Origin of the sequence: Paenibacillus sp. 481 (genome assembly GCF_021223605.1) — a bacterium.
Classification (GTDB): Bacteria; Bacillota; Bacilli; order Paenibacillales; family Paenibacillaceae; genus Paenibacillus_B.
The window spans coordinates 519,043-576,713 of sequence record NZ_CP075175.1 but is presented as its reverse complement, the minus strand read 5'-3'; the positions used below and the strand labels follow the sequence as shown (position 1 = coordinate 576,713).

General features: G+C 50.9%; 28 protein-coding genes (2 of these 28 only partly in view). 24 read left to right on the top strand and 4 right to left on the bottom strand.

The annotated features are described in order from the left end of the window. From KIK04_RS02300 to KIK04_RS02290, 3 genes are all read right to left on the bottom strand, one after another. Positions 1-839 carry the 5' portion of a DNA polymerase IV gene (locus tag KIK04_RS02300; protein WP_232276739.1) on the bottom strand. Its footprint begins 430 nt before the window's first position, so the window shows 839 of its 1,269 coding nt (coding positions 1-839); it begins with the start codon at positions 837-839; its stop codon lies off the left edge, out of view. Continuing rightward, positions 836-1,213: a YhjD family protein gene (locus KIK04_RS02295; RefSeq protein WP_232276738.1), complete on the bottom strand. Its 378-nt coding sequence runs from the start codon at positions 1,211-1,213 to the stop codon at positions 836-838. Before KIK04_RS02295 ends, KIK04_RS02300 begins: the two co-directional genes overlap by 4 nt. Before the next feature lie 379 nt (positions 1,214-1,592). Continuing rightward, positions 1,593-2,453, bottom strand: a complete 861-nt coding sequence (locus KIK04_RS02290; RefSeq protein WP_232276737.1) for a 3-hydroxyacyl-CoA dehydrogenase family protein — start codon at positions 2,451-2,453, stop codon at positions 1,593-1,595. Between the two features lie 564 nt (positions 2,454-3,017). On the opposite strand from KIK04_RS02290, the gene KIK04_RS02285 reads away from it, so the two are divergent. The 22 genes from KIK04_RS02285 to KIK04_RS02180 all read left to right on the top strand — a co-directional run bounded on the left by KIK04_RS02285 (position 3,018) and on the right by KIK04_RS02180 (position 54,105). Beyond that, positions 3,018-4,043 (top strand): BtrH N-terminal domain-containing protein, encoded by a 1,026-nt coding sequence (locus KIK04_RS02285; RefSeq protein ID WP_232276736.1) that lies wholly within the window; start codon positions 3,018-3,020, stop codon positions 4,041-4,043. 26 nt (positions 4,044-4,069) lie between these two features. After that, on the top strand, positions 4,070-8,548 hold the full coding sequence (locus tag KIK04_RS02280; RefSeq protein ID WP_232276735.1) for a non-ribosomal peptide synthetase: 4,479 nt from the start codon (positions 4,070-4,072) through the stop codon (positions 8,546-8,548). Positions 8,549-8,565: 17 nt separating this feature from the next. Then, positions 8,566-10,101, top strand: a complete 1,536-nt coding sequence (locus KIK04_RS02275; protein WP_232276734.1) for a serine hydrolase domain-containing protein — start codon at positions 8,566-8,568, stop codon at positions 10,099-10,101. Then, complete coding sequence (locus KIK04_RS02270; protein WP_232276733.1) at positions 10,102-10,812, top strand: thioesterase II family protein; 711 nt, start codon at positions 10,102-10,104, stop codon at positions 10,810-10,812. A gap of 27 nt (positions 10,813-10,839) precedes the next feature. Beyond that, positions 10,840-11,904: an HAD-IIIC family phosphatase gene (locus tag KIK04_RS02265; RefSeq protein WP_232276732.1), complete on the top strand. Its 1,065-nt coding sequence runs from the start codon at positions 10,840-10,842 to the stop codon at positions 11,902-11,904. Positions 11,905-11,909: 5 nt separating this feature from the next. Continuing rightward, positions 11,910-12,161, top strand: a complete 252-nt coding sequence (locus tag KIK04_RS02260; protein ID WP_232276731.1) for an acyl carrier protein — start codon at positions 11,910-11,912, stop codon at positions 12,159-12,161. A gap of 3 nt (positions 12,162-12,164) precedes the next feature. Further along, positions 12,165-13,316, top strand: a complete 1,152-nt coding sequence (locus KIK04_RS02255; protein ID WP_232276730.1) for an acyl-CoA dehydrogenase family protein — start codon at positions 12,165-12,167, stop codon at positions 13,314-13,316. Between the two features lie 37 nt (positions 13,317-13,353). Further along, complete coding sequence (locus KIK04_RS02250; protein WP_232276729.1) at positions 13,354-22,674, top strand: non-ribosomal peptide synthetase/type I polyketide synthase; 9,321 nt, start codon at positions 13,354-13,356, stop codon at positions 22,672-22,674. After that, entirely contained in the window at positions 22,671-25,343 is a 2,673-nt protein-coding gene (locus tag KIK04_RS02245; RefSeq protein WP_232276728.1) for a non-ribosomal peptide synthetase, read from the top strand. Before KIK04_RS02250 ends, KIK04_RS02245 begins: the two co-directional genes overlap by 4 nt. After that, a complete protein-coding gene (locus KIK04_RS02240; protein WP_232276727.1) occupies positions 25,336-30,138 on the top strand; it encodes a type I polyketide synthase in 4,803 nt (1,600 codons plus the stop codon). Before KIK04_RS02245 ends, KIK04_RS02240 begins: the two co-directional genes overlap by 8 nt. 15 nt (positions 30,139-30,153) lie before the next feature. Next, complete coding sequence (locus tag KIK04_RS02235) at positions 30,154-37,974, top strand: type I polyketide synthase (RefSeq protein ID WP_232276726.1); 7,821 nt, start codon at positions 30,154-30,156, stop codon at positions 37,972-37,974. Continuing rightward, positions 37,974-44,450 (top strand): type I polyketide synthase, encoded by a 6,477-nt coding sequence (locus KIK04_RS02230; RefSeq protein ID WP_232276725.1) that lies wholly within the window; start codon positions 37,974-37,976, stop codon positions 44,448-44,450. The genes KIK04_RS02235 and KIK04_RS02230 overlap by 1 nt, the downstream gene beginning before the upstream one ends. 166 nt (positions 44,451-44,616) lie before the next feature. Beyond that, positions 44,617-45,786 (top strand): bis-aminopropyl spermidine synthase family protein, encoded by a 1,170-nt coding sequence (locus tag KIK04_RS02225; protein WP_232276724.1) that lies wholly within the window; start codon positions 44,617-44,619, stop codon positions 45,784-45,786. 25 nt (positions 45,787-45,811) lie between these two features. Beyond that, positions 45,812-46,270, top strand: coding sequence for a GNAT family N-acetyltransferase (locus KIK04_RS02220; RefSeq protein ID WP_232276723.1), 459 nt, complete (start codon positions 45,812-45,814; stop codon positions 46,268-46,270). Further along, positions 46,257-47,303: an HAD-IIIC family phosphatase gene (locus tag KIK04_RS02215; RefSeq protein WP_232276722.1), complete on the top strand. Its 1,047-nt coding sequence runs from the start codon at positions 46,257-46,259 to the stop codon at positions 47,301-47,303. The genes KIK04_RS02220 and KIK04_RS02215 overlap by 14 nt, the downstream gene beginning before the upstream one ends. Next, on the top strand, positions 47,293-47,544 hold the full coding sequence (locus tag KIK04_RS02210; RefSeq protein ID WP_232276721.1) for an acyl carrier protein: 252 nt from the start codon (positions 47,293-47,295) through the stop codon (positions 47,542-47,544). The genes KIK04_RS02215 and KIK04_RS02210 overlap by 11 nt, the downstream gene beginning before the upstream one ends. Before the next feature lie 408 nt (positions 47,545-47,952). Continuing rightward, positions 47,953-50,259 (top strand): N,N-dimethylformamidase beta subunit family domain-containing protein, encoded by a 2,307-nt coding sequence (locus KIK04_RS02205; protein ID WP_232276720.1) that lies wholly within the window; start codon positions 47,953-47,955, stop codon positions 50,257-50,259. A gap of 42 nt (positions 50,260-50,301) precedes the next feature. Continuing rightward, positions 50,302-51,621, top strand: coding sequence for an alkaline phosphatase (locus tag KIK04_RS02200; RefSeq protein ID WP_332329991.1), 1,320 nt, complete (start codon positions 50,302-50,304; stop codon positions 51,619-51,621). A 546-nt stretch (positions 51,622-52,167) separates the two neighbouring features. After that, complete coding sequence (locus tag KIK04_RS02195; RefSeq protein WP_232276719.1) at positions 52,168-52,674, top strand: Crp/Fnr family transcriptional regulator; 507 nt, start codon at positions 52,168-52,170, stop codon at positions 52,672-52,674. Positions 52,675-52,897: 223 nt separating this feature from the next. Further along, positions 52,898-53,212, top strand: coding sequence for a spore coat associated protein CotJA (locus KIK04_RS02190; RefSeq protein WP_442951129.1), 315 nt, complete (start codon positions 52,898-52,900; stop codon positions 53,210-53,212). Next, a complete protein-coding gene (locus KIK04_RS02185) occupies positions 53,209-53,481 on the top strand; it encodes a spore coat protein CotJB (protein WP_232276718.1) in 273 nt (90 codons plus the stop codon). The genes KIK04_RS02190 and KIK04_RS02185 overlap by 4 nt, the downstream gene beginning before the upstream one ends. 54 nt (positions 53,482-53,535) lie before the next feature. After that, positions 53,536-54,105 carry a manganese catalase family protein gene (locus KIK04_RS02180; RefSeq protein ID WP_232276717.1) on the top strand — a complete coding sequence of 190 codons (570 nt, stop codon included), beginning with the start codon at positions 53,536-53,538 and terminating at the stop codon, positions 54,103-54,105. 318 nt (positions 54,106-54,423) lie between these two features. Here the strand turns inward: KIK04_RS02180 and hmpA are convergent, their stop codons facing one another. Further along, positions 54,424-55,698 carry an NO-inducible flavohemoprotein gene (gene hmpA / locus KIK04_RS02175; protein WP_232276716.1) on the bottom strand — a complete coding sequence of 425 codons (1,275 nt, stop codon included), beginning with the start codon at positions 55,696-55,698 and terminating at the stop codon, positions 54,424-54,426. A 732-nt stretch (positions 55,699-56,430) separates the two neighbouring features. Here hmpA and KIK04_RS02170 point away from each other — a divergent pair. Together KIK04_RS02170 and KIK04_RS02165 are read left to right on the top strand one after the other, a co-directional pair. Further along, positions 56,431-57,093 (top strand): YitT family protein, encoded by a 663-nt coding sequence (locus KIK04_RS02170; protein WP_232276715.1) that lies wholly within the window; start codon positions 56,431-56,433, stop codon positions 57,091-57,093. 164 nt (positions 57,094-57,257) lie between these two features. Continuing rightward, on the top strand, positions 57,258-57,671 hold the 5' portion of the coding sequence (locus KIK04_RS02165; RefSeq protein WP_232276714.1) for a GAF domain-containing protein. It continues 402 nt past the right edge of the window; the window shows 414 of its 816 coding nt (coding positions 1-414); the start codon lies at positions 57,258-57,260; its stop codon lies beyond the right edge, outside the window.

The following is a 57,671-nucleotide window of genomic DNA, read 5'->3' as shown; positions in this document are numbered from 1 at the left end:
TCCACTTCCCACGATTCGATATAATCTTTAGGCAAAGTCATCATATGGCCGACTGATTTTGGAGGCGTATCGAATGTTCGGGGGCTGACAGGGCTATCATCCAAACCATTTGCGGTTCGCCACATCACTTCTGCCTGAATATCCGCTTGTTTGCCAAAGCGCGCACGGAATTTTTGTTTGAGACGTGGCAACGGTGTTCTGGCAATATCTCCGATCGTATGCATGCCAAGACGCGCAAAGTGCGAGGTCATACGCGAGCCGACACCAAACATTTTGTCTACAGGCTGCGGCCACAGCAGCGTTTCGACTTCGATTGGCGGTAGCGTGAAAATGCCTTCTTTATTTTTTTTCGCCCATATATCTGTTGCAATTTTCGCCAATATTTTATTCGAGCTGATCCCGATTCTAACTCTTACGCCTGTTTGGCTCAGCACCTTTTGCTGAATCGCTTTAGCGATCGTTAGAGGCCCCCCGAACATATGCAGACTTGCAGATACGTCTAAAAATTGCTCATCAATACTAAAAACCTCGACTAGATCCGTAAATTCCTCATAAATCTTCGTAATCATCAGAGACACATCAATATAATGCTGCATGCGAGGGCGCATCACGACGAGCTCAGGACACTTGTTCAACGCTTCTCCAAGGCGATCGGCTGTACCAATGCCAAAGCTTTTAGCAATCGGACATGCAGCTAAAATAATGCCCGAACGACGTTCAACGGACCCAGCCACAACAACGGGTTTGTTCTCATATCCTGGGTGCTCTGCCTTTTCAACACTGGCGTAAAAGCTTTGGCAATCTGCTAGAAAAATAACCTTTTCGCGGCGTACGCTCATCTTAATCGCCCCTGCATATTCATCAGCATGGTCATTAACTCTGCTTTGATTAAGCCTCGCAACATCGTGAAACAGTGGATATAGCCCCGAACTTTGTATTCCACATCGATCCCCCGTGCATGGAATTCGGTATGAAGAACTTTAATATCGCGGGCTCTCATCTCTCCTTTAATGTTGCGCAGCTCGGGATAAATCGAGTGTTCCACTTGTTTGAGGTAAAAGAGAACATGATTGTACACAATTTTATTTTTATACATATTTAGTTCTTCCATATCTCTTGTTAGCATATCCAGCAAAATGGGAAGCAAGGTATATTCCTTAATCATTTGAATATCCTCTTTCGTTTCCATACTTGGATTAGCAGTAACATCCATGATCTCATCTCCAAAATGCGAACGTATATTCCTATATTTCGTATTATACACCGAACAAACGTTCTTTATGTGTGTGAATTTTTGGGAACTTAAAATCATGGATGGATCTGACGATGTGAATAAGAGGTGAACTAGAGATGAAGGGAGCCATGGGATATAGATTGCGGAAGGCGAGGACAGAGCTATCATCCATGGTGTTGTCGAGAGGGGCACGCCAAATAGCGCATGAAGGACTCCCCGTTTAACCGTCTGTTCTCTCGCAAAGCTGAGAGCCAGTTCGGTCGAACGGGGAATGATCGTCAAGCGCAAGCTGTTGCGTGATGATTGTATGATGATTGCGGTATAGGCTTGTATGTATGCGACTAATCGCGGCTAATCGTTATCCATATTTATAAAAGCCTCTGCCCGTCTTGCGGCCGAGCAGGTTGGCGTCTACCATTTTACGTAGCAAAGGGCAGCATCTGAACTTGGAGTCTTGGTAGCTTTGGTACAAGACGTCTAACGAGTGGACCACAGTATCCAGTCCGATCAGGTCGGCTGTTTCTAACGGGCCCATTTTGTGTCCGTAACATTTTTTAAATATGGCGTCGACCTGCGCCGCGTCGGCAACTCCATCCTGCACAACAAACGCAGCCTCGTTCATGAACAGATGGGAAATCCGATTGCTGACAAAGCCGGGATAATCGTTCACGATGATCGCTTCTTTGTTCATCAGTTTCAGAACATTTACGGTTTCCGCCACACAAGCATCTGATGTATGGTAGCCTTTGATGACCTCGACCGTGTTTTTCAAATAAGAGGGATTCATGAAGTGCACGCCGATGACCTGTTCTTGCTTCTTCGTCGCCGCGCCAAGCTTAGTAATGGACAGGCAAGACGTATTAGCGGCATAGCAAACCTCTTCTCCGCAAATGTCGTCTAATTGTTTGTAGACACTCTCTTTATACTCCCAATTTTCAGGAACATTTTCAATGATATATGAACAATCGGCAACCTCACGAATGTCCGTCGTAAAGAGAACTTTTTTCATGGCGTCCGCCGCGTTCACTTTCGGCAAATCTTTGTTGATCGTTACCGCGAACCGCAGTACTTTCTCAATCTCAGCTTTCGCTTTCACAAGCGCGTGCTCCGAAATATCGACCAGCACACAAGGCACATCATGAAACAGCAGATCGGCCGTGATGCATGTCCCCATCGTACCTGCTCCGATAACACCTATTTTTTGCACGTTATTCGTCATTGTTTGAATCCTCCGTTTCGATTATTCGATTAAAAATGGCGGAACTTCAGGGAATCTGATCGGTAGCCTGCTCAAAGAGGTAACACGAGGTGAAAAGGCTTATTGAAGTGAGACAACCGGACATAAAAAAGACCCATGGAAGATTTCTGCAGAATGAAGTTATCGACATCATTCAGACAAGCGAAATCTAATCACAGGTTGTCTACAAGCACATGTTGTATATCGCTCGTTTTTAAACATGCAAAAAGGAAACATCCTAAAATGTGGAGAAGGATGCGTAATAGAGAACGGTTTGAAAAAACAGGACTCGATTCTTCACCATGGTAACTCCGTGTTTCAAAATCGTCAAGATGGTTGTTGTCCATAAATTGGGTTTGCAGTTGGTTTTATAAAATAATTGTTAAATATTTAAATATATATTGACAATAAAATACACATGTGCGAATATTATTTAAGGCTAATATGTAATAAAATGAGATGATTGGTCGGTTTATGAAATAAGATACCATTATATCTCATTAGTTTTGCATATTATTACTTTTGGCAAAGAGAGGTGGTTTTATTTTGACCGTCAAGGAGTTAGAATTGGCTATTCCTCCTATTATTGGATACCAATATGTGGCCTATCCTCTTTGTACGGTACTCACCCGACAAGAGGGGATTCCATGGTTTTACAGTAATTTTATACATCTTTATTGTCATTTCGATCTTGATGGAAGTCGAGCCGCACGATCGTTACCGCTCACATTTTATGGAGAAGATTTCCTCCGTTGTCCGTGGCTAACTACGCAAAAAATAGAACGAGAGAGCATACTAGATTCGCCGCGTGGCGTTGTGAATTTTTTAGTCGATTGCATAGATTCGGGGTATACGGTTTCTTTATATGTAGATGAGTTCTATATCCCACGCCGTCGCGTTTACCAGCAAACACACTACGCACATGACATTTTAATTTACGGCTATGATCAAGCGAAGCGGACATTCTTCGTACTCGGGTATGACGAAGAGATGCAGTTCCGCAAGACGAGCGTACCGTTCCACGAATTGGAGCAGGGGTTCCGGGATCTAGAATGGACGGACAACTATAAAGAGCAGGTGTACCTGTTTAGGTTCAATAAAAAGGGCAGTTACGACTTGGATCCGGCGTTTATCCAACATTCGTTACAAGACTATGTTTCTGCTAGAAATGTATCCTTGCGTGATCGAGCGACGTGCAATACGGTGGAAGCGGCATTTGGGATTGATGTGTATCCCACGCTCATTCACAATTTGCCCGTGCTTGCGCAGAGACGCGATATTAGGCCGATCCATATTTTGTGGGAGCACAAGAAGGTCATGGGACTTCGCATTGCTTATTTATGTGAGCAAGGTCTGCTTCCAGATTCGCTTGGCAATTGCTTTCAACCGATCGAGGAGCAAGCGAGTGACTTACGTCATCAAATGATGAAATATGCGCTCACTGGAGACGATTTCATATTAGGCAAAGGAATTAAGCAGATCAACGAGCTTATGGAGAGCGAGAAACGGGTCTTGGAAGCGGTAATTGAAGCGCTAGGAACACTGCCATGTTCCACAATATCCGTAATTTAATCGGACTGGAGGTTTTATCTCTGAACGTGAGTAACCTGTATCCGTTAACACATCCACAGAAACGTATTTGGTATGTGGAGAATATGTATCCCGATACGAGTATTTATAATATCGGGGGATTTGTTAAAATTAACGGTCCCGTAGATTTTTCTTTATTGGAAGAAGCGATTAATGAGTTTATTCGACAAAATGATGCCATCCGCATTAGGATTATGAATCAGGATGGTACGGTACAGCAGGCTGTGACCGAGTATAGTCGCAAAACGTTACCGTATATCGATCTTGCGGCAAGCGAATCGAATGTCGGTCTCGAGGATTGGGTCAGCGGGGAGTTTGCCAAGCCGTTGCCTTTAGATGGTGAATTTCTTTATGATTTCGCCCTAGTCAAAGTAAGCGACACGGAGAGCGCCTACTTGACGAAAGTTCACCATATCATCTCCGATGGCTGGTGTTTTCAATTAATGACCTCACAAATCAACCAAATTTATACGCAGTTGATGCAGGGTGAGGAAGTTGGACAGCAGACGCGCCACACCTATTTAGGCTACATCGAGCAAGAGCAGAAGTATTTGGAATCCTCACGGTTTTTGAAAAATAAACAGTTTTGGCAAAAAAAATTCGAGCACGTTGACAACGTTGATCTACACACCTCAGCAAGCCACACGACCGGCCGGCGCAAGCCGTTTCTATTACAACCGGACACCTCAGAGGCTATACGCCAATTTGCACACGCGCAATCGATTTCTTTAAATACGTTATTCGTAGCGGTGATGCTCTTGTATCTCCACAAAGCGAATCAGCAAGACCGTATTATAATCGGCACCCCCGTACTTAACCGAACTGGGGTCAAAGAGAAAAACACCTTCGGGATGTTCACGAGCACGATGCCGTTTCTCGCCGATATCGAACACGACATGACTTACTCCACATTTATGAAATCCATCAACCAAGAACTTCTCCAATGTTATTTTCATCAGAAATACCCTTACAACATGCTCGTACAAGATCTTGAACTTCAGAAACGGGGCTTGGATCAGTTATTTCAAGTTTGCGTTAACTATTACAATACCAAGTACGATAGCAAATTCGGTCCTGGATGGGACATGAGACAGATTGAAGTACATAACGGCCATCAGCTGTATCCGCTACAGCTTATCGTTACCGAATGGTCTGCGGATGAAGGACTGGAGCTGTACTTTGATTACAAGACAGGCGATTATACGGAAGCACAGATTGATGAAATGTACCAGCGACTTCTCTATATAACGAATCAGATCATCGGGCAGCCGGAGGGGCAGATTGGTGAGTTACGACTGTTGTCCCCAGAGGAGCGAGAGGAACTTCTATATGGTTGCAATGTGACGGAACAGGCTTATCCTTCACAACAAACGATTCAGCAATTGTTCGAAGAGCAAGTCGAACGGTCGCCGGATCGTATTAGCGTATCATGCAAGGGGCGTTCACTTACATACCGCCAGTTGAACGAGCGCGCGAATCAATTGGCTCGAACGTTGCAGAAGAGTGAAATGGACTCGCACAAGCCGGTCGCGATCATGGCCCGACATTCCTTGGAGATTGTGGTTGGAATATGGGCAGTCATCAAGGCAGGAGGGGCCTATTTACCGATAGATCCCGACTATCCGAAGGAACGGATCGAGTATATTTTGCGGGACAGCGGAGCTTCGCTTCTGTTAACACAAGGCGAAGAATGGACGCATTTATCCTACGAGGGTACCGTTATCGCACTTGATGACGAACGACAGTATGCGGATGACAAGCACAACCTGCCAGTAACGAGTAAACCGGACGACTTGGTATACCTCATTTACACGTCGGGTTCGACAGGAAATCCGAAGGGAGCGATGATCGAGCACCGCGGACTGGTGAACTATATCTGGTGGGCGAATAAGACGTATATTCGTGCAAGCGACGATGTGTTTGCGCTCTATTCCTCCATCGCATTCGATTTGACGGTTACATCGATCTTTACACCTTTAATTAGTGGCAATCGAATCGAAATATACGAGGATGACGGCAGCGAATTTATTTTGCAGCGCATTATTCGTGATAACAAAGCGACGGTCATCAAACTGACGCCAGCGCATCTAGCGTTGATGAAAGACATAGACACCCGTGAATCTGTAGTCCGGCGGTTTATCGTCGGCGGGGAAGATTTGAAGGCGGCGTTAGCTGCCGATATCTATAAGCAGTTTCATGAACGCATCGATATTTATAACGAATACGGCCCGACGGAAACGGTGGTCGGCTGCATGATTTACCGATACGATCCGGAAAGCGATAAGAGAACTTCCGTATCGATAGGCAAGCCGATCGACAATACGCAAATTTATATACTGGATCGACACTTGGAGCCGGTTCCGCATGGGGCGGTTGGGGAGATATACATATCCGGGGACGGTGTGGCCCGTGGCTATTTGCATCGACCGGAGCTGACGCAAGAGCGCTTTGTGGATAACCCGTTTATACGAGGCAGGAGCATGTACAGAACAGGCGACTTGGCCATTCGTTACAGCGACGGCAATATCAGTTATCTCGGTAGGGTTGATCATCAGGTGAAGATCAAAGGCTACCGCATTGAATTGGGAGAAATCGAAAATCAACTGCTTGCCATAGAGGCAGTGGAAGAAGTAATTGTCATCGATCAGACCGGAGATGACGGCCAACAGCATCTCGCCGCTTATTATGTGGCTAAGAGAGAGCTAACTTCTCTGGAACTGAGAATGAAGCTGACAGAGGTGCTACCGTCGTATATGATTCCGGCTTATTTCATCGGGCTTGACCAACTGCCGTTAACACCAAACGGCAAAGTGGATCGCAAGCTGCTGCCGATTCCCGAGCCGGTATGTGAGACATCAGATACTGGGGAAGCAACTGCCGTTGAAGCGTTTTTGGCAGGCGTATTCGCAGACGTGCTGCAAGTGGAGGGGGTAGGTGCCCATCATCATTTCTACCGCATGGGTGGGGACTCCATCAAGGCACTCCAAATCGCGTCCAAAATAAACGCGGCCGGCTATCGCCTAAAGGTACAAGATATTTTAAGTTACCCGGTCATTCACGAACTGGCAGCTTTGGTCGAAAGAAACGCGCCTCGTAAAGTGGAACAAGGGCTGTGCGAAGGAACAGTGCGGCCGCTGCCAATTACATCGTGGTTTTTCAGCAGACCGTGGAACAATCCGCATTACTTTGCCCAATCTGTCTTGATTCGTTTAACACGCACAGCGACGACTGAGCAGCTGCGCGATGTGCTGTATGCGCTGATTCAACATCATGACGCCTTAAGGCTGCATTACGTCGAGGCCGAAGGTTGTCTCGCTTATCGAGCTGTCGAACAAGCAGACGTGGAAGTTAGCAGCTGCGACCTTGCCAGCTATCCGGCTTCAGAGCGAGCGGCGGCGCTGAAGAGCAGTGCCGAAGCGTTCAAAGGGAGTGTTCGCCTTGACGAAGGATTGTTAATTAAAGCGCTGTCATTCGATATGGGAGAAGAGGGCCAGCGCCTTCTGTTGACGGCACATCATTTGGTCGTGGATGGCGTGTCTTGGCGGATTTTGCTGGAGGACTTCGATCGGCTGCTGCAATCGGCGTTGGACGGGCAAGTCACCACGTTGCCAGCCAAGACGGATTCGCTGCAAGCGTGGGCGGAAGCCGTTGAGACATACAGCCGTGAGCGGGCCTCTGAGCAGAGCGAATATTGGCAGTCTGTCGTGAACGAGGTGGAACATTCTCTGCCCGTTGATAGGGAGACAGATGACGATCGGCATGCCATTTGTGAAACGCTTGCCGAGGAACTGTCTGCGGAAGCAACGCACAAGCTGTTGGGTAATGCCAATACGGCATTCCACACGCAGACGAGTGACTTACTTGTGGCAGCGCTGTCTTTGGCAGTGAACGATTTAACGGGCAAGGACAAGCTTACCATTGAGCTGGAGGGGCATGGGCGCGAGGAAATTATCGGAGATATCGACGTGTCCAGAACGGTTGGTTGGTTTACCTCGATGTATCCAGTTAACCTTCGTTTGTCCGGAAGTGAGCCAGCTGGTGCCATCAAGAGCGTGAAGGAACAGCTGCGCTCGATACCGCACAAAGGGATCGACTACGGCATTTTGTCATACTTGTCCCGCCGTGTCGCGGAGCCCGAACGCGGGTTGATCCGCTTCAATTACATGGGTGAGATCGATAACCATCTGCACAGCTCGGTTATCGATCTCGCCGCGGAAGATGCAGGCAGCGACATATGTCCGAGCAACAAGCTGACTTGCCTTGTCGATATCGTAGCGATGGTGATTGGAAAGACGCTCCGCGTCCGCATGACATACAGCACGGCCAAGTTCAGCGAGGGTACGATGGAGGGCTTGATGAAGACCTTTATGCAGCGGCTGGGCGAACTGATCCGGTTCTGTACGGACCAGGAACAGGCTGATTTTACACCGTCCGACTTCGAGACGGTAAAGCTGAGTCAGGACGAGTTGGACGTTCTCTTCAACTGATAAAGGGGAGAAGTAAGGTGGGAAAGAAACTAGCATTGTATATGCTCGTGGCAGCGTTGCTTTGCGGCTCGCTGCCGGCTATCTCCCCGGGGCAAGCCTATGCCGCGGGAGAGCTTCCGAACGTTGACGTTGCAGCCATCGAGCGGTATGTCGAGGCACAGATCAAGGAGGCCGACATTCCTGGCGCCGCAGTCGTTGTCGTAAGCGGTGACCGTGTGGTGTATGCCAACGAATTTGGACAAGCCGATCGGGAAGCGGGGATACCAGTTACAAGTTCAACCTTATTTGAACTGGGATCCACGTCGAAGGCGTTTACAGCCTTAGCTATCTTGCAATTAGAGCAGCAAGGCAAGATTCGGCTGGACGATCCTGTGAAGCGCTACATTCCATGGTTGGAGCTGTATGATCAAGGCCAGCCGGCAAACGTGACGATCGCCCAGTTTTTGTATCAAACGAGCGGGGTACCCTTTCGTACACTCGCCTCCATTCCTATCGGCATGGGGGAGGGGGTGCTGGAAGAGACCGTTAGAGCGCTGTCTGGAACAGAGCTGGATCATCGCCCGGGCAGCAAATTTTTGTATGCCACCATTAATTACGACGTATTGGGACTCGTTATTCAGCAGGTGTCCGGTATGTCCTATGAACACTATATGAGTCAGCTGTTGCAACAATTGGGGTTGAAGAATACCGTTCCGATGGCGCAGTTGAAGGATAGCGGGAAGCTGGCGACGGGATACAAGGTCGCATTTGGGTCAAATCATCCGTATAACGCGCCGCGCTACCAAGGGAATACGCCTGCTGGCTACTTGATATCGAATGTCGAGGATATCGGACAGTGGCTGCTGCTGCAACTTGGAGCGAAGAACGATTTGTCCGCACCCCATCGGGAGCTGATTAAGCGTTCTCATATATCCGATACGTCGGTGAAGCCGAATACGGATCAATCTTATTATGCCGCGGGCTGGTCAGTTGCGGCAAATGGTGAACAAATATGGCACCAAGGTTCCAATCCGAATTACTCATCGTTCTTTGTTTTGCGCCCGAAAGAGCGGTTTGGTGTCGGCATCATGGCCAATATTAATTCGGCTTACACGTTTCAAATGGGGAACGGTGTTATGAATTTGCTGCGTGGCCATGAGCCGCCGCCAGCAGTAGATGATTTATATCCGATGCTCGACCGGATTGCGTTCGTTGTATTCATCGTTCTTGGTGTACTTGTGATCGTGCTGGCAAGCGCTGCGATCCGCATCGGGATGCAGCTCCGTCAACGCCGCCGCGTATTCATGCCGCTCAAGGGAAGGCGCAGTATCGTGTTCGCCGCCATCCTTATCCTTGCGGTAGCTTGCTATTGGGGAATCGGCAAACTTTTTAAAGGCGTGTTCGCGGGACTGCCGCTTGATGTGGTGGCTGTCTGGGCACCTATCCCTGTTGTATGGTCTGCATATGCCCTGTATATCGTTGGGGGAGGCGCCTTCTGTTATTGGCTCGCGGCTTATTTGTTCCCGACAACGCAGCGGCGGGTTGTGTCTGCTCCCTTCAAGGAGGTGAAGTAGATGAAATACAAACTGTTCTGCGTCCCGTATGCGGGAGGCTCTGCAACGTGCTACACACGCTGGAAGCGCTACTTGAATGAGTCTATCGAATTGCATCCGCTCGAACCAGCCGGACGAGGGCGTAGGATGGCAGATCCGCTGTCCAGCAGCATGGATGAGATGGTTGAAGATTTGCTGGGGCGTATGAAGCAAGAACTGGACGACTCGGAGTTTATGCTATTCGGCCACAGCATGGGAGCGTTCGTCGCTCACGAGCTGGCGCAAGCCATCAAGCGGGAGACGGGCCGAGAACCGGCGCATTTGTTCGTGTCGGGCGTGTACCCTCCCCATGCGGTAAAGAGCTACCAAATTCATACGCTGTCCGACGAGCAGCTGTGGCAAGAAATTAAGCGGCTGGGAGGAACAGCGGACGAGTTGTTTCAACGTGAAGAGCTGAAGCGGATGTTTATGCCTGTGCTACGCAGGGACATGCAGGTGGTAGAAACGTATCGCCCTAAGGACGTAGCTCCACTGCAGTGCGATATTTCGGTGTTGTACGCAGAGGATGACGTTGCCACGGAATGGTGCGTGATTGACGAATGGTCGAGATATGGCAGTCAGGATTGCCGCATCTACAAGTTTACGGGCGGCCACTTTTTTATTAATGTGCATACTCCTGAAGTCGTTTCAATCGTAAACGAAGCAGTACGCATGCCGACGAAGTCGTACTAAATAACAGCATGCAAGGGGGAAGTAACTATGGAGAAGGCCGTAAATAAGGCCAAGGAAATCAAATGTATCGTGTGGGACTTGGACCATACGATGTGGGAAGGCGTTCTACTGGAAGCGGACAATGTTGAACTAAAAGCGGGCATCCGCGACATCATTGTGGAACTGGATTCGCGTGGCATCCTTCATTCGGTTGCAAGCAAGAACGAGGTCCATGCAGCGATGGACAAATTGCGTGAATTCGGCATCGATCAGTATTTTTTGTATCCGGAAATTAACTGGAACGCCAAATCGGTGTCGGTTGCTAACATTTGCACTAACTTGAACATCGGGATGGATACGATTTTGTTCATCGATGACCAAATATTCGAACGTGATGAGGTCCAGAGTGAGCATCCTGATGTGACATGTTTGGATGCGACAGAGTACGTGAACTTACTCGCGCATCCCCGCCTGAATCCCCGTTTCATTACGGAAGATTCGGTGCGCCGCCGCGCTATGTATTTGGAAGATATCCAACGTAAACAGGAAGAGGACACGTTTACTGGTCCACAGGAATCCTTTCTTAGCTCTCTCGGCATGCAGTTCGTCATCAGCGAAGCGCGCGAGGAAGATTTGAAACGAGCAGAGGAGTTGACTGTCCGCACGAATCAATTGAATGCGACAGGCAATACGTATAGCTACGAGGAACTGGATCAGTTCAGACAGTCTTCCGACCATCTATTGCTCGTATGCGAATTGACGGACAAATACGGTTCTTACGGCAAGATCGGACTTGCGCTGCTCGAGTTGAAGGAGACCAATTGGCATTTGAAGTTGTTGTTAATGTCATGTCGGGTGATGTCGCGCGGAGTGGGCACGGTTATGTTGACGTATATCATGCAACAGGCGAAGAGTGACGGCAAAGTGCTGCAAGCTGATTTTAAACAGACCGATCGTAACAAAATGATGTATGTCACGTACCGCTTCGCTAATTTCAAGGAAATTGCGAATGACGGACAAGGACAAATCTTGTTTGAAAACGACTTAAACCATATTCAACCGTTCCCACCTTATATTGAGGTGAAGGTTCCAGTTACTAATAGAAAGGGGTAAATAACATGGAAATGAAACAAAAAATTCGCAGCTTTATTGAAAGCAATCTGGTCGTATTTGAAGATGAGGCGGTATTTACGGATGACGATCATATTTTTCAAATGGGCTTTGTCAACTCTTTGTTCGCGATGAAGCTACTTACCTATATTGAGCAGGAGTTCGAAATTACGATTGGCAATGAAGATTTGGATATTTCCAATTTCAGTACGGTCAACAACATCGTAAAACTGATCGATAAAAATTCGCAGGTGGTGTAAAAAATGAGTTTTCATATTTGGGATACCTCTGCTCAAATTTTTTATGATGCGAAGCAGTTTGCGGCTCAAGTCGTACGTCCTTTGGCAAAAGAAATTGACATCAACGGTGAACTTCCCCGCAGCTTGATTGACCAAATGGCACAGCGTGGCTATTTGGGGGCCAGTTGGCCTAAAGAATACGGCGGCTTGGGGCTTGACCCTGTCGCTTACGGGTTGTTGACGGAGCAAATCGGCAAAGCATGCAGCAATACGAGAGCGCTGCTTACGGTGCAAACTTCGTTGCTGGGAGAGACGATGCTACGTTTTGGCACGGATGAACAGAAACGGACGTGGCTTCCGAAAATGGCAAGCGGAGAAAAGCTCGGGGCATTTGCTTTATCCGAGCCGAATGTGGGATCTGATGCCAAAAATGTACAGACGACGTACCGGAAAGAAGGCGCACGGTATATCTTGAACGGGTGTAAAAAGTGGATATCGTTCGCCGCTATTGCCGATTTCTTTGTTGTTATCGCAGTTGATTCAGGGGGGCAAATAACGGCATTCATCGTCGAGCGGGAACGAGAGGGCGTACGTACGACGCCAATGTCTGGCATGATTGGCAACCGTGCTGCTCATATTGCTGAAATCAGCCTTGACGAAGTAGAGATTCCAGAAGAGAACGTGCTTGGCAGCGTGGGCGCAGGGTTTACCTATATCGTATCTACTGCGTTAGATCACGGCCGCTACAGCATTGCGTGGGCGGGAACGGCGATTGCCGCAGAGGCACTTGAAGCGATGGTGGAGTATTCACGATCACGTTCACAGTTTGGTGAAAAGCTGTATCATTTCCAATTGATCAAAGGTATTATCGGCGATGCTGTCACTAAGGTTCATGCTGCTCGTGCGCTCTGTCTTTCTGCGGGAGAGATGCGCAAAAAGGGACATGCTGATGCGATTCACGAGACGACAATTGCTAAATATTTTACATCGAAAGTGGCTGTCGAAATTACTAACGATACGGTGCAAGTTCATGGTGGCAACGGTGTTCGCAATGAATATCCTGCGGAACGGCTGTGCCGCGAAGCGAAGGTGCTTGAAATTATCGAGGGAACGAGCCAAATTCAGCAGCAAGTAATATCCCAATACGGATTGCGTAAATATTCAGTGAAAAAGTAGAAGTAGTCTGTTTGTAGTAGAAAGGAGACGTGAACACGTGAAAGCGCCGCAAAAACTGGACAAGAACGAGATAGAAGACATTTTGGCCTTGACTCCGATGCAGGAAGCGATGCTGCTTCAATACTTAAAAGACCGCGACACGACGCAATATGTGGAGCAACTTGTCCTAGGAATAACCGGAACGATTGATAAGCAGTTGTTTGAACAGTCATGGGCCCATGTGGTACAGGCGAACGAGATGCTGCGGGTATTGTTCCGTTGGGAGGAAGTGAATCGGCCGCTTCAAATCGTGCTGAAACGGCATCTGCCGGAGATTCGTCATGCGGATTATGCCGATCTGGATGAAGCAACCCGTACGAATAAGCTGGATGCGCTGCTCGCGGCCGACAAACAGGAGAAGTTTAGCTTGGATCAGGTGCCTTTCCGACTGACGCTATGCCGACGGACGGAGAAGGAGTATTCGCTGCTCATCACTTTCCACCACATCCTATTTGATGGTTGGAGCACCGGTATTATATTGAAGGAATGGCTTACTGCTTATCGCATGCTGGCCGAGGGAATAACGCCTGAGTTGCCGCAAAAGCCTCGCTTCAAGCAATTCGTGCAACTGCAACAGCAGCAAGACAAGAAGCGGCAGGAAGCGTACTGGAGCGAGTATTTACAAGAGTTGCGTAACAAGCCGATTCCAGCAGCAAAAAGCGGTTCTAAGGTGGAAAAGGCGATCATCGCTGTCCGAACGGAAAAACGGGATGAGGCGTTTGTGTCGGAACTGAATCGGTTTGTCCAGGCTGAGGAAGTCACGCAGGCGTCGGTGTTCTATACGGCTTGGGGTTTACTCTTACAGCATTATACAAACAGTGACGACGTGATGTTCGGCGCAACGGTGTCAGGACGCGACGCGAGTATTCCCGGAATTGAGCAGATGGCGGGATTGTTCATTAATACGTTGCCGCTCCGCGTGAAGGCGGCTTCCGATCATAGTTTGTCGGAACTGCTGCGTGAAGTAAACCGTTCCGTTCAAGCTAACGATGAGGTTGCCAGTACTTCGCTGACGGACATTAAAACATACGGCCAGTTGCGGTCGAGCGGTAAATTGTTCGATTCGATCGTCGTGATGGAAAATTACCCGCTCGATCAGGTTCTCACGGGCACGAATGGCCCGCTTGCGATTACTTCCCACAGTATGGAGGAAGAGACGGAGTTCGATCTGACGATTCGCATCATGATGACCGATCAACTGGAACTGGCCTTTACTTACAATAAATGTGTATATAGCGACGATATGATGGAGAAGCTGGCTTCCCATTACCTCAACATCGTACATCAAATCGTTCAAGCTTGGATTAAGGTAACAGCTTACCGTGATATGAAGCTGAAAGATATCGGATTCCTTACTAAGCAAGAGCTCCAGCAATTACAGCATATCAACCAGACCTTCACAACCTACCCTAGAGAGAACAACATTCAAGAGCTATTTGAAGAGCAAGTTGCGAAAATGCCAGACCGAACGGCTGTCGTAGATGGTAACCGTTCCTATACGTACCGCGAACTCAATGAACGCGCGAACCGGATTGCCCGTGTGCTGCGAGCCAGCGCAATCGAGCGCGACCAAGCGGTCGGGTTGCTGACACATCGCAATGCGGAAATGGTCGCAGCTATTCTCGGTATTTTGAAAGCAGGCGGCGCCTATATGCCGCTTGATCCGGATCATCCGCAGGAAAGGCTCGACTATATGCTTGCGGATGGTCAGGTGCGTCTCGTTATGACTTTATCTGAGCTAAGCGGACGTGTAACCGGAGATAAGGAAGTAGTCATTATCGAAAATGTGTGGGAAGAAGATGCAGGGAATGTTGACGCAGTGGACAACCTGCCTTCCGTTAACGATCCAGAAGATTTGGCTTACGTGATGTACACTTCGGGATCGACCGGCAAGCCGAAAGGAGTCATGGTCAGTCATCGTAATGTCGTCAGGCTCGTCATCAATACAAATTTAATGCAAGTGCAGCCGGACGATCGGATGCTTCAGACGGGTGCCATCGGTTTTGACGCGCTGACGTTCGAACTGTTCGGTGCGCTGTTGAATGGTGCGAGCTTGCATGTGATCGCTAAACATACCGTGCTTGACAGCGGGAAATTGGAAACATTTTTACGTGAAACCAACATTACGATCATGTTGCTGACCTCACCATTGTTTAACCAATTGTCTCAGGAAAATCCGAAGATGTTTGCTGGTGTACGCGATTTATATGTCGGAGGAGACGTGTTGTCACCGAAGCATATTAATGCGGTCCGAGCTGCTTGTCCTGGCATAACGGTATGGAACGCATACGGTCCTACGGAAAATGGAACCGTCTCCGTTTGTTTCCGGATTGATCGAGACTATGCGGATTCCGTTCCGATTGGACGTCCGATTAGTAACTCAACGGTCTATGTACTCGGCAGAAACGGCGAACTGCTGCCGATGGGCATTCCTGGTGAATTGTGCGTGGGTGGCGACGGAGTAGCACGCGGGTACTTGAACAAGCCAGAGCTGACGGCGGCACAATTTGTACCTGATCCATTTCAGGAAGGTGGCATGATGTACCGCACAGGGGACTTGGCTCGTTGGTCGCCGGACGGCAACCTTGAGTACTTAGGGCGAATCGACCACCAAGTAAAAATACGTGGCCAACGCATTGAACCCGGCGAGGTTGAAACGGGGCTGCTGCAGCATGAGCAGATCAAAGAAGCGGCAGTATTGGTGCGAGCAATGAACGCCAGCGAAGCCGAGTTAATCGCCTATTATGTAGCGGACGAATCATTATCGGTCTCCGAATTGCGTGCATATCTTGGCGCAAAGCTGCCGTTATATATGATCCCGACCCATCTTATCCCACTGGATAGCATGCCGCTTACACCAAACGGCAAAGTGGATCGCGCCGCGCTACCGAAACCGGAAGCTGCGAGCACGTCTAACGGTGATAGCCATGCGCTGCCAGAAACGAAGCTGGAGCAAATTATCGCAAATGCTTGGAAAGAGGTGCTTGGCCGGGAGCATGTGGGTATCCACGAAAGCTATTTTGAAGCGGGTGGCAACTCGCTTAATATGATTCAACTTCAGAGTAGATTGAAAAAGCAACTCGGCAAAGAAGTGCCAATCGTCACTTTGTTTCAGTATCCGACGATCGCGCTGTTGGCCGAATACTTGGCGGATGAGAAGAAGGCAAGCTCCGTACAGGAAGAGGAGTCTACGTTCGAATCACAGGCGTCGTATGAATCGGGCGACGCACCTACAGGCGCTGAGACGGGGCAAGCCAACAATCGCGATATAGCGATTATCGGTATGGCTGGTCGTTTTCCTGGGGCGGAGACGATTGCTGACTTCTGGTCCAACTTGCAACAAGGTAAGGAAAGTATTTCGTTTTTCACAGATGAAGAATTGGCCGAGTTTGGCTACGATCATGAAATGTTGCAGCGTCCTAATTTTGTTAAGGCAAAAGGTGTGTTGACAAACGTCGAAAAATTCGACCCGGCTTTCTTCGGCTATAGTCCCGACCAAGCAACCGTCATGGACCCGCAGATCCGTCTGTTGCACGAAAGCGTGTGGAACGCGTTGGAGGACGCGGGTTGTGATCCTGGACAATACGGTGGGCAGATCGGTCTATACGCTGGTGTTACGAATAACTTTCATTGGCTCACGCAGTTGTCCGATCGTTTACATGGTGATTTATCTGACATGTTCGAGCTGGATACACTCAACGACTTGTACACGGTCAGCACACGTATTGCCCATAAGCTGAACTTAAAAGGCCCGGCCTTGAGCGTACAGACAGCATGCTCGACCTCGCTCGTTGCCGTTCATTTGGCGTGTCAGTCTATTCGCAATGGCGATTGCGATATGGCTATCGCAGGCGGAGCGTCGGTGTTGCTGCCACTGAAATCGGGTTACTTGTACCAAGAAGGAATGGTTAAGTCCCCAGACGGTCATTGTCGCGCCTTCGACGCCAAGGCACGAGGAACGATAGGTGGCGACGGGGCAGGCTGCGTCGTGCTGAAACCGTTGGACAAGGCACTGGCGGACGGGGATCGCGTGTATGCCGTTATTAAAGGCTCGGCGATTAACAATGACGGTAGCCGCAAGGTCGGCTATACGGCGCCAAGCGTTCAAGGACAGGCGGAAGTCATCCGGAAAGCGTTGGCATCGGCGCGTATTCCGGCGGCGAGCATTAGTTACGTGGAAGCGCACGGAACGGGGACGACGCTCGGTGATCCGATCGAAATCGAGGCGTTGACTAAGGCGTATGCCACCAGCGAAACGGGCTACTGCCGCATCGGATCTGTCAAGACCAATGTCGGCCATTTGGACGCCGCAGCTGGTGTTACCGGCTTGATTAAGACGGTGCTTGCGCTTTCCCATAAGCAAATTCCGCCAAGCCTGCACTTTGAAAGCGCGAATCCGAACATCGATTTCGCGAACAGCCCGTTTGTGGTCAATACTGCACTGACGGAATGGAAGAACGACAATTATCCGCTACGAGCTGGGGTCAGTTCTTTCGGAATTGGTGGCACGAATGCGCATGTGGTGCTGGAAAAGGCACCAGATCGGGCCATTTCCGATGCAGGTCGGCCAGCCAAGCTGATTACGCTGTCCGCTCGCACGACGTCTGCGCTTGATACGATGACGCTTAACCTTGGTGCGTTTATGAAGGCGAATCCGGAGGCTAATCTGGCCGATGTGGCTTACACGCTGCAAACGGGACGTGCGGATTTCCGCTACCGGCGCATACTCGTATGTGAGACGGCTCAGGAAGCAGTGGAAGCATTGACGCCGATTACCGCGACGGATGGTGAGCCTGCTAAGTTCGACGAACGCAAAATGCAGTCTTTTGCTGCGATAGATGCACGTCCATCGCTCGTGTTCATGTTCTCTGGGCAAGGCGGGCAGTACGTCAACATGGGGCGCGATTTGTACGAGAACGAACCGCTGTTCCGTGCAGAGCTAGATCGATGTTTCGAAATATACCGCGATATAACTGGTGCGGATATGAAAGCTATATTGTACCCCGCGGAAACGACGGAGCGGGACGATACGACGGATGCGTCTACTGCGGTGCACGCAGATGGCGAAGCCGTCGAGAAGCTGAACCGAACGGAGTATATTCAGCCTGTCATCTTCAGCTTTGAATACGCCCTTGCGCGTCTATTGCTGAAATGGGGCGTGAAGCCAGATGCGATGATCGGCTATAGCTTCGGCGAATTTGTGGCCGCTTGTCTAGCTGGCGTATTTTCGCTGGAAGACGCGCTGCGACTTATCGTGCTGCGTGGATCGCTCATGCAGCGCGTGCCAGCTGGCGCCATGCTCAGCGTGCCGTTAACCGAGCAAGAACTGCAACCGCTTCTGTCCCCAGGCGTGTCATTGGCCGTCGTTAACGGGCCATCTTGTATCGTATCAGGGACAAATGAACAAATCGATGCCTTCGAGACTAGTATGAAGGCCCAAAAATATTTGTGCATGCGCCTGCCAGTTGCGACGGCGGCACACTCTGCGATGATGAACGCTGTTGCTAGCGAGTTTGCCGAAGTGATGCAGCATGTACGTCTTCATCCGCCGGTTATTCCGTACGTTTCTACGACGACAGGAACTTGGATGACAGCGGAAGAGTCCTGCGATCCTAACTACTGGGTTCGGCACATGACAGACACCGTCCGCTTTGCAGATGGCGTCAGCAAGCTTGCGCAAGAACCAAATCGCTTATTTGTGGAAATCGGACCTGGTCAAGACTTGACACTGCTCGTCCGGCGGTACATCGACAGCGGGAATGGGCAGCAAGTGCTCAATTTGGTGCGAAACCCACAAATACGTGTTTGCGATAGCGCCTTTTTACTCAATCGGGTCGGTAGGCTATGGCTCTATGGTCAGCGCATTGATTGGAAGTCGTTCCATTCAGACACGCGCACGATGGTGTCATTACCACACTATCCATTCGAACGGCAGCACTATTGGATCGAAGGCAGTGGGTCCAAGTCACAGCACACAGGCAAGCAACATGGAGAGCAGGCGGCAGTCGGGTTGGGCAAAAAGGCTAACTTGGATGACTGGTTCTATTTACCGACTTGGAAGAAAGAAATGCTGCCAGTGCCTGTGACTGTGACTGATGTCGATGTCGATGTCGATGTTCAGGAAACGGGAGTAGCAGCGGAAAAGAAAGTGTGGCTCATTTTTGCAGACGAGTGCGGATTGTCCGCGGAATTGTCCGCGTTGCTTGCGCGGCAGGACATACAAATCATCACCGTCGGCGCAGGTAGTGAGTTTGCGGCCGCAGGAGACTTACGTTACACCATCAATCCAAGTCAAGCCGCGGACTATACCGCGCTATTTGCAGACTTGCGCACGCAGAACATCGTTCCTGACCGCATCTTGCACGCTTGGGGCATATCGAGCATACCGAATATTCCGTCGCAACAGGAGAACGGCGCAGCGTGGAAACAGCGCGTGCAGGAGCTCGGTTTTTACAGCATGTTGTATCTTGCACAAGTATTGAAAAAGCAAATGATCGGCGAACAAGTGCGGATATGGGTGCTGACGAATCAAATGCAAGCCGTCGCTGGCGAATCCGTTGTCTACTCAGACAAAGCAACCGTGCTTGGTCCGTGTCGGGTCATTTCTCAGGAGCTGCCGAACGTGCGCTGTCGCAGTATCGACATCGTCCTGCCGGAAGTGGGTACTTGGCAGCGGGATCGCTTGCAGGGGCAACTGCTGGCTGAATTTGAAGATGACAGCTTTGCGTTGGCGATCGCTTACCGTGACCAGCAACGCTGGGTGCAGGCCTACGAACCAGTCAAGGTGAAGCAAGCGGCTAATGCCGCGACGGGTTTACGTCAAGGCGGTGTCTATTTGTTAACAGGCGGCATGGGGCATATCGGACTCGTGTTGAGTGAATTTATGGCCCGCACCGTGCAGGCCAAGCTTGTTCTGACTAGCCGTTCTCATTTTCCATCGCGCGATCAATGGGACGGTTGGCTATCAGACCATGCGGACGACGATGCGATTAGCAAAAAAATTAACAAAATACGCGAGCTGGAATCGTATGGGGCACAAGTGCTGACGCTATCCGCAGATGTGGCCGATGCGGCGCAAATGGAAGCCGTTATTGCGGAGGCCGAGAGCACGTTCGGCCCGTTAAACGGCGTTATTTACGCGGCGGGAGTGACAGGAGATCTAGCTTTCCGCATGTTGGAGGAGACGGATCAGCAACTGTGTGAGCAGCATTTCCGTTCGAAAATGCACGGTTTGTATGTCTTGGAGCAAGTGCTGGACGGAAAAGAACTCGATTTTTGCTTGCTAACGTCTTCGTTGTCGCCGATTTTGGGAGGTTTAGGATTTTTCATCTACTCTGCGGCGAACCATTTCTTGGATTCATTCGTACATGAGCACAATCGTCGCCATCGCGTGCCGTGGACAAGCGTTAACTGGGACGGGTGGCAGTTAGAAGAAGATCAGAAGATTCGCGGCCAAGCTGGCGCTTCGATTTCTGACTTACTCATCGCTCCGGCAGAAGGAGTCGAGCTGTTGCAGCGCATTTTGACCTTGGGTGAGGTCAATCAAATTGTCGTTTCCACCGCCGATTTACAAGCGCGGATTGAAAAATGGGTGGAGCGTAAAGCGGAACAGATCGGTGGAGATGCCGAGCGTGCAGGGGATGGGACCTACTATGCTCGTCCTGCAATAAGCGCGGATTACGAAGCGCCGCAAACGGAAACAGAACGCAAGTTGTGCCAGATGTGGGAGCAATTTTTCCGTATCGAGCAAATCGGCGTACAGGATGACTTTTTCGAGCTGGGGGGCGACTCGCTTAAAGCGATTACAGTCGTGTCCGCGATCCATAAACAATTTCAAGTCGAAATTGACTTACCGACTTTCTTTAATAGATCGAACGTACGGCAATTGTCCGCTTTTATGGATGAGGCAGAGCGGAGTGTCTATCACGAAATCGAGCGAGCCGAGGTACGGCCATATTACGAGTTGTCCTCCGCCCAGAAGCGTCTCTATTTAATTCAGCAAATGGAGCAGGGACATACAGGATATAACGAAATTGTCGCAGGTATTTTGGAAGGACCGCTTGATCGCGAGCGGTTGGAGTTGACCTTGCAGAAGCTGGTGGAGCGCCATGAAAGCTTGCGCACGTCGTTCGAGTTGATCGATGGTAAACCGATGCAGCATATTCATGAAACGATTGATTTTGTGAGCGAATATGAGGACTTTACTAGCGATGACCTGCCACATGGTGGAGCGGCTGTGATGGATGCACAGATTCGTACCGCGGTAACCCGATTCGTACGGCCGTTTGATTTAAGCCAAGCACCGTTGATGCGGGCCGGCTTGATCAAGCTCGGAGAAGAACGACACGTGCTGATGGTGGATTTGCATCATATTGTGTCAGACGGCTTGTCGCAGGATATTTTGATCAACGACTTTATGACGCTGTACGCTGGCCGCGAGTTGGCTGAACTGACGCTGCAATATAAAGATTTTTCCGAGTGGCAGAACCGACTCATGGAAACAGGGGAAATGCAGCACCTAGGGGCGTACTGGTTGGAACAACTGAAGGATGCGGAGCCATTGTCCTTGCGCACCGACTATCCTCGACCGGCACAAAGAAGTTTCACGGGCAGTCTCGTTCCATTCACGTTGGATGCGGAGCAGACGAAGGCGTTGAAAGCACTTTGCTTACAAGAAGACGTGACCCTGTTCATGGCTCTTCTCGCTGTCTTCAACGTGATGTTGGCTAAAGTCAGCGCGCAGGATGACATTACGGTCGGAACGCCGATTGTGGGCAGAAAACAGCAATCCTTGCAGCTTATTATCGGTAAGTTCGTCAACATGCTTCCACTCCGAAGCCGGACGAGTGAAGAAATGAGCTTTAGCGAATTGCTTCAATCCGTGCGGGCGACGACGCTGGACGCATTTGAACATCAGGATTACCAGTTTGAAGAGATGGTGAAGCAACTTGGTATAGAGCGCGACTTGGCACGCAATCCAATCTTCGATGTCGTGTTTGCACTGCAAAATATGCAAAATCCGGAGATGAGCATTCCTGGACTGACGTTGAAGCCTTATACGTACATTCATGATGCTTCTCACTTTGATTTGTCACTTATCGGGGAAGAGGACGGAGATCGATTGTTGTTCAAGCTCGAATATAGTACCCGCCTGTTCCAGCGGGAAACGATCGAGCGTTATGCGGCTTACTTGCAGGATATCGTGTCCGACGTGTTGGCTAATCCGCACAAGCAATTGAAAGATGTTGCAATTGGACATGATTTGGCGGAGCCGCAGCCGGTGTACCTCGCCGAAGCAAGAGGAGATTTTGGTTTATGAGTCGGTATGACGGAGAAGAGGGAGGAATAGCACCGATGTCGGAAAAACGGTTGGATCGGCTGGCGGTAGCAGCTTCACAAAAAAGCAAGGAACGGGAATATTGGCTGTCCAAATTGTCCGGCAAATATGAAAAGAGCAGCTTTCCATACGATTATGCGCGAGGAACAGAGCGGGCACAGGAAGAAGCTTCATTTTGCTTCCCTGAAGATTTGGTTTCGCGTCTGTTACAAGTAAGCGCCGGGGCGGATTCGAAGCTTCACGTTGTACTGGCCGCCGCGCTCGCTTCGTTGCTCGGTAGAATGGCGAATTGCGGTGAAGTTGTGCTGGGTACCCCGATTTACAAGCAGCAGGAGGAAGCGGAATTCATCAATGCTGTGCTTCCGCTGCGTGTTCAAACAGAGGGGCCGCTCTCTTTCAGGGAGTGCTTGTTTCAGATGCAGGAGACGATCGTGACGGCTGTAGAGCATCAGAGCTATCCGATGGAAATCGCGGCTGAACAGTTAGGGCTGCCGACAGATGACCCGCTCGCTCACCCGCTGTTCGAAACGGCGCTGCTGTTGGAAAACATTCATGACGAGCATTACTTTGCCAACGCAAAATGGACGAGCTTGTTCGCTTTCCGACGCACGCAAGAGGAAATTTGCGTCGTCGTCAAATATAATGCGCGGCTTTACCGGAAGGAGACGATCGCGGGCGTGTTCGCCCGCTTCACCATCTTCCTACGGGAAGCATTGGCGAATCCGGATCAGCCGCTGCACAGTATCAACTTGCTGCTTCCCGGGGAGAAAGAGCGGCTGCTCGGTACATTGGCTGGCTGCTCCGTGGATTATCCACAGCAGCAATCTGTGCAGCAATGGCTTGAACAGCATGCGGCGAGTACGCCGCATGCTCCGGCTGTCGTCTGTGGGGACGTTACACTGACGTACGGTCAGCTTAACGCGAAGGCCAATCAATTGGCACGGAAGCTGCAGGCAAGTGGAGTGAGAACGGGGGATGTCGTGGGGCTGCTATTTGGCCCCTCTCCCGACATGATGATTAGTATGCTTGCCACGATCAAGGCAGGCGGAGCGTTTCTGCCGATAGATCCGGAATATCCGGACGAACGGCTCTCGTTTATGGTGGAGGACAGCCGTGCGACAGCGGTGCTAACGCAGCGGGATTATGCAGCAAGGATATCGGGGAACAGCGTTGTAATCTGTCTGGATGACGCCGACTTGTATGCAGCTGATATCCCAGCAGATAACGTGCCAATTGCTTATGGTCCGCACGATCTCGCCTATGTCATTTACACGTCCGGTTCTACTGGGCGCCCGAAAGGCGTGATGATCGAGCATCGATCACTTGTCAATCTGGCATTATGGCATAATCGTGCCTACGACGTCGTGGCATCGGATCGTAGCATCAAGTACGCTGGCTTTGGCTTTGATGCGTCGGTATGGGAAGTGTTTCCTTATCTTCTAGCAGGTGCGTCGATCCACGTTGTGCCTGCTAATGTTCGGTTGGATGCGAAGAAGCTGAACGACTTTTTTGTGGAGCAGGGCATTACGATCGCCTTTTTGCCAACGATGATGTGTGAGCAGTTTATGGAACTGCATGATCCGAAATTAGCATCCTTGCGAATATTGCTGACGGGCGGGGATCGCCTGAAGAGATACAAGCCAGGTAGCTATCGGTTGTTCAACAATTATGGGCCGACCGAAAATACGGTCGTCACGACGTATGTCGAGATTCAGACGGGAGCAGGCGTGATACCGATTGGCCGACCGATCGACAACACCTTGGTGTATGTGTTGGATCGACATCTTCAGTTGCAGCCGCTCGGCGTGTCAGGGGAAATATGCGTTTCCGGCGTAGGATTGGCCCGCGGCTATCTCGGCAGACCCGATCTGACGACGGAAAAGTTCGTACCGCATCCGTTTATTGACGGGGAACGGCTATACCGGACGGGAGATCTAGGCCGTTGGCGCGAGGACGGAACATTGGAATACTTAGGTCGTCAAGACGACCAAGTGAAGGTGCGCGGGTACCGTATCGAGCCTGGGGAAATTGAGTTATTGTTGCGTCAGCGTGAGGATGTTCGGGAAGCGGTTGTGCTTGTGCGTGAGGATGAGAATGGGCAGAACATGTTGTGTGCTTACTACACGGGCCCTACGGAATTGACCGCCACTGTGCTGCGGGATGATTTGACTGCACAGTTGCCGGCCTATATGATTCCGGCCTATTTTGTCCGCTTGGAGCAGCTGCCTGTTACGGCCAATGGCAAGTTGGATACGAAGGCTTTGCCTAATCCGAAGGAGCATGTCCTAACCGGCAAGCAATATGTTGCGCCTCAAGGAGATATTGAGAAAATGTTGGTCCGCATATGGGCCGAAGTATTAGGTGTTAGTGAAGAACGGGTTGGTGTGAATGATACGTTCTTTGATCTTGGAGGTAACTCGTTTCAACTTGTGCAAGTCGTCAACAAGCTGAATGAAGCTTTCGACCGCGAAATCGCTGTAGCTGTCATGTTCCAGTATACGACGGTGTCGGCGCTCAGCGGCTATGTAAAGCGGTTGGAGAGCGGTGAAGAGGATACATCTCTAGATATCGCGGACAACGAAAAAATGGACGAGGGATTCGACACGATGGAGCAGACGCTGCTCATTCTGGGAGGGCGAGGAGATGACTAAAAGTCAACAAACGCAAGCGGCTACTGGGCTGGAAATCGCCGTCATCGGAATGGCGGGTAAGTTTCCAGGTGCCCGTTCCGTGGACGAATATTGGGAAAATCTTAAAAACGGAGTGGAGTCGGTACGGTTCTTCACAGATGAAGAGCTAGAAGCGGCAGGAGTCGATCCTGCCTTACTGAACAACCCTCGTTATGTTAAAGCCAAAGCGGTTGTTCCGGATGCGGAATGTTTCGATTCCGATTTCTTTGATTATTCACCGCGCGAGGCAGAAGTTATCGACCCGCAGTTGCGGTTGTTTCACGAGTGTGTCTGGGAGGCGCTAGAACACGCTGGTTACGATAGTGAGCAGACGAATGCTGCTATCGGACTGTTCGCTGGCGCTTCCGCCAGCATTTATTGGCAATTGGTGGCCATGCTCTCGCGCAGCGGGAGTACGGCCGAGCAATTCGCTGCGCTGGCTTTGGCGGACAAAGATTTTCTAAGCACACGGATTGCTCACAAATTGAACTTGAAGGGCCCAGCGATCAATGTCGATTCGGCTTGCTCAACCTCGCTGCTGGCGATCCATTTAGCTTGCAGAGCGCTGTTGACGGGCGAATGTCGGATGGCTCTGGCCGGTGGAGTTACGGTGACAGTCCCTCATACCGAAGGCTATATGTATGAAGAGGGGATGGTCAGTTCGCCGGATGGACATTGCCGCGCTTTTGATGCCAAAGCGAAGGGAACGGTTGGCGGGGAAGGTGCAGGCGCAGTTGTGTTAAAAATGCTGAAGCATGCCGTGGCCGATGGCGACCGCATTTATGCGGTAATTAAAGGCTCGGCCGCGAACAATGACGGTACGCGTAAAATGGGATACTCCGCCCCGAGTATCGAAGGTCAGGCGGAGGTTATCCGTGCGGCACAGCGGATGGGACGAGTGGCACCGGAGAGCATTGGCTATGTGGAAGCGCACGGCACGGGCACCACGCTAGGGGACCCTGTTGAGATCGAGGCGCTGAAGCTCGCTTTTCAGACCGATAAGAAAGGTTTTTGCCGTATCGGTTCCGTCAAGACGAATATCGGTCATTTAAATAGTGCTGCTGGTGTTGCAGCTTTCATCAAGACGGTGTTGACGCTGCAGCATAAGCAGATTCCGCCAAATTTACATTTTGAATCACCGAATCCAAAAATAGATTTCGCGAACAGCCCGTTTATCGTTAACACAGAGCTAACGCCGTGGACGAATGAAGAAGGTCCGTTGCGAGCTGGTGTCAGTTCGTTCGGCATCGGCGGAACGAATGTGCATGTCGTCTTGGAGGAAGCTCCACCTCAGGCGGCAGGTGGCGAAGGAAGAGCGTCGAAGCTTCTCCTGTTGTCTGCCAAGACAGAGGCCGGTCTGGAGAAAGCGACTGTCCGCATGCGCGATTATTTGGCTGCGATTCCTGATGTGCCGCTATCCGATGAGGCTTACACGATGCAAATCGGGCGCAGGGCGTTCCGGTATCGCCGCATGCTTGTCTGTTCGTCTGCTGGAGAAGCACGGGAACTGTTGGAATCGTTGCCGCCGGAGCGGGTGTACAGTCGAGAATGTGAGCGTGAACAGGCCCGTCTGGTGTTTATGTTTCCAGGGCAGGGTGCGCAGTATGTCAATATGGGGCGTGATTTATACGACCGCGAGCCGGAGTTCCGCGAGGCAGCAGATCGGTGCTTTGCTATCGTAAAGCCGTTGCTCGACGTTAATTTGCGGGAGCTGTTGTATCCGGACATCAACGATGCAAATCTGAACGACAACGACGCAAATGTGAATGTCAACGACGCAAATGTGGATGTTAACGAGGTAATCGCGAATGGTGGCGAGCGCCTCAAACAGACCGATGTGACGCAACCTGTCATGTTTATTTTCTCCTATGCACTGGCGCAATTGATGTTGAAATGGGGGCTTAAACCAAGCGCCATGATTGGTCATAGCGCGGGTGAGTACGTTGCTGCGTGCCTAGCAGGTGTGATGACGCTGGAAGAAGCATTGGAATTGGTCGTGCTGCGTGGGAAATTGATGCATAGCATGCCGTCGGGGGCGATGCTCAGTGTGCCGCTATCCGAGGAAGAGTTGGCACCGTTGTTAGGCGACGACTTATCGCTGGCTGCGGTCAACGGTTCGGCGCTCTGCGTGGTGTCGGGCCGTCACGAGGCGATTGACAGGCTGGAACAGCAGTTGGCTGAGCAAGGAAAGACTTGCACGAAATTGCACACGTCTCATGCTTTTCATTCGGCAATGATGGATCCGATTTTGGAGTCGTTCCGCGCGAAAGTGAGTTCGATAACGCTGCGCAAACCAGAAATGCCTTATATTTCGAACGTGAGTGGAAACTGGATTACGGTCGAGGAAGCGACTGCTGCCGACTATTGGGTTAATCATCTGCGTGGCACTGTTCGTTTTGCCGACGGCCTCCGCGAACTGCTGCGCGACGACAATGCCGTGTTCGTAGAAGTGGGACCAGGCAATGCGCTAAGCGCGTTCTTGCGCCGCCATCCTGACAAAACAGCGCGGCATGCGGCTTTCAACCTTGTCCGCCATGTGAAAGAGCAGGCAAGCGATGATGAGTTTCTGTTGCAGCAGGTAGGGCGCTTGTGGCTGGAAGGGGCACAACCGGATTGGAAAGCGTTCCATGCCAACGAGCAGCGTAAGCGGATGGCTATGCCTACATACCCGTTTGAACGTCGGCGCTACTGGGTAGACCCGCCGTTCGAACTTGATGTGCTGAAGCAGGGACTACTGGGGACACCGACATCTGCTGTAAGGTCGGGTAGCAGTGCCGGACTAGTCAATGCTCCGCTACTTAAAAAGCAAAACGTGGGGGAGTGGCTATATACCCCTGTCTGGGAGCGTTCTGTAACGGTTGAACAATTGCAACCTTCTCAGAGCCCGCAACGTTGGCTCGTCTTCACTGAAGAACGAGGAGTAGGTGCATGCTTGGTTGCCCGCTTGAAGCAGGCCGGACACGATGTTAGCGCCGTATACCCGTCCACTTCGTTCGCTAGGCTGGACGAAGGAGCGTACCAGATGGAGCCTAATCAGCCGGATCAGTACGTTCGTCTGCTGCGCGAGTTGGCAGATGCGGGAACACAGCCAGACCGTATTGTACACGCATGGCTGGCGGAAGAGTCCGCCGCAGTGGGTGAGTGGGATGTATCCGCTGCCGATAAGACGCTGGAAAGAGGCTATTACAGCCTGATTGCGCTGGCACAAGCCATCGGTACGTGCGGAATAGACGCAGATATACAGCTTTCCATTGTGACGTGCAACATGCAAGAAGTGACTGGGGCTGAGCGGCTGCACCCAGAACAAGCCGCAGTGCTTGGCGCATGTCTCGTCATTCCGCAGGAGTATGCCAACGTGCGCTGTCGCAGCATTGACGTGGCATCCTTCTATGAAGAAGACGAAGTGGAACGGCAAGCACTTGCCGAGCGGCTGTACGCGGAGGTTATTGCCTCGTCCGACGATATGATCGTGGCGTATCGCGGTACATATAGATGGATACAAAAATACGTCTCCATCCCTGCTCCGGCAACGACTGCTAGCGATGTAGACACAGGCCTCAGGAATCAGGGCGTTTATCTGATCACGGGAGGATTGGGCGGCATTGGCTTAGCGATAGCCGAATATTTGGCTAAGACGGTTCAGGCCAAGCTGGTGTTGATCGGTCGTACTGGCTTGACAGATGAAACGGACTGGCGGCAAGTTGCAGAGGGATCTGAGGTAGACGTAGCTGTGGCCGTCAAGCTCATGAAGCTGAGAGAGCTCGAAGAGCATGGAGCGGAAGTGATGGTTTGCAGTGCGGACGTTAGCGATTTGTCGCAAATGGAACAGGTCGTGGCCGATGCCGTTGCTCGTTTCGGAGTAATCCATGGCGTTATTCACGCGGCTGGAACGGCGGATGGCGCGTTAATTCAGCGACGTACGCGGGAGATAGAAGAACGCGCTCTGGCGGCAAAAGTGAGTGGCACGCGCGTACTAGAGCGGGTACTGGATGGAATGAAGCTGGATTTCCTACTGCTCTGTTCTTCCTTGGTCAGCGCCTTGGGTGCTTTGGGGCAGGCAGGGTACTGTGCGGCGAATACGTATCTCGATGCCTTTGCCCACTACAAGCGGGCTAAAGACGGTACACGCGTCATGGCCATCGATTGGGATGGTTGGCAAACGGTCGGTATGGCCGCTGCGGCGGAACGCGAAATCGCGGCCGCGTCTGCCCAAGTAGGTGTGAACGTTCCCGCTCCGGATCATGGGACAAGGCTGTTGCCGGAAGAGGGGATTGCGGTATTCCATCATGCGTTGGGCTGCCGTCTGACCCAGCTGACGATTTCGACAACCGATTTGCCGCTACGGCTGCAAGCCGCCCGTACGTCATCGTTGAAATCGCTCATTCAGGTGGAACGGAGTAATGAAGGCACACGTTCATCCCGTCCTGCCATTAGCACCACCTATGCGGCGCCGGAAGATGAATTGGAGCAGACGATAGCTGAATTGTGGCGGGAGTTTCTCGGCATCGATCAAGTTGGCGCGCACGATAATTTCTTCGAGCTTGGCGCAACTTCGCTCGATATTATTCAAATGAACGCGAAGCTGCAGCAGGCGCTACAGCGGGAAATGTCGGTCGTAGATATGTTCAGTCATCCGACGGTCCATGCGCTGGCCGAATCGCTTAGACGGTCAAGTGCGGGAGAAGCAGCCGTTGCAGAGACGGCGGATCGCTCAGAGCAGATTCACGACGGGAAGCACAGGCTGAAGCAGCGATTGCAGAAGCGCGATAGAACGTGAGGAGGGACAGCAAAGATGAAGGAATCAAACGGGCAGTATGCAACAACCGGTTTGGAGATTGCGGTAGTCGGCATGGCGGGACGATTCCCCGGAGCTAAAAACGTGGGAGAGTTCTGGGAAAACTTGCGCACTGGCGTAGAGTCGGTCACTTTTTTTACGGATGAAGAATTGAAAGAGGCGGGAATCGATGCGGAAACGCTTCGAAATCCCCAATATGTGAAAGCAAAGCCAATACTGGAGGACGCTGAATCGTTCGATGCACCGTTCTTCGATTACACGCCGCGTGAAGCGGAGCTTGTTGATCCACAATTTCGCCTGTTCCACGAATGTGCGTGGGAGGCGTTGGAGGACGCGGGATACACTCCCGAAGAGCAAGATAAGTTAATCGGGGTTTACGCAGGGGCGTCCCCGAATACGTACTGGATCGCCAGTCGAATTATGGCTGCTTCGCATGCGAGCGATCATTTTCAAATTTTGCAATTAAACAACCCGTCGTTCACGACGCGGATTTCATATAAATTGAACTTAAAGGGTCCTAGTGTGAGTGTGCAAACGGCCTGCTCGACCTCGCTTGTGTCGATCCATCTCGCCTGTCAAGGGTTGCTGGGTGGCGAGTGCGATATCGCACTGGCGGGCGGTGTTTCCGTTAATTTGCCACGCAAAACGGGTTATCTCTATCAAGAGGGCATGATTCAATCACCTGATGGCCATTGCCGTCCTTTTGATGAAGAGGCCAACGGAACTTTGTTCGGTGACGGGATCGGAATCGTTGTCCTGAAGCGGCTGAGCGACGCGATCGCAGATGGCGACACGATACATGCAGTCGTCAAAGGTTCGGCCATCAACAACGATGGTAGCCGCAAAGTCGGATATACAGCCCCGAGCACGGGCGGTCAGGTCGAAGTTATCCGCGCTGCTCATCAAATGGCGGAAGTAGAGCCAGAGAGTATTAGCTATATCGAGGCACATGGTACGGGCACGGCGCTCGGCGATCCGATTGAAGTGGAGGCGTTGCAGCTTGCTTTTGCCACCGATAAAGTCGGTTTTTGCAAAATCGGGTCGCTCAAGTCCAACATTGGCCATCTAGATACCGCCGCAGGTGTAGCCGCTTTTATCAAAACGGTGCTGGCGCTGAAACATAAGCAAATTCCGCCAAGCCTGAATTTTAATCAACCGAATTCGAAGATCGGTTTTGCCAGCACTCCTTTCGCTGTCAACACGGAGCTGACCCGCTGGGAAAGTGGGGATGCTCCGCTACGAGCTGGTGTTAGTTCGTTCGGCATAGGGGGCACGAACGCCCATGTCGTCTTGGAAGAAGCTCCACCTGCGACGGCGGGTTCGGCTGGACGGGACACGCATCTGCTTGTGCTGTCGGCAGCAACGGAGGCAGGGTTAGAGCGTGCGACTGACAATCTCGGTCAGTTTCTGCGCAATAACCCTGAAGTAGATTTAGCCGACGCGGCATATACGTTGCAGACAGGCCGGAAGCGGTTCCGCTTCCGCCGAACACTCGTCTGCGCCGATAGAACCGAAGCGCTTGCCAAGCTGGAAGTGGTAACGGACGGCAATGTTCATACGGGCGAGTCGGGACTCGATCTCGCGAAGGTCGTCTTCCTTTTTCCTGGACAAGGATCGCAATATGTGAACATGGGGAAAGATTTGTACCGGAAGCAGCCGCTGTTCCGTCAAGAAATGGATCGCTGCTGCGATATCATTGCCTCGTTGGGCGGTACCGACCCGCGAGCACTGCTCTATCCAGCGGACGGACACGGGATGAGCGAGCCGCAACTAGCGGAGCGGCTGAATCAGACGGAAGCGGCTCAGCCTGCATTGTTCGCGTTCGAGTACGCGTTGGCTAAGCTGCTCATGTCGTGGGGTATCGAGCCACGCGCCATGATCGGCCACAGCATCGGGGAGTATACGGCTGCGTGCTTGTCCGGCGTGCTCTCGTTGACGGATGCACTCGAATTGGTCACGTTGCGTGCCAAACTGATGCAAGGAATTCCAACTGGTGAAATGTTGAGCGTTTCGCTATCCGAGGAAAGCTTAAATGTACTCTTACCGGAACAGTTGTCGCTGGCTGCTGTCAACGGGCCAGAGTTGTGCGTCGTCTCGGGCCCGTCTGCGGAAATGGCTGCTTTTGCAGCGGAGCTGACTAGGCAGAACGTCACGCACCGCAAGCTCCATACGTCGCATGCGTTTCATTCCGCAATGATGGAACCGATTGTGGGCCTCTTTGCGGACAAAGTGAAGCAAATGACGCTGTCCGCACCTACGATCCCGTACGTATCCAATGTGACGGGAACGTGGATAACGGAGCAGGATGCGACTGACCCTGCTTATTGGGCACGACATTTGCGCTGTACCGTGCAGTTTGCTGCAGGAGCGGCGGAACTGCTTCAGGAGAAGCAGGCGCTCTTCATTGAAGTCGGACCTGGCAACGTCTTGAGCACTTTTATGCACAAGCAACAGGCCAAGACAGGTGAACACGCAGTGCTCCACCTTGTTCGTCACCCGCAGGAGCAAGCCGCAGATGACGCTTATTTGTTGGAGAAGCTAGGGAAAATGTGGATCGCGGGTGCACGCATCGATTGGGCGGGCTATTATGCGGATGAACGACGCTACCGGATCGCACTGCCAACGTATCCGTTCGAACGGAGGCACTTCTCCCTTGACGGCATGCCATCGCTCATTGGTGGCAATATGCGTCAGCAAGTGGGCCTTCCGCTTCAGGAAGATTCACGCCCGCAAGCGTTGGCGGAGAACGACGCTGTTCGGCCGGAACGAGGCGCTGCAAGCCGTGCGTCGATCTCCTCCATCGAACAGACGATTGCCGACATTGTGCAGCTCCATTTCGGGTTTGAACAGTTGGAGATGAACGACAACTTCTTTGAAATCGGCGCTAGCTCACTTGATATTTCCCAGTTGGCTGACAAGTTCTCAGGGACGCTGGGCAAGGAGATTCCGGTCGTTACCTTATATTCCTACCCAACCGTACGCTCGTTGGCGGCGTTTTTGCGGCAAGCAGAGGCGGAAACGACGGTGGAAGCAGATGAGGCACGTCAGCGCTCGATTCTATCGGGTTTAGCACGGACTGAACAGATGAGATCGCTGGCGGGTCGCTCAGCAGAGTCACAAGAGTCACCAGAAGGTGGGGAACAGGTAGCGGCTGAAGAGAGTGGCTTGGAAATTGCTATCGTAGGTATGTCCGCTCGCTTTCCTGGCGCGGACAGTGTTGAGCAGTTCTGGCACAATCTGCGCGATGGGGTGGAATCGATTTCGTTCTTTACCGACGAAGAACTGCGGCAGGAAGGCATAGACCCGCAGCTCATTGCTCACCCTTCGTATGTCAAGGCAAGAGGCGCTTTAAATAACTTTGATCAGTTCGATGCAGCTTTCTTCGGCTATTCGCCGCGCGAAGCGGAGCTTATGGACCCGCAGCTACGGTTGTTCCATGAATGCGCATGGGAGGCGCTCGAATCTGCCGGATATAATCCAGACGCCTATCCAGGTTTGATCGGCGTATATGCGGGCGCTACTCCTAACTTGGAGTGGGTGTCACGCTTTGCTACAACTATTGGCGGGACGGAGCGATTCAGCGCGATGCTGCTCAATGACCGCGAGTTTTTCAGTACGCAGTTGTCGTATAAGCTCAATTTGCGTGGCCCGAGTATTTCCATGCAGACGGCTTGCTCCACCTCTTTAGTCAACATCGCGTTGGCTTCGCAGGGGTTGCTGGCTGGGGCATGCGATATTGCTCTCGCCGGAGGTTCTACTGTAACTGTGCCTCATAAGGCAGGCTACTTGTACGAAGACGGCATGATTCAATCGCCAGACGGGCATTGTCGCGCCTTCGACGCGCAGGCGGCAGGAACGGTATTCGGCGATGGAGTCGGCGTCGTTATTTTGAAGCGACTGCGTGACGCTGTTGCCGATGGGGACGTCATTCACGCCGTCATTAAGGGATTCGGCGTGAACAATGACGGTACGCGCAAGGTTGGCTTCACCGCCCCGAGTACGAAGGGACAGGCAGAAGTCATTCGTGCAGCTCATCTCATGGCGGGAGTGGAGCCGGAGAGCATTACTTACGTGGAAGCGCACGGCACGGCTACCAATATGGGCGATCCGATTGAGATCGAAGCGTTGAAAGAGGCGTTTCGGACGGAGGAAAAAGGATTTTGCCGCATCGGGTCCGTGAAGACGAACGTGGGCCATCTTAACAGCGCGGCCGGAGCAGCTGGCTTCATTAAGACGGTGCTGGCGCTCAAAACGAAGCAAATACCGCCAAGTTTACATTTTGAACAGGAAAATCCGAACATTGACTTCGCTGACAGTCCGTTTGTCGTCAACACGGAACTGACGCCTTGGGAGCGTGGAAACGATCCGTTGCGCGCTGGGGTTAGCTCGTTCGGCATCGGGGGCACGAATGCCCACATTATTTTGGAAGAGGCGCCTGCTACGGCAGCCTCGGACGATGGCAGAGCGGACAAAGTGATACTGCTGTCTGCGAGAACAGAGACGGCTTTGGCGCAGGCAAAAGAGCGCTTGGCTACATATTTAACGCAGCATCCGGACGTCAATCTGGCGGACGTTGCCTATACGCTGCAAGTCGGTAGAAAGGCTTTCGAATGGAGAGCAGCATTCGTATGTCAGGATGCACAAGAGGCCGTTTCCATTTTGACAGATGTTGAAACGGATAAGTTGGCTGTAGCTGAGACGGGCACACGCTCTCGCTCTGTCGTGATGATGTTCCCAGGACAAGGTTCCCAATACGTCAACATGGGACGCGGGTTGTACCAAGACGAGCCGGTATTCCGGAGCGAGATCGACCGCTGTCTTGAACTCGTGCAGCCGCATGTGGCGGTTGACCTGAAGGCGCTGTTGTTTCCGCAAGGTACGTCGCACGAGCTGTCTCACAATTCAGACAACACCGCAGCGGAAAATGAACTTCTTGCACGCACGGACATCGCGCAGCCTGTACTGTTCATGGTCGAATATGCGCTGGCCAAGCTGCTTATGAGCTGGGGAGTCCATCCGGAAGCGATGATCGGGCATAGCATCGGTGAATATGTCGCTGCTTGCTTGGCGAATGTGTTCCCGCTCGAAGACGCTTTGACGCTTGTCGCGCTGCGCGGGCGGCTCATGCAATCGCTACCTGCTGGCTCCATGCTAAGTGTCGCCATGCCGGAGTTAGAGCTTCGTGCGCTGTTGCCTGATCAACTTGCGCTGGCCGCTGTCAATAGTACGACCTTATGTGTCGTCGCGGGTGAAAGCGAGCAGATTGACGCGTTTGCTCAACAGTTAGAGGAAAGTGGTCATACATGTAGACGGCTACATACGTCCCATGCGTTCCATTCCCATATGATGGACCCGATATTAGAGGCATTTGCGGACCAAGTACGGTCGATCAAGTTGCAGGAACCAACGACGCCATTCATTTCTAATGTAACGGGGACATGGATTACGGCGGAAGAGGCAATGGATGCAGGATACTGGGTCAGACATTTGCGTTCCGCGGTGCGGTTTGCGGACGGGCTTGACGAGTTGCTGAGCAATCCGCGCACTGTGTTTGTTGAGGTAGGGCCGGGCAATGCGTTAGGTACATTCGTGCGCAAGCATCTCGCGGCTTCCAGAGAGCGCGTTGTCGTCAATATGCTCCGACATCCGCAGGAATCGGGGCAGGACTCGACTCATCTCTTGCACAAGATTGGACGACTCTGGCTGGCGGGTGTCAGCATGGACTGGCAAGGCTTCTACGCGCATGAGCGGCGTAAGCGTGTCGAGCTGCCTACTTATCCAATGGAGCGGCAACGATATTGGCTGGACGAACAACCAACGATGGCCGTACGTCCGTCTACGACGCCTTCGGGCAAAAATCCGAACATGGCGGACTGGTTCTACTATCCTTCGTGGGAACGTGCACTGTTGCAGGCAAGCCCAGATGAAAGGCAGCCAAATGGATACAGCTGGCTCCTCTTTAAGGACGAATGTGGATTGGCCGATGAGATGAGCGCACGCTTGCAACAAGACGGGGATCGGGTCGCGATCGCAAAGGCAGGCACGGAGTTCATCGCACACGACGATGGCACGTTTACGCTCTCCCCCAACTCGGCGGAACATTATTCGCTACTGTTGGACGAACTGCGGCAGCGGGATTTCGTACCTGACCGCATTGCTCATCTGTGGAATGTTTCTTCCCCGAAAAAGGAGGCAGTCCTACAAGGGACACCATCTTCGACGGAAGCGGCCGAGCAGCGGGAGCAAGCGTTAGGGTACTATAGTTTGGTCTTTTTAGCACAAGCGCTGCGCAAGCAGAAGGAGACGACGGAAGTTCGTATTGCGGTCGTGTCAACGGATATGCAAGAAGTAACGGGGCTGGAGCAGTTGTCCCCAGGAAAAATGACGCTGCTTGGTCCGTGCATGGTTATCCAGCAGGAGTACATCGGCATCACGTGCGTGAGCATCGATATCGATGCGCCACACGGCGTGGGCCGTCAACAGCGGCTTGCCGCACAAATTGTGGCGGAATTGTCGGTTCCGGCTTCGGAGCGGCTCATCGCTTATCGCGGCAATTACCGTTGGGTGCAGAATTACAAACCAGCCGAGCTACACAAACCAGCAACGCCGGCTTTGCCATTCCGCGAGCAGGGTGTGTACCTGATTACTGGTGGGCTCGGCGGCATAGGGATGCTGACGGCAGAGTATTTGGCACAGCACTTCAAAGCGCGGCTCGTGCTGACGGGTCGATCCGACTTCCCAGCTCAAGACAGGTATGAAAGCTGGATTGCTGAACATGGCGAGGACAATTCGGTCACCCGCAAAATTAGACGCGTACAGCGACTGGAACAATGGGGCGCTGAGGTAACATACGTGCAAGCCGATTTAGCGAACGAAGTACAGATGGGCAACGTCTTCCAGTTCATCGACGCGACGTACGGCTGCTTGAACGGGGTTGTGCAAGCAGCGGGACTTCCTGGCGGCGAATCGTTCCGCGCGATTGAAAATATCGACGGGCAAAAAGCCGACGAGCAGTTCCGGGCCAAAGTCCAAGGACTGAAAACGATGGAAAGACTGCTTGCTGGTAAAGGGACAGACGTGTGTATCCTGTTCTCGTCCATCGCTAGCGCACTGGGGGGACTCGGATTCAGCGCCTATTCGGCGGCGAACCTGTATATGGATGCCTTTGCCCGCAAACAGAACCAAGCAGGCGGGACGAAGTGGCTATGCGTCAATTGGGACGCGTGGGAGTTCTGGGAAGAACACAGCTCGAAGATCGGGGAATCGCTCGTTGAACTGGCGATTTTGCCAGCTGAAGCGCCGGAGCTGTTTCAGTATGTGTACGCCCCGTGCGACAGTAACCAAATCATCGTATCGACGGGAGATTTTCAAGCGCGGCTCGACCGCTGGATCAGGCTTAAGGGCAAGAAGGAGCAGCCACAACCAACGGGCGACGGGGGTTCATTCGTCAGACCAGATCTCACGAATCCTTATGTCGCGCCGCGTAACCAAGCGGAGAAGACCATTGCTGATGTGTGGAAACAATTTTTCCGCATCGATCAGGTCGGCATACATGACAATTTCTTCGACTTGGGTGCGAGTTCGCTCGACATGATTCAAGTGACCGGAAAATTGAATGAAGCGCTGAATGAAACTATCGCTGTCGTTGATATGTTTACTTATCCGACGATACATGCGTTGGCCCAGCGGCTTACGCGCAGCGAACAGGACGAGGCAGAGGAAGCGGAAATAGAGCATCAGTTGATCGGCGCTGTGGCGAAAGGTAAGAAGCGGCAGCAGCAGCAAAAAGAAAAAAGACGCAAAGGGGAAGTCTTTTAATGAGCGGATCGAACGAGAGGGAATATAACGGGGCAGAAATTGCCGTCATTGGTATGTCGGGCAGGTTTCCGGGGGCTCGAAACTTACAGGAATATTGGGACAACTTGCAAAAAGGCAAAGAGTCGATCTCATTTTTCACGGAAGAGGAACTGCTGGCAGAGGGCATCGATGCGGAAACAGTGCGGCATCCGAACTATGTGAGAGCTAAAGGAATATTGGAGGGTATCGAGAACTTTGATCCCGAATTTTTCGACTATACGCCGCGTGAAGCAGAGCTGATGGACCCGCAATTCCGCCTGCTACATGAATGTTCTTGGGAAGCGCTTGAAGAAGCGGGGTATGATCCCAAGACGTACAAGGGAGCTATCGGTCTGTATACGGGCGCAGCCTTCAATTCCCATTGGTTTATGCGTGCATTCAAAGGATTAGGAACCGCGGAGGAATCAGTCACGCTGGAGACGGCGATGTTGAACTTGCGCGATTATATGGCGACACTCGTGTCGTACAAGCTGAATCTGAAAGGGCCGAGCTTTACGGTGCAGACGGCTTGCTCCACGTCTCTTGTAGCCATCCATCTTGCCTGCCAAAGTTTGTTGAGTGGGGAGTGTAGCATTGCGCTTGCTGGAGGTGTCTCGATTCAGTTGCCGCAGAAGGCGGGCTATTTTTATCAAGAGGGAATGATTAACTCTCCCGATGGACACTGCCGTACGTTCGACGAACGGGCGGCTGGTACGGTGTTCGGAGACGGGGCGGGAATCGTCGTTCTGAAGCCGCTGGAAGATGCGCTTGCGGACGGTGACCACGTATATGCCGTTATTAAAGGCTCGGCGATCAACAATGACGGCAATCGTAAAGTGGGCTACACCGCTCCGAGCACAGCCGGGCAAGTATCGGTCATCCGCGCCGCGCATCATGTGGCGGAGGTGGAGCCGGAGAGTATCAGTTACATTGAAGCGCACGGCACGGCCACGACACTGGGCGATCCGATCGAGATCGAAGCGCTGAAGACGGCATTTCAAACGGAGAAGAAACGGTATTGCGGTATCGGCACGGCTAAATCCAACATTGGACATTTGAACAACGCTGCTGGTGTAGCTGGATTCATAAAGACGGTGCTGGCGCTTGCTCACAAACAATTGCCGCCTACCTTGCATTTTGAACGCCCGAATCCGAAGATCGATTTCGAAAATAGCCCGTTCTATGTCAACGATAAATTGACTGACTGGAACAACGACGAGTACCCGCTGCGGGCCGGAGTAAGCTCCTTCGGTATCGGCGGAACGAATGCGCACGTCGTCTTGGAGGAAGCGCCCCCTGCGGCTGCTTCTTCCCCAGGCAAGTCGGCCCAGCTTATCGCCTTATCGGCGAAGACGGAAACCGCGCTCAATCGGATGAGCGAGCAATTGAGCCGCCATTTGCAGGAGCAACCGAACGTATCTTTGGCCGATGTGGCGTATACGCTGCAAGTGGGACGCGCAGCGTTCCCGTATCGTCGCACGCTCGTCGCTGACAGTGTGGGCAAAGTCGTCGAACAGTTGGCCCAACTCGATTCGGGTAACGTCCAGACGGGGCTGGCTGCAAGTATCGATCATCCAGTCGTCTTCATGTTCTCTGGCCAAGGTTCCCAATATGTTGGATTAGGTCGGGAGCTTTATGAGCAAGAGCCGATCTTCCGCGAGGCGGCGGATCGTTGCTTCGAACTTATGCCGGATGGAATTGGCGAGAAGGTAAAGCGGATTGTTTATCCGTCTACGGATGAGACAGAAGTTGATTCCTCGCTCATCAATAGGACGGACATCGCGCAGCCGACTATATTTACGGTCGAGTATGCGCTTGCCAAGCTTCTAATGAATTGGGGAGTAGAGCCGCAGGCGATGATCGGACATAGCATTGGCGAGTACGTAGCGGCCTGTCTCGCGGGTGTCTTTACGCTGGAAGATGCGGTTCGGATCGTTAGTATCCGCGGTCAATTGATGCAGAGTTTACCTGGCGGGGCTATGCTGAGCGTGCCATTGCCAGAGGAGGAATTGCAGCCGCTACTTACCAACGGCCTTGCACTGGCGGCGGTAAATGCCCCTGCGATGTGTGTCGTATCGGGCTCTCACGAAGCGGTTGATGACTTGGCACAATTGCTGGAGGAGAAAGGGCTGAGCTGTCGGAAACTTCATACGTCCCACGCGTTCCATTCTGGGATGATGGACCCGATTTTGGAGGAGTACGAGCGGGAATTGAGCAAGTTGACGCTTCAGTCGCCGCAGCTGCCGTTCATTTCGAATGTGACGGGAACGTGGATTCGTGACGAAGAAGCGGTAAGCCCAGCTTACTGGGCCCGCCATTTACGCGGCACGGTGCGATTTGCGGATGGATTGCGAACATTGTTCGCTGATTCCGACGCTGCGTTTGCCGAGATTGGCGGCGGCAACGCGTTGACTTCGTTCGCGAGACGACATGCGGATGCGAAGCGAGAGCATGTCATTGTGAATTTGATGCGTCACCCGCAGCAAAATATAGCGGATTCGGAACACTTGCTGCAGCAAGTCGGACGGTTGTGGAATGCCGGCGTCGCATTCGATTGGACTCGATTGTACGGGGATGAAACACGCAACCGCGTTCTGTTGCCGACATATCAGTTCGACCGTAGACGATTCTGGCTCGATGAGGAAGGCATCCGTATCGTTCACACGGATTCAACGCCGACGAAGGGTAGCAGACAAACGGATGGCGTGGATCGGTCTGCAGGATACGAGCTGCCGAGCGGCTACGTTGCGCCGCGCAATACGCTGGAAGAGACAATCGCGACAATTTGGCGCGGTCTGCTCGGCATTGAAGAGATCGGAATACATGACGATTTCTTTGAATTGGGTGGGCACTCCCTGAAGGCGACCAGCCTCATCGCCAAAATGCACAAGGAACTTGATGTGGAGCTGTTGTTGTCGGATATTTTCAACATGCCGACGATCAGCGCACTGGCTGAATATATCGGGCAGACGGAGAGAAAAGCATACTTGGCTATTGCGGCTGCGGAACAAAAACCGTACTACCGACTGTCATCTGCGCAGAAGCGGACGTTCCTTATCCATCAGCAAATCGGGCAGTTAACTTCATATAATATGCCGATGGCTTTGATGGTACACGGACCGGCGAACGCAGATCAGTTCGAAGAAGCGTTTGTCAAGCTGATCCGCCGCCACGAAAACATGCGTACTTCCTTCCATATGGTGGACGGAGAGCCGGTACAGCGAATTCACGAAGAATTTACATTTACCATCGAGCGGCTTGAAGCGGACGATCACGAGATGAAAGCGTTGATTAGGCGGTTTATCCGCCCGTTCGATCTGGGACAAGCCCCACTTATACGGGCTGCTTTTGTTAAGCTGGCTCCGGAAAAGCATGTGCTACTCGTCGATATGCACAATATCGTGTCAGACGGCGCGTCGATGAACGTGTTCATCAGAGAGTTCAGCGACTTGTACGCGGGGAAAGAGTTGTCTCCGTTGCGGATTCAGTATAAAGATTTTGCGGAGTGGCAGCACCAACTGCTGGAAGGAGATGTTATCCAGCAACAGGAGCAATATTGGATAAACCAGTTCAATCGGGACATTCCGGTGTTGAATATGCCGACCGACTTAGAACGGCCAGAATTCCAATCGTTTATTGGACGGGCGCACAAGGTCATTTTGCCAAAAGAAACTACCGATCGCCTGAATGCCTTGGCCAAGGCGAATAACGTCACGATTAACGTGCTGATGTTCCACTTGTATACGCTCGTGCTGCACAAGTATGCTGACCAAAACGATTTGGTAGTCGGTTCGTTGGTTGCGGGCAGACGTCATGCAGACGTGGAAAACCTAATTGGCATGTTCACTAACTTCTTACCTGTCCGTGTGCGCTTCGATGAGCGGCATACCTTGCAGGAGCAGTTGCAAATGGTGAACAAGACGATGATAAACGCCTACGAAAATCAGGATTTCCCTTTTGATCGGATGGTCGAAAAGTTGTCAGCGAAGTTGCCACGCGGCCGAAATCCGTTCTTCGACACGATGATGATTTTCCATAATGAGTTTGACGGAGATATGGTGTTGACCGCCGAAGGCCTTACTTTTGAAAATTACGACATTACAAAAGGGGTCTCCAAGCTCGACTTTAAGCTTGATATGGGCAATTTGGACAACGGTGGGCTGCTCTGCGTGTTGCAATATAACACCGCGCTGTTCGTCGAGGAGACGATTGTAGGCTTGATGCAACATTTTTGCGAGCTGATTGACCTTGTACTGGCCAATCCGCAGCGTAAACTGGGGGATTTACCGCTGTTATCGGAAGCAGCACAGTCAGAGTTGGCTGCGAAGAGACGTGGCACCGTGCCGGAGCGAACGTTATCGATTACGGCTGCTGCTACTTTTACTGCCGATCCGATCCGCCCTTATGTCAAATGGTGGGGTGAGCAATTCGGGACGAGCATTGATGTCCATTTTGCGCCGTACGACCAAGTGTTTCAGGAGCTCTTGAACCCTGACAGCTTGCTGTCGACTGCTGGCGATGCAGGTATGCTACTTGTCCGTTTCGAAGATTGGTTACGGGATGATAGCACGTCAGAGGCGCAGCACATCAAGAAGTTGGAGCGAGCGCTATCAGAGCTCGTGGAGGCCGTTTCTGTGCAGCAAAGAACAAGACCACTGTTCGCTGGCGTGTTTCCGGTTTCCACTTTATCAGCGATAAGTCCGGTAATGGTAAGTTATTTGGAGGAGCTGACGAATCGGTGGAAGCGTGAGTTGGAGCGGTTGGAGTATGTTCACGTCCTCGACTTTAGAGAAATCGACTCGTTGTTCAGCGTAGGCGAGACGTTCGATCCGGCTGCCGACCAAGCGGGACATATGCCGTTCACGCCGGAATATTATGCAGCGATTGGGACTTTTACAGCACGCAAGTTGCTTGCTTGGCAAGGTCATCCATTCAAAGTGATCGCGGTCGATTGCGATAACACGCTGTGGCAGGGCATTTGTGGCGAAGACGGAGCTGATGGGGTAGTCGTAGGAGAACCTTATCGTGCGATGCAGCAGTATTTGCTGTCCAAACAACAGGAGGGAACACTGCTTGTACTCGTCAGTAAAAATAACGAAGCGGATGTCTGGGACGTATTTGATCGTCATCCCGACATGTTGCTCAAACGCGAGCATTTCGTTGGCTGGCGCATCGACTGGAATCCGAAGTCGGAAAATGTGCGTTCGCTGGCGGAGGAGCTCCATTTGGGGACAGACAGCTTCATCCTCATCGACGACAGTTCATTGGAGTGTTCGGAGGTGCGGTCGAATTGTCCGGAGGTGCTCGTATTGCAGCTGCCTAGTGAGCAGCAAATTCCAGCCTTCCTCCAGCACATATGGGCTTTGGATCGCTTGAGCGTGTCGGAAGAGGACAAGCAAAGAACGGAATTGTACGCGACAGAGCGCAAGCGCGGCGAAGTTCGGGCAGCGTCCACTTCACTGCAAGCGTTTTTGGACGAGCTGGAAATCGTGATGAGCATTAACGAGGCCAGCACGGCGCAGTTGCCGCGTATCGCACAGCTTACGCAGCGCACGAACCAGTTCACGCTAAACGTTAACCGCAGAACGGAGGGCGAATTGTCCACCGTGTTGGCCGAGTCGGGGACTACTTGTTGGGCACTTGAAGCGGCTGATCGATTCGGACGTTACGGGCTGATCGGAGCCGTTATAACCAAATGCGATGATCAGATTGTGCATTTGGATACGTTCCTGCTGAGCTGCCGGATTCTCGGAAGAGGCATCGAGGCCGCCGTACTGAGTGCGTTAAAGCCCTACTGTCTTGATCGTAAGGCAGCATATATTGAAGTTGTTTGCACAATAACAGGGAAAAACGAACCAATGTTGGCATTTTTGAAACAGGGCAAGTGGGTCGTTATGGAGGAGTCGGAGCAGGCTGTACGTTACCGCCATGCGGTAGACGAAATTCCTGACAGCTGTGGTCATATCGAATGTTTACACCATGCTCCACTGCCTGGCGGTGAAGAACTACAACGCGCCGCAACTGAAGCGAATGATAGCGTGATTAACGTGTTCGCAGCAGCAGGAAACTTTGAACAGCAAACGGGAGAGCTCGTTGTCGACAATCTGGAAAACTCGCCTCATCGACAGCAGTTGCTGCCGCTGCTCTATCATTCCGCATCCCAGCTGCTCCTACTGCCGGTGCAGCAAACAGAGGGCGGTGAAACGCAGAGAGCCGCATACCGCGAGCCTACAAATGAAGTCGAAGCTACGCTTGTGAGCATATGGCAAAGCGTGCTAGGAATCAGCCGCGTCGGAATCGACGATGACTTCTTCCGTTTGGGAGGAAGCTCTCTTCACGCCGTTCGTGTCGAAATCGAGATGGAGAAGCAGGGACTCGTTGCAGATCGACAGCAATTATTTAATTATCGTACCATCTCTCAATTGTCACCGTTTATTCGTGTGACCGTCATGGAATAAGGCACCATAAATAGCAAGATTCCCGTCATTAATTTCTATTTATTGACGGGAATCTTGCATTTGTTTTCCAATTATCAGATAATGATTGTGTCTGCGTTCCATAATCATACAATCGAAGATATTGCTGGGTGTGGCTCAGCCATGACAAAGGAGACACAATAAGCCGATGAATAATGAAATTTTGAACTCTGTTTATTCCCAAGTTTCTATTAAAGAGGGTAATAAAATCATCGAAAATATTTTGCTGGATATTTATTTCAAGCCAGGTATCTCTACGAAGGAAATTGCACGCAAGACACTGTTACCGCTGCCGCTCGTAGCCGCCATTAAGAAGGAATTTATCAAGGCGGGAATTATCGAGCAAGCCAAGGGCGTCCACTGCACGGTGAAGGGGAAGCGGTTGGTCGAGCAGACAATGGGATATGGTGATTTGAATCAGCCATTGTACCAGCGTTTGAAGAGCGGGGATTGGCAGCACGACGATCTGCGGGACATGTTTACGAAACTCGAAAGCGTTTTCGAGGGGCGACCACAAGTCGATGTTACGATCGATCAATCACGCTGTACGTTAGAGACGAGTGTCAAACGGGCCGTTCTCGCGCTTCAAAACGAAGCTCTTATCGGGAGAGATATCGTCTGCTTAGGGGACGATGATCTGGTCACTGTGTCATTGGCGTTTCTACTGAAATATTTGTTCCAACAAGATGCTCATAAGTCCAACACGCGCATACATCTATTCGAGATAGACAAGCGGATTATCAGTTATATTAACTACCTTGCTGAAGTTGAAGATTTGCCGATCGTATGTTACGAGATGAACTTCCGCGATGAGCTCCCGTCCGAATTTTTACACCGCTTTGATTGTGTATTCACGGATCCGCCGTATACGCTGCAAGGCATGTCGTTATTCGTATCGCGGGGCGTCCAATTGTTGAAAAAGGAAGTAGGGCTTCCGATTTTTCTGTCGTTCGCTCACAAATCGCCTGATTTCACATTGGAGATGCAGCGGGAATTTTCGCAAATGGGCTTGATGGTGACGAGCATTTTGCCGCGTTTCAATACGTATATTGGTGCTGAAATTATTGGTAACACAAGTCAGATGATTGTGTTACAATCTACGGAGGAGACAAAGGAAAACATTTCCCGCGAATATCGGGATGCCCTGTATACGGGGGAAGTGAGACGCACGGTGCGCTTGTACGAATGCAAGCAGTGCAATCATGTGACGGAAGTTGGGTTTCAATTGCAATGGCAGACCATCGAGCAGCTTAAGCAAGACTGCTGTCCGAACTGCCGTCACGACACCTTTGAGCTCATTCATAAAAAGAACGCATAAGAACGCAGAATGGAGCCGCAGTAAGATGCCGATTAGAGAAATGCAGCAGCACGACATAGCAACTATCGCTCGCTTTGAAACCGATATTTCAGTGATTTCGTTTGGCGAAGAAGCCGTAACCGATCTAGGATTTCATGCTAAGAAACTGGAAAAGGCGCTTCGCTATGAACAACAAGGAATGATTGTCTTGGAAGTAGACGGGAATATTGCGGGCTGGATGTGGATTACGCCACGGGAAAATTTCGTGACGAAACAAACCTATGCGAATTTTAAGAGTTTCTACATAGAGGAGCCTTACCGTGGCTCGGCCTATGTGGATGAGCTATTCGAAGCGGGAATGACATATTGCGAGCGCGAAGGCGCCACTCAAATTTTAGGAAAAGTGCACGTAAGCAATTTGCCGATGCGGCTACTTTACAAAAAATATGGTTTTAAACCGACGCACATCACGATGGAGTTATCGACCAGCGATGCAAATGATTAAATGCGTCGTTTGGGATTTGGACGATACGTTGTGGGAAGGAACGCTTCGGGACGACGAAGCGGGCGTCAAGCTACTACCGGATATCGTGAACGTAATCGCTACGCTGGACCAGCGCGGAATTTTACATAGCATTGCCAGTCGCAACAGTTGGGAACAAGTGAAACGCAAACTGGAACAACTGGAAATCGACCATTATTTTTTATATCCGCAATGCCATTTCGAATCGAAAGCGGCAAGTATGGAGCGGATCGCCAAGGAACTGAATATCGGCTTGGATGCGTTGGCGTTTGTCGACAACGATCCATTCGAGCGGTTTGAAGTGAACTATTATGTACCAGAGGTGCGTACGTACGCCGCAGAACAATATCGGGAAATGCTTGAATTTCCGGAGTTTCAGCTTGTTCAAGCGAGTGAAGAAGCGTCCAGCCGGCGGCAATATATGCAGGCGCGACAACAGCGTGAAGAGGCGCAGCGGGCGTACAAGGGCAGTCGCGAGCAATTTTTGAAGGAATGCCAAATGAAACTACATATTCGAACAGCTCGGCCCGAAGATTACGCGCGGGTTGTCGAATTGTCCCATAGAACGAATCAGATGAACAGTCTATTGGAGCGAATCGATTATCCGTTTGTCGAATCGTTTTGTAGCCAAGCCGACAATGTTTTATTTGTGGTCAAGCTGGAGGATCGGTTTGGGAAGCACGGTTTGATCGGAACTTGTTTTGCCACTGTCGTCGGGGATCGGATCGATATTAAGCTGTTCTGCATTTCTTGCCGCATCGAAGGCCGCGGCATCGCTTCTGCCTTTTTATATACGGTAATGGAACGATTAGGGCGACAGGCTCAGCAGGCGAACACGGTTTGGTGTCAATTGGTACGCAAACAACGCAATTTGCCCGCAAGATTATTGTTAGAAATGATTGGATTCAAGAAAATGCATACGGAAGACGAACAATCTAGTTACATGTTGGAGCTACCGCTCCCACACATGGCTTTCGATTGGCTCGAGATAGGGGAAATAGGAAATGAATCGTGATGCGATTGAACAAGAGATTACGCAACTGATCAAGGACATGCTCAATGTTCCGGCTGTTGATGCTGACACCGAATTAGTTGGCAATGCTGGGGTACTGGATTCGATGACGATTGTTAGACTGCTTACGGAATTGGAACAGCGATTTCAATTTACATTCGATGAGGACGATTTGACATTAGAGTCTATAAGCACCGTCAAGCGTCTGACTGATCTTGTTCTACAGAACAGACAGGCTCAATAGTGAGCTTTGAAATAACTAGATATAAATCTATTGTTCTATGAAACGGGCACACGGCAAACGCGGATAGCGTTCAGTGGGGCCCGTTTTTTTACGTATGTTCGTATCCGTATTCGTTTCCATATCTATGTATTGAGGTGCGTATGCTATCCAATAAGTGATAGGTATGCTCAATAATATCAAACGATGTCGTAAAAAGTAGTTTTGATCAGTCGGGATATTATGCTATAATAAGAAAACAACCCCAGATTTAACTCTTAAGCTACCCCTTTATTCTTTTTGTAATATCCCACACCTTTGACGACATTCACTTGCGACAACTTTCAACTTTGTACAACAACATACGAAACGCTGCACCATGAGAAAACACCATGACGCCCGAAAAATATTTTAGCTAATGGGGGTTTTTCTATGAAACAAAATCAACATGATACAGCGAACTCAGCTAATACGACAGGGCAAGAGCGCTTAACCATTGTCGGGTATGCCGATCATTGGAGCGTACAGCCAGGACAAGAGCTGAATTTTAAAATCGACACGACGAGTTCCATGTACACGGCCAGTGTCGTGCGGATCTGCGGCGGGTTAACCGACCCGGATCACTCGTTGGATCTGCCAACCGCACCCGTAGATGCTGACTGTGCGGGCGAGTACCGCGGACGTCGTCAGCCAACAATTGTGACAGGGTCCTATGCCGAGTTACCACTGCCGTCCACGTGGCTGCAGGGTGGTGAATTTTCGGCACAGCTGTGGATCATGCCGACGATCCAGACGTATAATCGTCCGCAGACGGTCCTATCTGCTCGTTCCGCCGCTGGCGCAGCGGGAGTGGAGTTGGTACAGGATGAGAATGCCTATTTAACGTTATCGATCACAGATGGATGCGGACAGTCGGTTCAAGTGCGTACCGCTACGCCGTTAGAGGCGAAGTCGTGGTATTTCATAGCGCTGCAATATTCCGCACGGAGCGGGAAGGCGACGCTTTTTGCTAGCCGCCATAATGGCTGGTTGCCTAAGAATGACACGCAAGTACACACGGAGGCAGCGCAGTTGAACTTGGCGGACGTCGTCTTGTCGCGCGTGTTGCTTGCGGCGGATTCACAAGCGGATGGCACTGTGCGTCCTTTCAGCCATTATAACGGAAAGATTGGGAACCCAAGATTTTCTCACGCTGTTTATGACCATGTGCAACTTCAGGAGTTGGCAAATGGTACGGACGACGTGTGTGACGATTCAGCCCTTGTAGCCGATTATGATTTTAGTGACGGTATCTCATCGACCCGACTGAAGGATCGCTCGGAAAATGGTCATCACGGCACGTTGCATCAAGGTGGCACGCGTGGCGTTACGAGTCATAATTGGACCGGGGAAGTGACCGATCACCGATATGCACCAGAACAATATGCTGCCGTGCATTTTAATGATAATGATCTCGTAGATGCTGGTTGGGAGACCGATATCACGTGGCGGCTACCTGCCGATTTAGCGAGCGGAGTTTACGCGCTCAAGTTGGAAGCGGGCGACAAGATTGACTACATCGCGTTCTTTGTCCGCCCTGCGAAAGACGGAGCGACGGCACCTGTCTTGTTTCTTGCGCCAACGCTTAATTATATGGCGTATGCGAACGAATGGCTGTTCAAGTATGCGAAGGATTACATGGGCGAAGACTATGTTCTCCCGGAACAGGACGTATATTTGGAGGAGCACCCTGAGCTTGGTAAGTCGATTTATGACTTGAACAGCGACGGCAGTGGCGTTCAATATTCCTCTCGTCTGCGTCCGGTTATGAATATGCGGCCACATTACCGTAACTGGCGGACGATACGGCATTTTTCCGCCGATCTGTACATAACGGGCTGGCTGGAGCAGCGGGGACATAGCCACGATGTGGCCACGGATGAGGATTTGCATCATGAAGGAATCGATTTTCTGCGACCTTATAAGGTAATCATAACGGGCAGCCATCCTGAATATTGGACGCGTCCAATGATGAAAGCGCTTGAGCAGTATTTGGCTACCGGCGGTCGTGTCATGTATTTGGGAGGTAACGGCTTCTATTGGGTGACGAGCGTCGATCCGGAGCGTCCTCATTTGCTGGAAGTACGGCGCGGCAACGCCGGTACGCGTTCTTCGGATTCGCCACCAGGTGAGTTGCATCTCAGTACGACTGGCGAACCAGGTGGACTGTGGAGGCATCACGGCTACGTGCCGCAACAGTTACTCGGCGTTGGAACTACGGCTATAGGCGGCGGAATGGCGTGCAGCTACAAACGCATGCCGGACAGCTTCAAGCCAGAGGCAAGCTTTGTTTTTGAGGGCATCGGCGAAGATGAGGCGATCGGGGACTTCGGCTTTGCCGCGGGTGGAGCGGCCGGTGACGAGTTGGATCGTTACGATTTAAAACTGGGTACGCCACGACACACCCTTTGGCTCGCTTCGGCTACGGGATTTGACGACAATTACCAGTTCGTGCATGAGGAATTGTTGAATACTGCACCTAATCAGGGGGGCACTCAAAATCCACTCGTACGTGCGGATATGACCTATTTCGATATTGACGGTGGGGGAGCGGTATTTTCCGTCGGCTCGATGAACTGGGCTGGCAGTTTGGCCTGGAACGGATATGACAACAATGTAGTCCGCGTCAGCGACAACGTGCTGAAACATCTTCTTGCCGAGCGGAACAGTCCTGTTACGGCTTCCGCCGAGGGCGTTTGATCGAATGATTGGTGTCTTGAATAAGCATATTTGGAGGAAAGAATGATGAAAAGAAAGCTAGTTGCTACTGTACTAGGGATGTCTCTAGTATTTACGATGTTTAACTTTCAAGCTGGACAAGCGGCTAGTGCGGCCGCTCCAAAGGCGAAAAACGTCATCTTGATGATTCCGGACGGCTATTCTACCGATTATGCGACCAATTACCGCTTGTATGCGGGTAAACACTCGTCGATGGATCCCCATCTTGTCGGCATGGTGAAGACGTACGCGGCCGATTCTCCATTAACGGATTCTGCTGCTGCGGCTACCGCTATGGCGACAGGATTCAAGACTAACAACGGGATGATTGGCACGACTCCGGATGGGAAGGCGCGCAAAACGATTCTGGAAGCGGCGCGGGAGCAAGGTAAGGCAACTGGTCTGGTGGCAACATCGACTATTACTGACGGAACTCCAGCGGCGTTCTCTTCACATATTCTTTCTCGCGCTCAAGAAATCGAAATCGCTCCGCAACAATTGGAAAGAGCAGACGTTATCTTGGGGGGAGGCAAATCTTATTTTCTTCCTGAGTCGTTGGGCGGTAAGCAAAAGACACGCAATCTCATAGAAGAAGCGAAGCAAAGCGGATTCAATATTGTGGATAATCGCGACCAACTGATGGCTGCAAAAGGTGGCAAGCTACTCGGCTTGTTCGCGAATAGCGAAATGGCTTCGGAGCTCGATCGGGAGGTAACGAATGAGCCGAGTTTAAGGGAAATGACCGGCAAAGCGATCGAGGCTCTTCAAACGGACAAGGATGGTTTCTTTCTGCTCGTAGAGGGCAGCCAAGTTGATTCGGCAGGTCACTACAATGATGCTGCTTGGGCAATGAAGGACTTACAGGCGTTTGATGAAGCGGTAGGATTGGCGCTGGAATATGCCAAACAGGACGGTAATACATTGGTCATCGTCGTAAGTGACCATGATACGGGTGGAATGTCTGTTGGCGGGTATGGCCAAATCGGTGCCAAGCCGGAAATCTTGCAACGTGTCAATGCATCTGGAGGTTTCATGGCAAGTAAGCTGAATGCGGATAGAAGCAATGTCAAAGAGGTACTCAGAACGTATGCGAGCATCGAGTTGACTGCCGCAGAAGAAGCTAAAATCAAGAGCGCCAAAGAAGCGATGCCAGCGATTAACGCCGTCATTAGCGAACATGCTCTTGTTGGATGGATTACGTACTTACACACCGGTGTGGATGTACCTATTTATGCATTCGGGCCTGGTTCGGAGCTGTTCCGGGGGTTGCACGATAATACGGATCTGCCGCACTTGATTGCTAAAACGCTTCATATCAATTTCGGCGGCGGGGCTGAAAAGTAGTAAATACGATAGTAGGAACCCGAGGAGCAGAAATGCTCTCTCGGGTTCCTACTTTGTTTGTATCAGGGATGAACGCCAAGGCGATTGATGTATGTTGGCTTGGTGTGTGTGCTATTACGTAGTTCATGGGCAATCCTTTATTAGGATGTGCCCGTTTGTTTTTTCCTCAGCATGATCCTTCTGTTCGATACTCCGAAGTAATGCACCATCTCACTCAGAAATGCCTACGGGGTATTACAAAAAAAATCAAATAATCGTGTTTTGAACGAGGCAGTATGCCTGTAAAATCAGTAAGTCAGTAAGTCAGTAAGTCAGTAAGTCAATAAGTAAATGAGCAAATGAGTAGATCACTTAATAAGTAAATAGGCGGTTAGCGTACCGTTCAGCATTCATCGAAAAAGGCGTTTAAGTCGCTAGTGTTGTATAATTACTTTATTAAAATGAAGTGATTGACTTAAAGAGAGCAGGGATAAATGTTGCTCGCCAGAAAATGCTGGACAGTAAGCACTGCATCGTGAAGTATAGCGTAAACGAGGGGGTACACGGATGCTAATGAAGCTGCATCGTGGGGAAATATTGTTTAGACAAGGGGACTCTGGCACGTATCTGTATCGTGTAGTGAGTGGTTTGTTCAAGGTGACGCGGTTGCATGAGAACGGAAATGTCGTATTGTTTAACATTTTATATCCAGGAGAAATGGTACCGCATCATTCACTTATATCAGCGAAAGATTGCCACGGAACGGCTACGGCGATGATGACGAGCGAAGTTGAGCGCATTTTGGCGGAAGAATGGTATGCTGATTTGGAACAGCATCCTGAAAAGGCTTTGGATGTGGCGAGGTTGTTGCAGGAGAAATTGCGCTTTATGCAGCAGCGCGTTGATCATCTGACGATCGGTTCACCGGCTGAACGGCTGCAATTGTTCAAGCAATGGCTTGGTAGCTATGCCGAGGAAGAGGTGTTGACGGATTTGCTAACTCAAGAAGAAATCGGTCAGTTTATCGGTGTGCGCCGCGAAACGGTCAACCGTTTAGCGAAGCAGGGAATATAGGTGATGTATAGACAAGAGGCTTATCAGATGTCATTAAAGATGACAGAGGGATAGCCTTTTTTTATTTTTGAAATTGCTGCCGTGGGCGATGAAGGCATATTGAGTCATGAAGGAATGTGAGCCTCTACTGGGCACGTTTACTGTAGATAGACATAGGACAGCCTCCTTTTGTAATAATGTAATAATGATCAAATAGCTAGTCGCTTGCAGGAGGAGGGATCCTGTGGATCAACGCCATTACGGTTACGGGAATCAAACAGACAATATCGAGCCGCTGTCTAGGCAGCAACTGCAAGGAACAGGAAAGAAACCACCATTATCTCAGGAAAGGTCGTATGTGCCTTATAGGAGTCCATATGATCCGTGTCCTTCGATCGGTCCTAGAACATACGTGGTGCCACCGAATCAATACATCACTTTTCAGCCGTCTAACTTACCTCAATTTACACCTGCACAAGCACTACGTTACGGAACACTATGGCCTGCTTTTTATAGTCCATATGGACCGCAGCGGAGTGAGAATGGAGGTGGCGCATGAGTAGCGCGAGTCCTTTTCAAACACCAGAATACTATCAGTTGCTCCTACAGCTGCAAGAGGTTGATTTTACCCTGTTGGAGCTGAATCTGTATTTGGATACGCATCCACAGGACGTTCAAGCGATTCAGCAATTTAACCATTACGTACAAGAGAGAACGAAGCTTGCGAAGGTGTATGTAGAGCGTTATGGTCCACTGCAAAATTTCGGTCGTGATTACTCGGGGTGTCCATGGACGTGGGCGGAAGTGCCCTGGCCGTGGCAAGTGTAAGCAGGTGAGTCGAGCAATGAATGATCGTTCTAATGAGAAATGGGGGAACTGTAATTGTGGGTGTATGAAAAAAAGCTCCAGTATCCCGTACGCGTCAGCAAATGTGACCCGCATATGGCGAAGCTGCTGTTGGAGCAGTACGGCGGTGCAGACGGTGAGTTGGCTGCGGCTCTGCGTTATTTGAATCAGCGGTATACGATACCTGAAAAAGTTATCGGTTTGCTGACGGATATCGGGACGGAGGAATTTGCGCACTTAGAGATGATTGCGACGATGGTGTATAAACTCACGAAGGATGCAACGGTGGAGCAGTTGAAGGCGGCAGGCTTGGACGCCCATTTTGTGTCCCATGACCGAGCGTTGTTCTATAGTAACGCCGCAGGAGTGCCGTGGACTGCGGCATACATACAAGCCAAAGGAGATCCTTTGGCAGATTTATACGAAGATATTGCAGCTGAAGAAAAAGCACGCGCGACCTATCAGTGGCTGATTGATATGACAGACGATGTTGATTTGCAGGATAGTTTGAAATTTTTACGGGAGCGAGAAATTGTGCATGCGCTACGATTCCGTGAGGCCGTTGAAATTGTGAAGGAGGATATGGGAGCAAAAAAGGTATTTTGATCGATTTTTTGCACGTTAGAGTAGAGACTTCGAACTTTAGAATTTCAAAATCTCAAAATTTCAGAACTTCAGCATGAAACCCGCAAAACAGGCACTTTTTTTACATGTGCACAATTTGCGGGTTTTCGTATGAGAAATTAACTTACATAAGAAGTGCAATCGCTTGATACAGCACTTGTTGGTGCTGTGGAACAGGTGGAGCGGGTTGAGTTGATTGAGCTGCTTGGACGGATTGAACTGCCGTCATAACGACTTCCGCATGTAATCATTTCAATTTCCGTATGCAGGAGCCTATATAATAGTTTAACTAGAAGTGTTTTATACTTCCTCTATCGCGCTGGCTGGACCGAAAAATTCATAGTGAATACGGTCAGTGCTGACGCCAAGTTGTTTTAACACGCGATACATCGCCCGCATAAACGGAACGGGACCGCAAAAATAAACATCGGCTGACGACCAAACGTCGGACGGAATTACTGCTTGTAGCCACGTAGCATCGATAAAGCCCTGATGGTCGCAGTTGTCGTCTGATTCTGGATGATCATAGCAGACGAAGCTTTGCACTTGGCGCTGTAGCGCTGCAACGTTGCCTACTTCCTCGCGGAAAGCATGCGCGCTGCCGTTTCGTGCAGCGTGGACATAGTGTACTTGCCGCGCAGGCTCTTGGGATACGAGCGTGTGCAGCATGCTGACTAGCGGGGTGGCACCTACGCCGCCGCTTAATAGCACGACAGGTGTATCTATCCCTTGCTGCAACGTAAATTCACCCGCAGGAGCGCTTGCTTCTAGCACGTCGCCTACTTGCACAGCGTCGTGCAAATAGCACGAGACGACACCATGAGTCGGCATTCCACTATCTCCTACTTCTGTGCCAGTTCCTTGAGCTGCACTGCTATCGTTAGTGATTATGCCCGCTTCACGTTTGACGCTAATGCGGTACATGTCTTTGCCAGATGCATCAGACAAGCTATAATGACGCAAATGCGTGTTAGGATGGCCCGCAGGCTGCACGCGTACCGTCAAATATTGCCCTGGCTCAAACGCTGCAATAGCACCGCCATCTTCGGCTTGCAAGTAGAAGGATGTAATCACGTCGCTTTCCTTCACTTTGCGATCTACAATGAAGCGGCGGAAGCCTTCCCAGCCACCTGCTTGCTGCTTGGCCTCCGTATACATGTCTTCCTCCACAGAAATAAACGCATTTGCGATAACGCCGTATGCCTCACCCCAAGCGGCAATAATATCGTCCGTTGCAGCCTCGCCAAGTACATCTTTAATCGCTAGCAACAAATAGTTGCCGACGATCGGATAATGCTCCGGCTTTACGTTTAAGGCGCGGTGCTTGTGTCCGATTTGTTTGACAACTGGAATAATCGTCTCCAAGCGATCAATGTTCACTGCTGCTGCATATACCGCATTGGCAAGTGCCGCAGACTGGCGCCCCTCGCGCTGATTCATATGGTTGAATATGTTCAGCAGCTCGGGGTGGTTCGTAAACAACATTTCGTAGAACCGTTTCGTAATGTGTTGTCCGTGTTCAGCTAATACAGGTGCAGTAGATTTTACAATTTCGATCGTCTGTTGAGATAACATGTTCATTTCATCCTTTCCATTTTACATCGAGTAGGTGTAGGTTGGATTAAGCTATGAATGGTTAGTTGTTCACATCTAAGGTAGTAAGCATGTTTGTGTAAATAAAGTGTATAACAAAATTGGAGTGCCGTGCCGGAACTCCGAAACTCTGAAACGCCGAAACCAACGAGAATGACGAGCGTTTACAAGTCATAGTGTACTGTTGTGAGCTAAGTCACAAAGTGATTCAGCGCACATCAAATGTGAGATATTCGTGACAATCAGGAGTTACCAGCATTTATCGAATTTGTAAAGATCACCGATGAGGTAGCATTTTAGAGCAAAACAGGGAGGGTAGTGAGCAAACGTGGTGTGAGTCAGGCTTTATACCATATAAACGTGGAGGAACGCGTTCCGCGCCGATTTTTGATGAATGAGCCGAGTTCTGCGGACATATACATTGTGATATAATACAAACAAGGGTGTACCAGTCATATACTAGGGTGCACAAATAACTTAAGGAAAGGATCAGGATACCAATGCGTCCCCGAAGGATGAATCCCCAAAGGACAATCTGGAAACGTTATGATCTCTCTTACATCTAGCTTCCTCTCGCAGATGGCTGAATGCTGCCATACGTAAAGACTGACTGCGAAGGAAGAGTGAACTTGATGATTCGAAGGACCAAGTCCTCATTTCTATACCTTGCCGTCGGTCGAAGGACAAATTTAAGAGCGACGAGGGGTTATAAGGATGAGGAAAAAAGAACAGTTACGTAATGTTATTTGGATGATTTTTGGAGCAGTATTGCTTGCTTTTAGTTACTATCATATTAATTTTCAGAACAACTTGGCTGAAGGTGGTTTTGTAGGGCTGGCTTTACTCGGAAAGTATGTATTCGATTGGTCGCCTGCGTTAACAGTCTTGTTGCTAGACATTCCGATATTTATTGCTGCCTGGTTTTTGAAAGGGCGGACGTTCATTATGAACACGGCGATTGCGGCAGGGGTATTTTCATTATCATACGACCTGTTTGAGCGATTTTCGCCGCTAGTTATGAATTTTGGTGAGAACATGGTACTGGCTGCGGTAACGTCCGGTTTATTGACAGGTTTGGCAGCAGGAATCGTGCTGCGATCCGGCGGAGCAACAGGTGGCGACGATATTATGGCGCTATTTTTGAGCCGTGTCACACGTTTGAGTGTAGGTACAGTGTTTATTATATTTGATATAGCGGTATTGCTGATTTCGATGTTTTATTTGCCGCTGGCAGACACGCTTTATACAATTTTGGCGGTCAGCATTGCGGGTAAAGTCATTACATGGACTGTGCAAGCAGGTATACCGCAACAGGTGGAAACGAAGCCTGTAAAGGTACGTCCTGCAACGACAGCTACGGTGCAGCAACATGGTTAACATAAGGACCGTCCATTCTTCGAACATGAAGAGCGGACGGTTTTTTTGTGATTTTTTTGTAAAATGATGAGAAAAAAGTGTAAAAGAATGAATGTTCGCCTTCGACTGCACATAAGCATGTACTAAGATTCATGATAGGGATGCGGGAAAGCGAGGGAAGGCATATGGAAGCTATGATAAGAGTGGCGCTCGACAAGCTACCACCATGGGCGTTTCACTTATTTGCCATCGTCATTGCGGTAGGGATTGCGTTCTATTTCATTAAAACGTTGTACATTAACAAGAAATTTAGCGAAATGATTAGCGACATTATGAACCGCGAAGACCGAACCTTGACGATGCAGACGCGTGTTGATGAACTGCGGGAAGCGCATGCGGCAACAGAGCAAACGGCGCAGCAGTCATTATCCGCGTTGCGAAACATGAAGCCATTTGTAGATGCGCTGAACGATCTAAGAGCGCTGGCAGATCCGTATGCCGTGTTGAACGAGTCGACATTCTTGATGCAGCGGATGCTTGATATGCTAGCCGTTGACATGAAAGCGTCACCGGGTGGGCATCATCGCTGCGGTGTCTGG

What these genes read in the sequence shown, in the direction of transcription:
- KIK04_RS02295 (WP_232276738.1), bottom strand. Translation starts at nt 1,213, where the DNA reads ATGGATGTTACTGCTAATCCAAGTATGGAAACGAAAGAGGATATTCAA.
- KIK04_RS02290 (WP_232276737.1), bottom strand. Translation starts at nt 2,453, where the DNA reads ATGACGAATAACGTGCAAAAAATAGGTGTTATCGGAGCAGGTACGATG.
- KIK04_RS02270 (WP_232276733.1), top strand. Translation starts at nt 10,102, where the DNA reads ATGAAATACAAACTGTTCTGCGTCCCGTATGCGGGAGGCTCTGCAACG.
- KIK04_RS02265 (WP_232276732.1), top strand. Translation starts at nt 10,840, where the DNA reads ATGGAGAAGGCCGTAAATAAGGCCAAGGAAATCAAATGTATCGTGTGG.
- KIK04_RS02260 (WP_232276731.1), top strand. Translation starts at nt 11,910, where the DNA reads ATGGAAATGAAACAAAAAATTCGCAGCTTTATTGAAAGCAATCTGGTC.
- KIK04_RS02255 (WP_232276730.1), top strand. Translation starts at nt 12,165, where the DNA reads ATGAGTTTTCATATTTGGGATACCTCTGCTCAAATTTTTTATGATGCG.
- KIK04_RS02245 (WP_232276728.1), top strand. Translation starts at nt 22,671, where the DNA reads ATGAGTCGGTATGACGGAGAAGAGGGAGGAATAGCACCGATGTCGGAA.
- KIK04_RS02240 (WP_232276727.1), top strand. Translation starts at nt 25,336, where the DNA reads ATGACTAAAAGTCAACAAACGCAAGCGGCTACTGGGCTGGAAATCGCC.
- KIK04_RS02235 (WP_232276726.1), top strand. Translation starts at nt 30,154, where the DNA reads ATGAAGGAATCAAACGGGCAGTATGCAACAACCGGTTTGGAGATTGCG.
- KIK04_RS02230 (WP_232276725.1), top strand. Translation starts at nt 37,974, where the DNA reads ATGAGCGGATCGAACGAGAGGGAATATAACGGGGCAGAAATTGCCGTC.
- KIK04_RS02225 (WP_232276724.1), top strand. Translation starts at nt 44,617, where the DNA reads ATGAATAATGAAATTTTGAACTCTGTTTATTCCCAAGTTTCTATTAAA.
- KIK04_RS02220 (WP_232276723.1), top strand. Translation starts at nt 45,812, where the DNA reads ATGCCGATTAGAGAAATGCAGCAGCACGACATAGCAACTATCGCTCGC.
- KIK04_RS02215 (WP_232276722.1), top strand. Translation starts at nt 46,257, where the DNA reads ATGCAAATGATTAAATGCGTCGTTTGGGATTTGGACGATACGTTGTGG.
- KIK04_RS02210 (WP_232276721.1), top strand. Translation starts at nt 47,293, where the DNA reads ATGAATCGTGATGCGATTGAACAAGAGATTACGCAACTGATCAAGGAC.
- KIK04_RS02205 (WP_232276720.1), top strand. Translation starts at nt 47,953, where the DNA reads ATGAAACAAAATCAACATGATACAGCGAACTCAGCTAATACGACAGGG.
- KIK04_RS02200 (WP_332329991.1), top strand. Translation starts at nt 50,302, where the DNA reads ATGATGAAAAGAAAGCTAGTTGCTACTGTACTAGGGATGTCTCTAGTA.
- KIK04_RS02195 (WP_232276719.1), top strand. Translation starts at nt 52,168, where the DNA reads ATGCTAATGAAGCTGCATCGTGGGGAAATATTGTTTAGACAAGGGGAC.
- KIK04_RS02185 (WP_232276718.1), top strand. Translation starts at nt 53,209, where the DNA reads ATGAGTAGCGCGAGTCCTTTTCAAACACCAGAATACTATCAGTTGCTC.
- hmpA (WP_232276716.1), bottom strand. Translation starts at nt 55,698, where the DNA reads ATGTTATCTCAACAGACGATCGAAATTGTAAAATCTACTGCACCTGTA.
- KIK04_RS02170 (WP_232276715.1), top strand. Translation starts at nt 56,431, where the DNA reads ATGAGGAAAAAAGAACAGTTACGTAATGTTATTTGGATGATTTTTGGA.